The sequence below is a fragment of the Ensifer sp. ENS03 genome, assembly GCF_014852035.1.
GTDB classification, from domain to species: domain Bacteria; phylum Pseudomonadota; class Alphaproteobacteria; order Rhizobiales; family Rhizobiaceae; genus Ensifer; species Ensifer adhaerens.
This window is the reverse complement of sequence record NZ_JACVAV010000008.1, coordinates 286,988-343,685: the sequence shown is the minus strand read 5'-3', so window position 1 is coordinate 343,685 and position 56,698 is coordinate 286,988. Positions and strand designations below refer to the sequence as shown.

At 62.4% G+C, this 56,698-nt stretch carries 56 protein-coding genes and 1 pseudogene (2 of these 57 cut by a window edge); 32 read left to right on the top strand and 25 right to left on the bottom strand.

What is annotated here, in order from left to right; genetic code table 11:
* The 6 genes from IB263_RS25520 to IB263_RS25495 form a co-directional block, all read right to left on the bottom strand.
* Positions 1-64, bottom strand: the start of a protein-coding gene (locus IB263_RS25520; protein ID WP_371814212.1) for an ABC transporter permease. 896 nt of this gene lie to the left of the window's left edge; only the first 64 of its 960 coding nucleotides appear in the window; its start codon is at positions 62-64; its stop codon lies off the left edge, out of view.
* Positions 65-138: 74 nt separating this feature from the next.
* A complete protein-coding gene (locus IB263_RS25515; RefSeq protein ID WP_060521173.1) occupies positions 139-1,707 on the bottom strand; it encodes a sugar ABC transporter ATP-binding protein in 1,569 nt (522 codons plus the stop codon).
* Positions 1,708-1,794: 87 nt separating this feature from the next.
* On the bottom strand, positions 1,795-2,796 hold the full coding sequence (locus tag IB263_RS25510; protein ID WP_060521172.1) for a substrate-binding domain-containing protein: 1,002 nt from the start codon (positions 2,794-2,796) through the stop codon (positions 1,795-1,797).
* A 77-nt stretch (positions 2,797-2,873) separates the two neighbouring features.
* The gene (locus IB263_RS25505) at positions 2,874-3,848 is read right to left on the bottom strand and encodes an ABC transporter permease (protein ID WP_060521329.1); all 975 of its coding nucleotides are present in this window, start codon (positions 3,846-3,848) and stop codon (positions 2,874-2,876) included.
* A 371-nt stretch (positions 3,849-4,219) separates the two neighbouring features.
* Entirely contained in the window at positions 4,220-4,912 is a 693-nt protein-coding gene (locus tag IB263_RS25500; RefSeq protein ID WP_210338322.1) for an alpha/beta fold hydrolase, read from the bottom strand.
* Positions 4,913-5,063: 151 nt separating this feature from the next.
* Positions 5,064-5,918 carry an alpha/beta hydrolase gene (locus IB263_RS25495; protein WP_162251906.1) on the bottom strand — a complete coding sequence of 285 codons (855 nt, stop codon included), beginning with the start codon at positions 5,916-5,918 and terminating at the stop codon, positions 5,064-5,066.
* Here IB263_RS25495 and IB263_RS25490 point away from each other — a divergent pair.
* The 4 genes from IB263_RS25490 to IB263_RS25475 all read left to right on the top strand — a co-directional run bounded on the left by IB263_RS25490 (position 5,901) and on the right by IB263_RS25475 (position 8,887).
* Positions 5,901-6,425 (top strand): LysR substrate-binding domain-containing protein, encoded by a 525-nt coding sequence (locus IB263_RS25490; protein WP_162728865.1) that lies wholly within the window; start codon positions 5,901-5,903, stop codon positions 6,423-6,425. The genes IB263_RS25495 and IB263_RS25490 overlap by 18 nt on opposite strands.
* A 399-nt stretch (positions 6,426-6,824) precedes the next feature.
* A complete protein-coding gene (locus IB263_RS25485) occupies positions 6,825-7,316 on the top strand; it encodes a carboxymuconolactone decarboxylase family protein (RefSeq protein ID WP_089044874.1) in 492 nt (163 codons plus the stop codon).
* Positions 7,313-7,672, top strand: coding sequence for an Atu4866 domain-containing protein (locus tag IB263_RS25480; protein ID WP_060521168.1), 360 nt, complete (start codon positions 7,313-7,315; stop codon positions 7,670-7,672). The genes IB263_RS25485 and IB263_RS25480 overlap by 4 nt, the downstream gene beginning before the upstream one ends.
* Before the next feature lie 315 nt (positions 7,673-7,987).
* Positions 7,988-8,887 (top strand): LysR family transcriptional regulator, encoded by a 900-nt coding sequence (locus IB263_RS25475; protein WP_034790409.1) that lies wholly within the window; start codon positions 7,988-7,990, stop codon positions 8,885-8,887.
* Between the two features lie 15 nt (positions 8,888-8,902).
* On the opposite strand, the gene IB263_RS25470 is transcribed toward IB263_RS25475, so the two are convergent.
* Both IB263_RS25470 and IB263_RS34765 read right to left on the bottom strand, forming a co-directional pair.
* Complete coding sequence (locus tag IB263_RS25470; protein WP_320410641.1) at positions 8,903-9,550, bottom strand: substrate binding domain-containing protein; 648 nt, start codon at positions 9,548-9,550, stop codon at positions 8,903-8,905.
* 66 nt (positions 9,551-9,616) lie between these two features.
* Positions 9,617-9,691: pseudogene (locus IB263_RS34765) on the bottom strand (hypothetical protein); the annotation flags it as partial.
* 227 nt (positions 9,692-9,918) lie between these two features.
* Here IB263_RS34765 and IB263_RS25465 point away from each other — a divergent pair.
* The 5 genes from IB263_RS25465 (at position 9,919) to IB263_RS25445 (ending at position 14,903) form a co-directional block, all read left to right on the top strand.
* Positions 9,919-10,656: an SDR family oxidoreductase gene (locus tag IB263_RS25465; protein ID WP_034790416.1), complete on the top strand. Its 738-nt coding sequence runs from the start codon at positions 9,919-9,921 to the stop codon at positions 10,654-10,656.
* Between the two features lie 231 nt (positions 10,657-10,887).
* Complete coding sequence (locus tag IB263_RS25460) at positions 10,888-11,169, top strand: DoxX family protein (RefSeq protein WP_051659195.1); 282 nt, start codon at positions 10,888-10,890, stop codon at positions 11,167-11,169.
* Positions 11,170-11,508: 339 nt separating this feature from the next.
* Complete coding sequence (locus IB263_RS25455; RefSeq protein WP_060521166.1) at positions 11,509-12,669, top strand: MFS transporter; 1,161 nt, start codon at positions 11,509-11,511, stop codon at positions 12,667-12,669.
* 265 nt (positions 12,670-12,934) lie between these two features.
* Positions 12,935-14,140, top strand: a complete 1,206-nt coding sequence (locus IB263_RS25450) for an MFS transporter (RefSeq protein ID WP_090297361.1) — start codon at positions 12,935-12,937, stop codon at positions 14,138-14,140.
* Positions 14,141-14,264: 124 nt separating this feature from the next.
* Complete coding sequence (locus IB263_RS25445) at positions 14,265-14,903, top strand: LysE family translocator (RefSeq protein WP_060521165.1); 639 nt, start codon at positions 14,265-14,267, stop codon at positions 14,901-14,903.
* Positions 14,904-14,967: 64 nt separating this feature from the next.
* Here the strand turns inward: IB263_RS25445 and IB263_RS25440 are convergent, their stop codons facing one another.
* On the bottom strand, positions 14,968-15,453 hold the full coding sequence (locus tag IB263_RS25440; RefSeq protein ID WP_060521164.1) for a hypothetical protein: 486 nt from the start codon (positions 15,451-15,453) through the stop codon (positions 14,968-14,970).
* A gap of 139 nt (positions 15,454-15,592) precedes the next feature.
* Here IB263_RS25440 and IB263_RS25435 point away from each other — a divergent pair, with 139 nt between their 5' ends.
* The gene (locus IB263_RS25435; protein ID WP_060521163.1) at positions 15,593-16,186 is read left to right on the top strand and encodes a TetR/AcrR family transcriptional regulator; all 594 of its coding nucleotides are present in this window, start codon (positions 15,593-15,595) and stop codon (positions 16,184-16,186) included.
* Positions 16,187-16,259: 73 nt separating this feature from the next.
* Here IB263_RS25435 and IB263_RS25430 read toward each other — a convergent pair whose 3' ends face one another.
* The 9 genes from IB263_RS25430 to tauA all read right to left on the bottom strand — a co-directional run bounded on the left by IB263_RS25430 (position 16,260) and on the right by tauA (position 25,421).
* A complete protein-coding gene (locus IB263_RS25430) occupies positions 16,260-16,724 on the bottom strand; it encodes a hypothetical protein (RefSeq protein ID WP_060521162.1) in 465 nt (154 codons plus the stop codon).
* A 116-nt stretch (positions 16,725-16,840) separates the two neighbouring features.
* Positions 16,841-17,851: a phosphate acetyltransferase gene (pta, locus tag IB263_RS25425; RefSeq protein WP_034790423.1), complete on the bottom strand. Its 1,011-nt coding sequence runs from the start codon at positions 17,849-17,851 to the stop codon at positions 16,841-16,843.
* Positions 17,851-18,888 carry a YeiH family protein gene (locus tag IB263_RS25420; protein WP_192439227.1) on the bottom strand — a complete coding sequence of 346 codons (1,038 nt, stop codon included), beginning with the start codon at positions 18,886-18,888 and terminating at the stop codon, positions 17,851-17,853. Before IB263_RS25420 ends, pta begins: the two co-directional genes overlap by 1 nt.
* Before the next feature lie 72 nt (positions 18,889-18,960).
* Positions 18,961-20,736: a sulfoacetaldehyde acetyltransferase gene (gene xsc / locus IB263_RS25415; protein ID WP_192439226.1), complete on the bottom strand. Its 1,776-nt coding sequence runs from the start codon at positions 20,734-20,736 to the stop codon at positions 18,961-18,963.
* A gap of 34 nt (positions 20,737-20,770) precedes the next feature.
* Entirely contained in the window at positions 20,771-22,171 is a 1,401-nt protein-coding gene (locus IB263_RS25410) for an FAD-binding oxidoreductase (RefSeq protein WP_192439225.1), read from the bottom strand.
* 18 nt (positions 22,172-22,189) lie between these two features.
* The gene (locus IB263_RS25405; RefSeq protein WP_090297417.1) at positions 22,190-22,570 is read right to left on the bottom strand and encodes a nuclear transport factor 2 family protein; all 381 of its coding nucleotides are present in this window, start codon (positions 22,568-22,570) and stop codon (positions 22,190-22,192) included.
* A gap of 117 nt (positions 22,571-22,687) precedes the next feature.
* Entirely contained in the window at positions 22,688-23,515 is an 828-nt protein-coding gene (locus IB263_RS25400) for an ABC transporter permease subunit (RefSeq protein ID WP_034790428.1), read from the bottom strand.
* Positions 23,508-24,320, bottom strand: coding sequence for a taurine ABC transporter ATP-binding protein (locus IB263_RS25395; RefSeq protein WP_034790429.1), 813 nt, complete (start codon positions 24,318-24,320; stop codon positions 23,508-23,510). Before IB263_RS25395 ends, IB263_RS25400 begins: the two co-directional genes overlap by 8 nt.
* Positions 24,321-24,404: 84 nt before the next feature.
* Entirely contained in the window at positions 24,405-25,421 is a 1,017-nt protein-coding gene (gene tauA, locus IB263_RS25390) for a taurine ABC transporter substrate-binding protein (protein ID WP_192439224.1), read from the bottom strand.
* A 144-nt stretch (positions 25,422-25,565) separates the two neighbouring features.
* Here tauA and IB263_RS25385 point away from each other — a divergent pair, with 144 nt between their 5' ends.
* Together IB263_RS25385 and IB263_RS25380 are read left to right on the top strand one after the other, a co-directional pair.
* Positions 25,566-27,062: a PLP-dependent aminotransferase family protein gene (locus IB263_RS25385; RefSeq protein WP_060521160.1), complete on the top strand. Its 1,497-nt coding sequence runs from the start codon at positions 25,566-25,568 to the stop codon at positions 27,060-27,062.
* Between the two features lie 718 nt (positions 27,063-27,780).
* Complete coding sequence (locus IB263_RS25380; protein ID WP_034790432.1) at positions 27,781-29,340, top strand: ABC transporter substrate-binding protein; 1,560 nt, start codon at positions 27,781-27,783, stop codon at positions 29,338-29,340.
* Positions 29,341-29,432: 92 nt separating this feature from the next.
* On the opposite strand, the gene IB263_RS25375 is transcribed toward IB263_RS25380, so the two are convergent.
* Complete coding sequence (locus IB263_RS25375; protein ID WP_034790436.1) at positions 29,433-30,830, bottom strand: family 16 glycosylhydrolase; 1,398 nt, start codon at positions 30,828-30,830, stop codon at positions 29,433-29,435.
* A 135-nt stretch (positions 30,831-30,965) separates the two neighbouring features.
* Entirely contained in the window at positions 30,966-31,538 is a 573-nt protein-coding gene (locus IB263_RS25370) for a TetR/AcrR family transcriptional regulator (RefSeq protein ID WP_371814205.1), read from the bottom strand.
* Between the two features lie 134 nt (positions 31,539-31,672).
* On the opposite strand from IB263_RS25370, the gene IB263_RS25365 reads away from it, so the two are divergent.
* Both IB263_RS25365 and IB263_RS25360 read left to right on the top strand, forming a co-directional pair.
* A complete protein-coding gene (locus IB263_RS25365; RefSeq protein WP_034790446.1) occupies positions 31,673-32,395 on the top strand; it encodes an NIPSNAP family protein in 723 nt (240 codons plus the stop codon).
* A 112-nt stretch (positions 32,396-32,507) separates the two neighbouring features.
* Positions 32,508-32,696 carry a hypothetical protein gene (locus IB263_RS25360; RefSeq protein WP_060521158.1) on the top strand — a complete coding sequence of 63 codons (189 nt, stop codon included), beginning with the start codon at positions 32,508-32,510 and terminating at the stop codon, positions 32,694-32,696.
* 96 nt (positions 32,697-32,792) lie between these two features.
* Here IB263_RS25360 and IB263_RS25355 read toward each other — a convergent pair whose 3' ends face one another.
* Positions 32,793-33,770 carry a L,D-transpeptidase family protein gene (locus tag IB263_RS25355; protein ID WP_113136354.1) on the bottom strand — a complete coding sequence of 326 codons (978 nt, stop codon included), beginning with the start codon at positions 33,768-33,770 and terminating at the stop codon, positions 32,793-32,795.
* A 253-nt stretch (positions 33,771-34,023) separates the two neighbouring features.
* Between IB263_RS25355 and IB263_RS25350 the strand changes: the two genes are divergently transcribed.
* From IB263_RS25350 to IB263_RS25325, 6 genes are read left to right on the top strand one after another with little or no spacing between them, the layout of a single operon-like run.
* Positions 34,024-35,046, top strand: a complete 1,023-nt coding sequence (locus tag IB263_RS25350; protein ID WP_090297342.1) for a LacI family DNA-binding transcriptional regulator — start codon at positions 34,024-34,026, stop codon at positions 35,044-35,046.
* 34 nt (positions 35,047-35,080) lie between these two features.
* Positions 35,081-36,037, top strand: coding sequence for a substrate-binding domain-containing protein (locus IB263_RS25345; protein ID WP_060521156.1), 957 nt, complete (start codon positions 35,081-35,083; stop codon positions 36,035-36,037).
* Positions 36,037-36,840 carry an ATP-binding cassette domain-containing protein gene (locus tag IB263_RS25340; RefSeq protein ID WP_034790756.1) on the top strand — a complete coding sequence of 268 codons (804 nt, stop codon included), beginning with the start codon at positions 36,037-36,039 and terminating at the stop codon, positions 36,838-36,840. The genes IB263_RS25345 and IB263_RS25340 overlap by 1 nt, the downstream gene beginning before the upstream one ends.
* Positions 36,837-37,835, top strand: a complete 999-nt coding sequence (locus IB263_RS25335) for an ABC transporter permease (protein WP_060521155.1) — start codon at positions 36,837-36,839, stop codon at positions 37,833-37,835. The genes IB263_RS25340 and IB263_RS25335 overlap by 4 nt, the downstream gene beginning before the upstream one ends.
* 5 nt (positions 37,836-37,840) lie before the next feature.
* Positions 37,841-38,908, top strand: coding sequence for a phosphotriesterase (locus IB263_RS25330; RefSeq protein ID WP_060521154.1), 1,068 nt, complete (start codon positions 37,841-37,843; stop codon positions 38,906-38,908).
* A 39-nt stretch (positions 38,909-38,947) separates the two neighbouring features.
* On the top strand, positions 38,948-39,715 hold the full coding sequence (locus tag IB263_RS25325; protein WP_060521153.1) for a glutamine amidotransferase: 768 nt from the start codon (positions 38,948-38,950) through the stop codon (positions 39,713-39,715).
* A gap of 31 nt (positions 39,716-39,746) precedes the next feature.
* Here the strand turns inward: IB263_RS25325 and IB263_RS25320 are convergent, their stop codons facing one another.
* Positions 39,747-40,646 carry a ribokinase gene (locus IB263_RS25320; RefSeq protein ID WP_060521326.1) on the bottom strand — a complete coding sequence of 300 codons (900 nt, stop codon included), beginning with the start codon at positions 40,644-40,646 and terminating at the stop codon, positions 39,747-39,749.
* 25 nt (positions 40,647-40,671) lie between these two features.
* On the opposite strand from IB263_RS25320, the gene IB263_RS25315 reads away from it, so the two are divergent.
* From IB263_RS25315 to IB263_RS25280, 8 genes are all read left to right on the top strand, one after another.
* The gene (locus tag IB263_RS25315; RefSeq protein ID WP_060521152.1) at positions 40,672-41,514 is read left to right on the top strand and encodes a BtpA/SgcQ family protein; all 843 of its coding nucleotides are present in this window, start codon (positions 40,672-40,674) and stop codon (positions 41,512-41,514) included.
* A 2-nt stretch (positions 41,515-41,516) separates the two neighbouring features.
* Positions 41,517-42,164: a TenA family protein gene (locus IB263_RS25310; RefSeq protein ID WP_112983602.1), complete on the top strand. Its 648-nt coding sequence runs from the start codon at positions 41,517-41,519 to the stop codon at positions 42,162-42,164.
* A 24-nt stretch (positions 42,165-42,188) separates the two neighbouring features.
* On the top strand, positions 42,189-43,439 hold the full coding sequence (locus IB263_RS25305) for a Zn-dependent hydrolase (RefSeq protein WP_060521150.1): 1,251 nt from the start codon (positions 42,189-42,191) through the stop codon (positions 43,437-43,439).
* A gap of 155 nt (positions 43,440-43,594) precedes the next feature.
* Positions 43,595-44,125, top strand: a complete 531-nt coding sequence (locus IB263_RS25300) for a sigma-70 family RNA polymerase sigma factor (RefSeq protein ID WP_060521149.1) — start codon at positions 43,595-43,597, stop codon at positions 44,123-44,125.
* Entirely contained in the window at positions 44,118-44,879 is a 762-nt protein-coding gene (locus tag IB263_RS25295) for an anti-sigma factor (protein ID WP_060521148.1), read from the top strand. Before IB263_RS25300 ends, IB263_RS25295 begins: the two co-directional genes overlap by 8 nt.
* Positions 44,880-44,889: 10 nt before the next feature.
* Positions 44,890-45,606, top strand: coding sequence for a Bax inhibitor-1/YccA family protein (locus tag IB263_RS25290; protein ID WP_192439223.1), 717 nt, complete (start codon positions 44,890-44,892; stop codon positions 45,604-45,606).
* 27 nt (positions 45,607-45,633) lie between these two features.
* Positions 45,634-46,200, top strand: a complete 567-nt coding sequence (locus IB263_RS25285; protein WP_034790482.1) for a DUF2076 domain-containing protein — start codon at positions 45,634-45,636, stop codon at positions 46,198-46,200.
* Positions 46,201-46,601: 401 nt separating this feature from the next.
* The gene (locus tag IB263_RS25280) at positions 46,602-48,182 is read left to right on the top strand and encodes a TerC family protein (RefSeq protein WP_060521147.1); all 1,581 of its coding nucleotides are present in this window, start codon (positions 46,602-46,604) and stop codon (positions 48,180-48,182) included.
* Positions 48,183-48,238: 56 nt separating this feature from the next.
* Here IB263_RS25280 and IB263_RS25275 read toward each other — a convergent pair whose 3' ends face one another.
* A complete protein-coding gene (locus tag IB263_RS25275; protein ID WP_060521146.1) occupies positions 48,239-49,252 on the bottom strand; it encodes a 2Fe-2S iron-sulfur cluster-binding protein in 1,014 nt (337 codons plus the stop codon).
* Positions 49,253-49,725: 473 nt separating this feature from the next.
* Here IB263_RS25275 and IB263_RS25270 point away from each other — a divergent pair, with 473 nt between their 5' ends.
* The 3 genes from IB263_RS25270 to IB263_RS34510 all read left to right on the top strand — a co-directional run bounded on the left by IB263_RS25270 (position 49,726) and on the right by IB263_RS34510 (position 54,693).
* Entirely contained in the window at positions 49,726-50,988 is a 1,263-nt protein-coding gene (locus IB263_RS25270) for an efflux RND transporter periplasmic adaptor subunit (RefSeq protein WP_034790524.1), read from the top strand.
* Positions 50,985-54,164, top strand: coding sequence for an efflux RND transporter permease subunit (locus tag IB263_RS25265; RefSeq protein WP_034790527.1), 3,180 nt, complete (start codon positions 50,985-50,987; stop codon positions 54,162-54,164). The genes IB263_RS25270 and IB263_RS25265 overlap by 4 nt, the downstream gene beginning before the upstream one ends.
* A 406-nt stretch (positions 54,165-54,570) precedes the next feature.
* The gene (locus IB263_RS34510) at positions 54,571-54,693 is read left to right on the top strand and encodes a hypothetical protein (RefSeq protein ID WP_255380984.1); all 123 of its coding nucleotides are present in this window, start codon (positions 54,571-54,573) and stop codon (positions 54,691-54,693) included.
* 53 nt (positions 54,694-54,746) lie between these two features.
* Here the strand turns inward: IB263_RS34510 and IB263_RS25260 are convergent, their stop codons facing one another.
* Both IB263_RS25260 and IB263_RS25255 read right to left on the bottom strand, forming a co-directional pair.
* Positions 54,747-55,064, bottom strand: a complete 318-nt coding sequence (locus tag IB263_RS25260) for a hypothetical protein (protein ID WP_034790534.1) — start codon at positions 55,062-55,064, stop codon at positions 54,747-54,749.
* A gap of 277 nt (positions 55,065-55,341) precedes the next feature.
* Positions 55,342-56,232, bottom strand: a complete 891-nt coding sequence (locus IB263_RS25255) for a LysR family transcriptional regulator (RefSeq protein ID WP_034790537.1) — start codon at positions 56,230-56,232, stop codon at positions 55,342-55,344.
* Between the two features lie 98 nt (positions 56,233-56,330).
* Between IB263_RS25255 and IB263_RS25250 the strand changes: the two genes are divergently transcribed.
* Positions 56,331-56,698, top strand: partial view of a sulfite exporter TauE/SafE family protein gene (locus tag IB263_RS25250; protein WP_034790540.1) — the 5' portion only. The gene runs 382 nt beyond the window's last position; 368 of the gene's 750 nt are visible here — the first part of the coding sequence; its start codon is at positions 56,331-56,333; its stop codon lies off the right edge, out of view.

Genomic DNA, 56,698 nt, shown 5'->3' with positions numbered 1-56,698 from the left:
TCGCACCGACGACGAGCGAAACCGCGACGATCAGGATCAGCGTGAAGGCCGGTGGGTGGCGCATGAGCCACGTCCAGATGCCGGCAACAGCGCCCGCGCTTTCAGACCGGGGTTCTGCCGGGGAGAAGGTGGTTTCGCTCATTGAAGCCTCGCAATGGTATCGTCGGTCAGCGCGCGGGAGAGAACGTCTTCCGCCAGCCCCTCGGCGGCAAAGGTTTTGACGACACGACCCTTGCGCATGACCATGATGCGGTCGCAGTTCTGCAGCAGTTCGGGCAGGTCGTCGCTGATGATGATGACGCCCATGCCGTCGCCGGCGAGCCGCTGGATGATCCGATAGATCGTGTCCTTGGAGCCGACGTCGACGCCGACGGTCGGGCCGTGCAGGATGAGCAGTTTTGGTTCGATCGTCAGCCAGCGCCCGATGAGCACGCGCTGCTGGTTGCCGCCGGACAACGACTGCACCGGCTTGTCGACGCCGGCCGAGACGACCTGAAGGTCGTCGACCGTGCGCTCGGCGAGCGCTCGGCTGCGGCGCCCGTCGACGATGCCGAAGGCATTGCGCAGCCGGTCGAGGACCGGAACCACGATATTGTCCTTGATCGATTGCGAAAGGAACAATCCCTCCGAGAGCCGGTCCTCGGGAACGTAGCCAATCCCGGAAGCGATCGCATCGGCGGGTTTGCCAAGGCGGATCTCGTTGCCTTCGAGAAATACACCGCCGCCGTCGGCCGGCGAAACGCCGGCGAGCGCAAGCGCCAGTTCGTTGCGCCCGGAATCGAGCAGGCCGGTAATGCCGATGATCTCGCCCTTGCGCAGCGACAAGGACACGTCTGCAAAAAATCCGGTTCGTGAGAGCTTTTCGACATTGAGCAGCTTCTCGCCGAGCGTGACGGCGGACCGCTGGCGGGTGTCGTCCAGCACTTTGCCTGTCATCCAGAAGGCTAGATCGGCCTTCGAATGGCCCTCGACGTCGCATTCGGCGACTTTCTGGCCATCGCGCATGATGATCGCGCGCCCGCCGAGCGACTTGCACTCGTCGAGCTTGTGGGTGACGAACAGCACGGCCACGCCCTTGGCGCGCAGGCGGTCGACGACGCCGATGAGATTGTCGACCTCGTGTTTGGTCAGCGCGGTCGTTGGCTCGTCCATGATGACGAGGCGGGCGTCGGAGGCGATTGCGCGGGCAATGGCGATCAGCTGCCGCGTCGCCATCGGCAACTCGTCCGTCCGCGTTGAAAGAAAGGCCCTGCTCGCCGGCAGGCCGACGGCCGCAAGGGCGCGCTCGGCCGTCGCCCGCATCTTCGGTATGTCGAGCCGCCGCGCAAGCTTGCCCGACGAGGACACCAACTGCTGAGTCAGCCCGATGTTCTCGGCGACGGAGAGATTGGGGAGCAGCGAGAAATCCTGATAGACCGTTTCGATGCCGGCAGCGAGGGCTGCGACCGGTGTCAGTCCGGTGACCGTCTTGCCGTCGATCAATAGTTCGCCTGCATCAGCCCCTTGAGCCCCGGAAATGATCTTGATGAGCGTGCTCTTACCGCAGCCATTCTCACCCATCAGGTGATAGATGTTGCCGGCCTCGATCGAAAGGCTCACGCCCTTGAGCGCGCGCACGCCACCGAAGTGCTTCTCGATGTTGCGCACCTCCAGAAAAGGGGTCGCGGGCTTGAGATGCGGTTCACCGCCAGTGGGCTGGGGCTGCATGGCTTTGTCCTGATGGTGCATGAGGGCGTTCGAGGGACACGCCGCCGCGCCGGTTTATGGCGCGACGGCATTAATCGGCAGAACCGATCAGAACGGGTATTTGCCGTAGTTCGACTTGTCGACGTCGACCCAGGCTTCGCCGACGACGATGATACCGTCACCGGCACCCTTCTTGACCGTCACCTTTTCGTAGCCGGGCACGCCGAGATCCATGCCGTCCTTGATCTCTTCGCCCTTGATGACCATGTCGGCCACCTTGTTCATGACGTAGCCGGCATCCTTCGGATCCCAGAAGCTGATGCCATCGACGGCGCCGGATTCAAGATAGGATCCGGTATCCTTCGGCAGGCCGATGCCGAAGACGCAGGTCTTGTCCTGCAGGCCGGCCTCTTCGACGGCGCGGCCGATGCCGATGACGTCGATGGCGGAGCCGCCCTGGAAGCCCTTGATGTCGGGGTACTTGCGCAGGATCTCGCGGGCCTTCTCATAGGCGCGGTTGGCGTCGTTGAAGGATTCGTTCTTCTCCGAGACCAGCTCCATTTCTGGGTACTTCTTGGCGTTCTCAGCGCCGCCGTCAGCCCACTGGACATGCGTCAGGCTGCCGAGCGAACCGACGAAGGACGTCCATTTTCCTGATTTGCCCATGCACTCGGCGATCTTCTCGTTGAAGCGGGCGCCGAAGGCCTTGTTCTCGAAGGCTTCGATGTCGACGAGCGTGTTCTTCATGCTGTCGGCCTCGTGGGTCACCACCTTGATGCCGCGCTGGGCGGCGCGCTTCAGCACGCCTTCGAGCGACGCCGCATCCATCGGCACGACGGCAATCGCGCTGACCTTCTTGGCGACAAGGTCCTCAATCAGGCGTGCCTGCTGGGCGGCATCCGCCTTGCCCGGGCCGATCTGGCTCGTGGCAACCGTATCGTTGTCGTTGCCATAGGCGGCGACGCCCTCGGCCATGCGGGTGAACCAATTCTCGCCGGTGACCTTGACGACGGTCACGATGCTCGGCTTCTCCTCGGCCATGGCAGCCGCGGCACCCCAGATGGTGCTGAGAGCCACGGTGCAGGCGGCAATTTTACGAAAATCAGGCATAGTTCCTCCCATTGCGCCTTCGAAAGGAAAGAGCTGTGGCGCGCGAAGGCTCGCGCCCGGCCCTGGCGGAAACGGGGTTAGCTGCGGGCCGCCCTGAACCAGGCTTTGAAGTCGAAGCCGGAGGTGGCGATGAAAACGAGCAGAAGAACGCCCCAGGCGAGGTCTCGGAAGAAGTTCGAGATGTTCATGAAGTTGAAGAGGCTGGAGAGCATCTGCAGCGACGTTGCCGAAAGCACGACGCAGATGACTCGCCCATAGCCGCCCTCGGGGCGAACCCCGGCCATGACGGCGATCAGGATAGCGATGAGGACATAGGAGGTGCCGTAGTCCCACTTCACGCTCGAGGTGCGCGCGGCAATGACGATGCCGGCAACCGACGCCAATAGCCCGCAAACCGTATAGGTCAGGAACAGGATGCGCTTTTCCGGGATGCCCGCGTAGCGCGCGGCCTTGGCATTGTTGCCGAGCAGAAGCAGACGTTGGCCGAAGGGCGTGAAACGCAGGATGGCGCCGATCGCGAGCGCGACGACCAGGAACAGAGCGAAGCATTGGGGCACGCTCAGGATCGTGGCATTACCGAAATCGTCGAGCGGCTCGACATAGCCGATGCTGAGCGCCGAACCATTGGTGAGAACGATCGCCAGGCCGGTAAAGAGCAATTGCGTGCCGAGCGTGGCGATGATCGGCGTCAATCCAACCTTCGCGATCAGGAAACCGTTCAGCATGCCGCCGACAAGGCCGATGCCAAGCGCTACGCCGATCAGGCTCCAGGTGAAGAGAAGCGGAGCCTCGTCGGCGGAAATCACGTCGCGCAGAAAGAAGTAGGCGGCAACGCCCGAGAGATTGGCAAGCGCGATGCCGGAAAGGTCGATGCCGCCGTTGCCGGACATCATGGCCAGCATGACGCCAAGGGCGAGGAACCCCAGTTCGGGGACCTGCGACGCCATGGACTGGAAGTTATAGAGCTCGACGAAACTCGCGCCGACGAGTATCGCACCGGCGACAATGGCGGCAACGTTCACAGTGGCGAGAAAGCCGAGCTGCCGATCCATCTGAAAAGCCACGATGTCCCCTCCCATGCTGGCATCTGTGCAGACGGAAATGCTTCCCGGTTCTTCGGCTCCAGGCTCCTGTCTCCCCTGAAACCAACCGACAACCGGCGTCCTCTGTACATTTCTGACATTTGCCAGTCATCGGTGTGTTTTGTCAACAACGTTCTTCTAGCTGTTCTGTAACCGAAGTGGAGGGTGAGCGGAAATGCCGGCTTGCTATCCTTCTCCTCCGTGGAAAGTCCTGCTTGGCGAGACTGCCAAAGCGTCCTCAGCCCAAGCGTGACATCCGCCGGATTTGGAACGGCAAGGGCAGCAAACGGCAAGAATTGGGTGACAACGGGAGGCGAACGGTGGAGTTTGGCTCGGGCGCGTTACGCTTCGGCCTTCTGTTGAGCGAGCCATTCCCGAATGATGGTGGCGAGGCGTTGCGGCGCTTCCATCGGGACCATATGGCCAGTGTCGGCGACGACTTCGAAGCTTGAGCCGACGAGCCCAATGTGAAGCTCCAGCGCTTCGGCGCGCGACCTCAACCGATCCTCTTCGCCGGCAATGACCAGGCTTGGGCATTGGATCGACGCCAGAGCGTCCCGTTCGTCCCTCCGCTCGATGAGAGATTGTCGACGAAAGGTGTCGCCTCCCATTCGATAGCCTGCCGCCTGGATGCGATCGAGGATATCGGTCCGCCCCGCATTGTCGGGGTGCAGGGACGAGAGGATAGCCGATCGGCTGAGCCCCTTGAATGCCGTGCCGGCGGCCTGCCCGGCGACGACAGCCTTTCGCTGGCGCTCGACGTCGCTGTCGCCGCGCGCGGACGTGGCAATGAGGATCAGCGCGGTCACCCGGTCGGGCGCCTGCCGGACGATTTCCCGGGCGACGTAGCCTCCCATGGAGAAACCGGTGAGTATGAAGCGATCCGGGGCATCCATCAGCGTGCGACGGGCCATGGCTTCGATCGAGCCGTCTTGCGACAGGTCGGCATAGGTCGCGGGACCGTACTCGCCGAGTGCGGGAACCACATCGCGCCAGAGATCGGCGTCGAGCATGAAGCCCGGAACAAAGAGCATTGCCACAGTCGCCACCTCCCCGCACACCTGCTCGTAGATTGACCCTATCGGAAGAAATGGCGGCGGTCGTCAAGCGAGATGCCGCCTTCGGGCGGAAAGCCTCTTGCGCCCTGGCAGTCATGCGGCGCGAACCGTGCAGTGCGCCTGCCCCTTAGTCGACTTCCAAAGATCGGCTCAGCGCCGATTTCCAGCCGGCGATGAAATCCGCCGAGATGCGCGCCTGCGGTACCATCGTGTCGAAGCCGTGATAGGCGCCGGGAACCACGGACATTTCGACCGGCACGCCGGCCACGACGAAACGGGATGCGAAATGTATCGATTCCTGTGCGAACAGGTCGAGTGTGCCAACGCCGATCCAGGCGGATGGCAGGCCGGCAAGATCGACGGCACGTGCCGGAACCGCCTCCGCCGGTGGTTCCGCCATCAGCGGCTTGCGACCGAGCAGGGAAGTCCAGCCAAAAGCATTCGACTGCGCGTTCCAGATGAAGGTTCCGACGTGAGCCGGTGGCAAGCGCAACACAGTGCGGTCGTCGAGCATTGGATAACGCAACAACTGGAAGCGGATCGGCCACTCGCCGCGGTCACGTACCCTCAGCGAGACGGCAGCGGCAAGCCCGGCGCCGGCACTCTCGCCCATCACGGCGATCCGCTTCCTATCAACGCCAAGCTCGACCGCAGCCTGATGCAACCAGCCGAGCGCCGCGTATGCGTCGTCGAGCCCAGCCGGGAACGGATGCTCGGGTGCAAGGCGGTAGTCGACCGAAACGATAAGCGCGCCCAGTTCCGCGGACAATTGCTGCAGTTCGGGAACGGCGACTTCGGGCTTGCCAACGACCAGTCCACCACCGTGAAGATGCTGGATTGCCGGCTTGTTCGGGCGCTCCGGCGCCGGATCCAGGACGACGACCCGCAGCTTCGGATTTCCCTCGCCGCCCGCGATGAAGCGTTCCTGTGGCTGCACGGCCGGCGGCGATAGCGCCGGCGGGAATTGGGCGTTGCGGATCATCTGGAGATTGTCCATGCCGAGGTCGACGGAATGTTCCCGAGGGTCGGCAATCTCGAGGATTCGTCCCTGATCGCCCGCAAGATCGGACGCACCGAAGCGTCTATCTTTGCAGCACCGGCGCTGTTCGCGGCACAGGGCATGTCACTGCTGCCTTCCGACCTAACAACCTATCAGTTGATCGACGAGCAGATCGCACCGGGCGAAAGCCAGACCTGGACACTCCACCATGCGGCGCAAGACCCGGTGAAGGTTGAGTTCAAGCCGCGCATGTGTGCCAATAGCGTCCGCGGCATCTCGGAGGCTATCGAGGCCGGGATCGGCATCGGCCGCCTGCCAACCGTCATCGGCCGCAGGATGGTCGCCGAGGGAACCGCCATACAGATATTGCCTGGCTGGGCCGGCCCCGGACTGGATATTTCGCTGATACATCCTGCGAGCCGCGGCATGCTGCCCGGTGTCTGCCTGCTGATCGACACGCTGAGCCGCGAGGCTGGCGCGTTTTTGTAAGTGATTTCGAAGTCAAACGGTGGTGCCGCCGCAATCACGCCAAGGGCCCGTACCCGAGAGAACAAATTCGCCTGTCATAACTGACATGGTCGCGATGAGCGTGCCACTGAACAGTATTCCGACTGGTTAGTCAGATTTACCAGTATGGATCGAAATCGGCGTCTTATCGTTCCAATCTTCCCCGCCTACCTTTTGCGTCGACACAGCAACGCAAGACGGAGGAGGAACTGGACAGGGCCCGCTGACTTTCGACGCTCCGAATGACAGCGCCTCCCCCAAATTCAGCTGACGCGGATAGGACGCGCGCTTGTCGCGCCCTCCCCGGCATCGAACAGCCGGAGGATGGCGACGTTCGCGATCGGCTGACGTCCCAACAGACAATCTATCGAGGAGAGAAACGTGCTTGATCGCATTCAATCGCAATTCGCAGCAGCAGGTGCGGCGGTTTTCCTGGGCCTTTCGCCGGAGGTCGCCTTCGCCCAATCCCTGGAGGAGCGTCGCGAACGCGGCGCCGCCGTCATCCGGACCCTCAACAATGGCGTGACGCAGCCCAATCTGGAACGGATGCGGCAGGAGTTTCCCTTCCTTGCCGATGCGACCGAGGCCTATGCCCTTGGCGACGTCTGGGCTCGCCCGGGTCTCGACAACCGGACGCGGCAACTGGCAGCGGTCGCCGCCTTCGCTGCGATGGGCCTGACGGAGCTGATGAATGTCCATGCCGGATACGCGCTCAACATCGGTGTTTCCGAGGATGAGCTCAAGGAAATCATCTACATGGTAACCGTTCCGGCCGGATTTCCCCGCGCCATTGCTGCCTCGCAATCCTTGTCGCAGCTCTTTGCCGAACGGGCCGAAGCGGGCAAGGACAAGTCTGCGGGAGAGCAGCCATGAACAATCTCCCCAAGCTTGCCGCCGCCACCCTTGTTGCCGGTCTGGCATCTGCCGACGCGCCGATCTCCCGTCAAGCCGTCGCGGAGGACGTCATGAGCAGCGAGGCTCAAAGCAAGCAAGCAGATCATCCCTATGTCGGCATGTGGGTGACCGAGGACGGGCGGATCCGCCAGGAACTGTTGCCGAACGGCCGTTATGACGAGGCGCGCGGAAACCGAAAGAGCGCCTATCAGGGGCGCTACAAAGTGACCGGCAACCAGATCGACTACTGGGATGACACCGGCTTCACGGCCGATGGCGAGTTCATCGATGACGTGCTGCACCATGGCGGCATGGTGTTTTACCGCGAAAGGTGATTGCGGAAGGGGAGCACGTGAAGACCGTCGTTACCGGGATCGCCCCGATCCTTTGGTGCCAATGATGGTTGCCGCGTGTCTCCCGCCCCGCCTCTGCGGCCGCATGTCCATTGCGCCGTTTCTCGCGCGGGAGGTGGGGAAGAAGTGAAGGCTCTGCCGGGCTCTTGCGATCGCGGCAAGCCTTCTGGAGGCGATCACAGGCGCGGTAGAACTCGCGGTGACATTCTTTGATGCCTTGAAGGTTGTCGATCGGCGGGCCAAGATTGCATCACCACTCTGCCCAATCACACCGACACTGGTAAGTTGAGCCGTCCAATGGCCGTCGATCTTAATGCCATCTCCGTCTTCATGGCCGTCGCCGAGGCGCGGAGTTTTCGCGCGGCTGCCGAGCATCTGGGCGTTACCCGATCGGCCGTAAGCCAGTCTCTGCGGCGGCTGGAAGATCGGCTCGGCGTTGCACTCGTGCAGCGGACGACACGCAGCGTCAGCCTCACGGAGGCTGGCGCGCAACTTTACCTGCGTGTTGCCCCGGCCCTCGCGGAGGTCGGCCTGGCCCTGGACGCCACAGCCGACCGGGACATGGCCCCAACCGGGCTGTTGCGGCTGGCGGTGTCCTCGATCGCCGAAAGGTTCATATCAGGGGCGCTGCTCGCAAGCTTTGCCGAGGCCTACCCCACGATCCAGATCGATGTGACCGTCACGGACGAGGAGTTCGACATCGTGGCCCAAGGCTATGATGCCGGGGTGCGGCTCGGCGAAGTCATCGAGCAGGACATGATCGCAGTCCCGGTATCGGCCGAGCAACGCCAGACCGCTGTCGCGGCGCCATCCTATATCGAACGCTTCGGCAAGCCCATGCAACCGTCGGACCTCGCCCAGCACCGATGCATCGGCTGGCGTCCGGCGCCTCAAACTGCACCTTATCGCTGGGAGTTCGGCAAGGATGGGCGCGAGTTCGACGTGGCGGTGAACCCGCAGATCACCACCAACGACATGTCGCTGATGATCCGGACCGCCTGCGCCGGAGGCGGCATCACCTTCGGCATGGAGGAAACCTTCAGACCCTATGTTTCTGCGGGACAGCTGGTGCCGCTTCTCGAGGACTATTTCCCGCCGTTCGCGGGCTTTTATCTCTACTTTCCCAATCGACGGAACCTTGCGCCGAAGCTGCGCGCGCTCATCGAGCATGTGCGGTGGCGGCCCAACGCGGGATAGAGCGATCCGAAGCGGCTAAGCGACGATCTCGCGTACGAAGTCGAGAAAGGCGCGGAGTTTTGCAGGCATCAGGTCCGAGCGGCGATAATAGGCATGGAGCGGAAAGGTTTCTTCTGACCAGTCCGGCAGGATCTGGATCAGATCGCCGTCCGACAATTCGTCCCTGACATAGATCTCGAGCAATTGCGCGATCCCCGCGCCGCTGCGGCAGGCGGCAATCAGCGAGCCCGTGTCATTGACCATGACCCGGCCGGTCGCCGCGAACGGTATGGCTTCGCCACGGCTCTGAAACTCCCAGGCGAAGGGGCGCCCGGTCGCCGGGTCGCGGATGAGGACGCATTGGTGCCCGTGCGAAAGATCGGCTGGCACTTGCGGCCTGCCATATTTCTTTAGGTATTGCGCCGACGCGCAGGTGAACACACGCGTTTCCAGCAGCAGCTCCGTATGCATCGAATGGGCGCCAGGCTCGCCGAAGCGTACGGCAACGTCCGTCCCCTCGCCGACAAAATCGCCGATCGAGTCACGCACGAAGATCTCGACCGACAGTTCCGGATAGCGTTCGAGAAAGTCATTGATCCTCGGGGCGAGCACGAAGTGCCCGAAGGTCCCATCGACATTGATCCGCAGCTTGCCACGCACGTGCGTTTTGGTGCCGCCGGCCATGATCGCGGCCTCCTCGATTGCCGAAAGAAGTGGCGCGACGAGTTCATAAAAGCGCCGCCCCTCGTCCGTCAGCGAGATTGCCCGGGCGCTTCGATTGAAAATACGTATGCCGACGCGCTCCTCCAATCGGGCCACTGCGCGGCTGACCGCAGGCTAAGTCAACCCCATTGCTTCACCGGCCCGGGCAAAGCTGCCGGCCTCGACGACTGCTGAAAGCACTCCGATCCCGCTGAGCAAGCGCGCATCAAACGTCATGACAACTCATACTTTCAGTAATTTATCTCCTGCAAATTATGCATTTTTTCTTCTCTCATGCCAGGCGTATCCTCCTCGCGATCAATAGACGGAACACCTGAAAGGCTTGGCACATGAGCAACAGCAACAAGGTCGCGCTGGTTACCGGAGCGTCGCGGGGCATTGGGGCGGAAATCGCCAGGCGCCTCGCCGGTGACGGCTTCAAGATTGTCGTGAACTATGCGGGACGCACTGAGGCGGCCAAGGCGGTCGCGGACGAAATCATCGGCGGCGGTGGCGACGCACGCGTCATTCAAGCGGATGTCAGCGACGCCGGCGCGGTTGCCGCGATGTTCGACACGGCCACGCAAGCCTTCGGCGGGGTGGACGTCGTCGTCAACAGCGCCGGCATCATGAAGCTTGCACCGATTGCCGACGTCACCGACGACGTCGTCGACGATACCATCGCGATAAACCTGAAGGGCGCGTTCAACGTCTGCCGCGAGGCGGCGAAACGACTGCGCAACGACGGCCGGATCATCAACGTCTCGTCGAGCGTGATTGGAATGCGCCTGCCGACCTATGGCATCTACATTGCCACCAAGGCGGCGGTCGAAGGACTGACCCAGGTGCTGGCGCAAGAGATGCGTGGCCGCGGAATTCGCGTGAACGCGATCGCCCCTGGGCCTGTTGCGACGGAGCTGTTCCTGAGCGGAAAGAGCCCTGAACTGCTGTTCCGCATGGCAAAGATGAACCCCCTCGAACGGCTCGCTGAACCCGAGGATATCGCCCGTGTCGTCTCGTTCCTCGCCGGACCGGAAGGCGCGTGGATCAATGGCCAGGTCATCCGGGCAAACGGCGGCATGTGCTGAGCCGCACGCATCTCCTCACAACGAATGCTCATTCATGGAAGGAACTTCCCGTGACACAGGCTACCACGCATGCGAATGCCATGGTTCTGCCGGATCTGGGAGCAGCACCGGACTTTATCTGATCTTCAACCTCACCGCGGCCTTTGTCGCATTACTTGATGCTGAGGATCACAACGGGTGAAGTCGTGAGCTGGTTCGGCTGGGAAAAGCTCTTCAACGGCGACATGCCCCGTGACATCGAACTTTTCCAGAGTCGGGGCCTCGATCCGGCCGCTCGCCTATCTGACTATCGCCTTGGAGCTTTTCGGCGGTATCGCAATTGCGCTCGGGCTTCTGACGCGCGCCCTCGCCTTCATGCTCTTCATCCAGATGATCGTCATTCTGGTTGTGGTGATGATCCCGCGCGGCACGGGCTTTCAGCTTTCGACGGTATGGATCGGCGTCTTTGCCTATCTCAGCGCCCATGGGATCGGACGCTGGGCGCTGGACCGGCCGATTGACCGGCAGGTCTGAGCGTTCCACCGCAGATCATGTGAGGCCAGGGTCTGCCTTGACCACGAGCGCCTGAATGGGCCGGTCGCGCGATAGCGCGGCTGGCCACCCAGCGGTTCGTTTCGGATACCGATCGGGAAGAACTGTTGTGTTCCCTAAACCTCTTTGCTAGAGGTTCCTTGTCGTATTCAGCTTAGGCGAGCATTCATTCGCATCGCCATGACCCGAACCATCGGGGTCCGCAGCGCCGACACTCTCCCCCCCCAAAAAAAACGCTTCGATCCTTCCGGCGCCACGAACGGGCTAGACGTCTTCGCGCGCCGGTTCTCTCCTGCTTCTCAAGCTCAAGGACGATAATCCGTGCCCTCACGCTTCATTTTGCCCACCCTCGCGCTCGCCGTTTTCTTTGTCGGCGCGACCGAGTTCATGCTGTCGGCGATGCTTTCGCCCCTGGCCGTGGCCTTCGAGACGACGCCGGCGCACGCCGCATGGCTCGTCAGCAGCTACGCGCTTTCCTATGCCGTGGCCGCGCCGATCTTCGGCTACCTTTCCGATCGCATAGACCGTCGCCGACTTCTGCTCGTGTCGCTGGTTCTGTTCTCGATTGACGGCCTCGCGCTGACGATCGCGCCGAGCTTCGGGGCAGCGATCGTCCTGCGGGTCTTCGGCGGCCTGGCGTCGGCGGCTCTGATTCCGACGGTCTTTGCCCTGGTGGCAGACATCATCCCCGCGCACCGACAATCCGCCGCGATGGGAGCGGTGATGATCGGCATGACATCAGGCATCGTCTCGGGGCCGGTCATCGCCGGCGTCCTGACGGAGGCATTCGATTGGCGTGCGCCTTTCCTGGTGACTGCCGCCGGCTGCCTCACGACAGTTGCCATAGCCCGGAGTGCGATTCCCGCCCGGGCGGGAAATCCCCCAGTGCCGAAGATGAGGCGTCCTGTCTGGCTCGGCCGTGGCAATTTGATCCGCCCCCTGGCCGCGAAAGGCCTTTGGAACGGAACGGCTGTCGCCGGTTTCCTTCTTGCCGGCGAGGTCCTGCGGCTTCGTTATGACCTCGGCGTTGCGGCCACCGGCGTCTCCATCTCGGCTTTCGGTCTGGGACTCTTGCTTGGCAACCTCGGCGTCGGCCGAGCCGCACGGCTGTTTCGCGGTGACGATCGCACGCTGATCGTTGCGCTGTTCCTCCTGAGTGCGGCGGTCGGCGGCTTCATGCTCACCCCCCTGTCGTTCACGGGGGACCTCGTTTTCCTGACGGCATGGGGCTTTGCCTTGGGGCTCGCCGCACCGACGAGCACCGCCATTCTTGCGAGCCTGGCCGGAGAGGAAAAAGGTCAGGTGCTTTCGCTTTCGGAAAGCCTCAACAACCTGATGATCCTGGCCGTGCTGCCGCTTGCTGCGATGCAGCTCGACGCGACTGGTGCAACTGGAGCGGCGCTGGTCCTTGCCGTATTCCTCGCGATCGGTGTTTTCCTCGCGATCGCGGACCTTGCCACCCGAAAGCCGACAGCGCCGTGAGACCTGTCTCGCGGGGGAAGGCCTGAGTCGGGGCGAACGAGGCGGCGGGGCAAGAACCGCGCCTTGCCGGCAAGCTCCGGGGCGTCCTCAGAGGAAGGCTGGCCAAGAAAGTGCCCGTGCGAGCCTAACCTCCCGCCCCGACAGCTCATTTTTTCGCGCGCAGCGTCATCCGGTGGTTGCCCGCCTATCGGAGGATGCATAAGCTCCCCGCCGCGCGGCATCGCCGCAGGCCGTTTCACGGCATCCTGGAGTCAAGAAATCAACCATGACAGTCGCCATCCCTGCCGTGACACGCCCGAAGACGCATCTGGCCGTCCTGGTCGTTCTCGGGGTCACCCATCTCCTCAACGACCTCATGCAGTCGCTGATCCCGGCCGCCTATCCGATCCTGAAGGACGCCTATGCGCTCGACTTCGTGCAGATCGGCATGATCACCATGACCTTCCAGATTGCCGGGTCTCTGCTGCAGCCGGCGATCGGCATGGTCACGGACAAACACCCCGCCCCCTATTCGCCAGTCGTCGGGATGATGTTCACGCTCTCGGGCCTGGTCAGCCTCGCCCTTGCCGATAGCTATGCCATGATCCTTGTCTCTGTCGCGCTGATCGGCATCGGGTCGTCCATTTTCCACCCGGAAGCCACGCGCATGGCGCGCTATGCCGCCGGCGGCCGGCAGGGATTGGCGCAGGGACTGTTTCAGGTCGGCGGCCAGGCAGGCGGCGCACTCGGTCCGGTTTTTGCCGCGGTTATCATCGTTCCCTGGGGGCAGCCGAGCCTCGCCTGGTTCGCCGCCCTGGCGTTGCTGGCAATGGTGCTTCTCGCGTGGATCGGCGGCAAGCAGCGGGAGATCAGCGCCGCATTCATGGCGCTGCGGGCGGACAGCAAGAAGGCGGGCAGCATCCGCCACGCGCCGGCGACGATTGGCGCCGCTCTGGTGGTCCTGACGCTGCTGATGTTCACCAAGAACGCCTATGGCGAAAGTTTCCGCTCGTTCTACACCTTCTACCTCATGGAGAAGTTCGGCCTCTCCATCCCTTCCGCACAGATGATGTTGTTCATCTTCCTGCTTGCCTCGGCCGCAGGCGCCCTGATCGGAGGGATTGTCGGCGATCGCATCGGACGCTACCGGATCATCTGGATCTCGGTTCTAGGCCCGCTTCCGCTGACGCTGATCCTGCCACATGCCGATCTGTTCTGGACCGGCGTGCTGACGGTGATGATCAACCTCATCATGGCAAGCGCCTTCGCATCGATCCTGATCTACGCCATCGAGCTGTTGCCGAACCGCATCGGGCTTATCGGCGGGCTGTTCTACGGCTTGAACTTCGGTCTCGGCGGCATTGCGGCAGCGCTTCTCGGGATACTGGCCGATAGCTACGGCGTCGAAACGGTCTATTATATCTGCTCGTTCCTTCCGCTTGCGGGGCTTCTCGCGTGGTTCCTCCCGAAGATCGAGGAAGGTCATTCTTGACGAACGTCTCCCGCTTTCTCGACGGAGAGAGCGGGAGAGGACATGCCCGATTGTGGGATGACGCAACGCGTTTCATACTCGCCCTGCGTCGGCGGCGGCAGCGTTCTAAAGAGAGGATAATGACATGCATGAACTTGCAATTCTTGCCTCCATCCTGGGCGTCTTCCTGCTTGGAGCCATGAGCCCCGGGCCGAGCTTCATCGTGGTGTCGCGGATCGCGATCGCACGGTCCCGCGCCGATGGATTGATGGCAGCGGTCGGCATGGGCATTGGCGGCTTTTTCTTCGCCTGTATTGCGGTCGCCGGCCTGACGGCGATCCTTCTTCAGGTTGAATGGCTCAACATCCTCCTGAGGCTCGTCGGTGGCGCCTATCTCGTCTGGATCGGCATAAGCATCTGGCGGGCCGCACCGCAGAAGATAATGATTGCCGAGACACCCGCCGACCAGCCGAGCACGCTCTGGAAATCCCTGTTGCGGGGGCTCTTCGTTCAGATCTCCAACCCGAAGACGGCGATCTTCTACGCCTCGATGTTCGCCGCGCTGTTGCCGTCGCCGGCGCCTACCTGGATGCTTCTCGCCCTGCCCCCGCTGCTCTTCATCAACGAGTTCGCGTGGTACGCAATCGTCGCCCTCGGCTTTTCCTCCCACGGCCCGCGGGTCGTCTACCTTCGCTCCAAGACCTGGATCGACCGCGCCGCCGGCGCCGTGGTGGGCGCACTGGGGCTGAAGCTGATGACGGATAGCGCACGAACAATCGCCTGACGGCGCTTGTTCGCAGCGTTGCCTTATCCGAACGACCGGCGCGGCCGCCGGCACCTAAATCCGATCACCGGGCGGGCGGCCGCAACAGAGCGAGCGTATTCAGCGCGGTGATGACGGCGAGCGGGAACTGGGCGATCCCCGTCAATTCAAAAAGCAAACTATCCGGCAACCGGTACACGGGCTCGGGAAACAGGGACCGTGCTGCATCTGTTCCGAAGCCGAAATAGGCGACGTTCTTGACCACATGGTTCCAGCCGCCCTCGTAGATGCCGATCATTGCGACCGGAAAGGCGAGCACGACAAGGGCGGCCAGCCAGGTCGCGACACGTCCAGCCGTGGTCCCGCTCCTCGACCGGCCAACGAACAGCGCGGCCGCAATGACTATTGCCGCCGGCACGGCCAACTGGACGATATGGAGACGCCACGGTGTTTCATAGATGTAGGCGCCATAGGCGTGATGCAGGCTCGTCAGGGTGAGCAGGAGAAGCGCGCAGGCACCCGCTTTTCGAAATGGGGAAGAGAGAGGGGACTTTGCAGAAAGCTCAACCATGGCTGTTCCTCGATGTTGACTAGACGACATTCGGCTAGCACGATCCGGAACACGGTGTTCGGAAGTTGCGAAACAGAAGGGTGCCTCGTGTACCGAATGGGACTGCAACGCGCGCTCGTCCGGAAAAAGGAGAACAAATTTGCCGATCGATCGACGCGTGGCCCGAACGCGCACGGCGCTCTATGAAGCTCTTCTCGCCTTGATACGCCGCAAGCACTACGAACTGATCACCGTCGAAGACATCCTGACCGAGGCGAATATCGGGCGGTCGACGTTCTATGCGCACTTCACGTCGAAAGACGACCTTCTGAAACGCAGTCTGGAGCGTCTGCGCGATCTGCTGGTGACCGCAAAGGACAAGACGATCTCATCGCCACGCGAGCGGGTGCGAGAAGAGGCGTGGGATCCCAGCCGCGCCTTGTTCGAGCATGTCGCCGAACACGCGGACATCCAGGTCGCACTTGCCGGCGGACGCGGAGGCGGCATCGTTCGCGATGCGGTTGACGAGGTGCTTGCGGAGGTCCTTCGCCAGTCGCTCCCCGCCACGATGCATGCCGCTCTTCCGCGTGACCTCGTGATCCGTCACATGGTCTCCACGTTCAACGCCGTTCTGCGCTGGTGGCTGGAGGAGCGACCGGAAATGCCTCCCCGGGAAGTCGACGCTGCGTTCCGAAAACTTGTACTTGATGGTCTGCCGCCGGAGACATGCCGGCCCTTCATCATGACGTCGTGACCGACAGCCTGCGCGGCAACCGAGCTTTGCTCCGCCGCGAACACGAAGGATTCGCTGCGAGAAGATCGTGCGCCTAGTTGGCGCACAGCATTCGGGCGTCGAAAGCGCTTTGCTCTTTGTTGAAGCGCACTGCGATGGCCTTCTTCAAACCATCCGGGTGCACTTGAAGCACGCCGTCGGCCTGGCCGGTTTCGGCAGGGGTCTCGATCTGCCGATAGCTCACGAGGCCGGGCACGAGATCCACCTGCTCGACATAGCCCGGCACTTCGAAGCTATAGACGATGTCCGTCGAGACGAGTTCGAGGTTCACCACCGCGCCGGCGGGAAGCGTGAACCGAGCGCCAACGGCGCATTGGACGGAGGGATCATCTTCGAGACGTTGGCCTGGCTTGCGGTATTCGAGCGTGAGCGCGCCCTTATCCGCCCTCAATAGGATCGTCAGATCATCGTCTGGCGACGCGGCCTCCTCTGCCGTTGCCATACCCGACGATACGAAGGCCATGGTAAGAAAGAAGATGATCCTTGACGCCCAAGTCATTGTTCGGTCTCTCCTTTAGATCGGCAGTCGATAGACCACCGATGGTCCAATTCGACCCAAAGGTGATAGCTTTGCCAGGCTCAACCGGCAAGGCGGTTCGCTGTCACTTGCGCGACTTAGCCGGTCGACTGCCCGCCCGACGCCTGAACGACGGTGACGGCGATCATGTGGAAGACGTCGTCGGCGTTGCAGCCGCGCGAGAGATCGTTGGCAGGCTTCGCAAGCCCCTGCAGGATCGGGCCGATGGCGGTGGCGCCGCCGATGCGCTGGGCGATCTTGTAGCCGATGTTTGCCGCGTCGAGGTTGGGGAAGACAAAGACATTGGCCTCGCCATGCAGCGCCGATTGCGGCGCCTTTGCCGCGCTGACGGCCTCGACAAAAGCGGTGTCGAATTGCAATTCCCCGTCGATCACCAATCCCGGCGCTGAGGCATGGGCCAGGCGCGTCGCCTCCACCACCTTCGAAACGCGCTCATGCGCGGCACTGCCGGCCGTCGAGAACGAGAGCATCGCCACCTTCGCCGGTTTGCCGGAGAGCGCCTCGTAGGAGCGTGCCGAGGTCACGGCGATATCGGCAAGGCCGGTGGCGTCAGGATCCACAACCAACCCGCAATCGGCGAAAACGAAGGCGCCCTTCTTTTCGTGGTGCGGCGCGCAGAGCATCATCAGGAAGAAGCTCGACACCAGTCCGACATCCGGTGCCCGGCCGATGGTCTGGAGGGCGGCGCGCACGGTATCGGCGGTGGTGGCGACAGCGCCCCCGACCGTTCCGTCTGCCTGATCCTCGCGGACCATCATGGCCGCAAAGACAAGAGGCGAGCGTACGGCTGCTGCCGCGGCCGCTTCGTCGACACCCTTGCTACGACGGAGATCGTGGTAGGCAACGGCAAGGTGCTCAGTCAGCGCAGACGAAGTCGGATCCTCGATGCGGATTTCGTCTGGTGCGCCGCCGGCGGCGTGCAACTCCTCCGCGACGATTTTCCTGTCGCCGACGAGCGTGATCTTGGCGATACCGGCGCGCACGGCGCGCAAGGCGCCTTCGACGATGCGTGGGTCTTCGCCCTCGGCGAGCACGATATGGCGCGGGGCGGCTTTAGCGGCCTCGATAATGCGATCGAGCGGTTTCATCAGGCGTGCCCCAGATAGTGAATGCCGACGAGGATGAAGAGAGCGATGAAGACGGTTTCGGCGACGATCAGCGCGACGGCGTCGCCACCGACATCGAGCACGCGGCGAAGCGACGTGCGCATGCCGACGGCGACGATGCCGGCAAGCAGCGCCCAGCGCGACGTTTCCATGCCGGCCTTGGCCACCAGTTCCGGCACGAAACCGAAGGAATTCAGCGCTGCAAAGATCAGGAAGGCGACGACGAAGCCGGGCAAGAGCGGCGGGCGCTTACCGGTCTCGCCCTCAGGCTGCGGTACTTTGCGCAGTGACAGCGAAAAGATGAGCACGACCGGCGCCAGCATGGTGACGCGGATCAGCTTGACGAGCGTCGCCGTTTCGCCCGCCTCCGGCGAGACCGAGAAGCCTGCGCCGACGACCTGCGCGACGTCATGGATGGTGCCACCGAAGAAGATGCCCGTGGCGCGCGCGTCGAGCCCCATGGTCTGGGCGAGGATCGGATAGGCAATCATCGCAAGTGTCGAGAGCACGGTGACGGAAAGCACGGCGAAGATCAGGTTGCGCTCGGAGAACTCGTTCTTGGGAAGAACGGCTGCGATCGCCATCGCTGCAGACGCTCCGCAGATTGCGACCGAACCGCTGGTGATAAGCGCCAGCCGCCAGCCACGCCCGAGAAGCTTTGCGGCAAGCAGGCCGAAGCCGATGGTCGCGGCGATGGCTGAGATGAGGAGCAGGATCGTGCTTGCGCCAAGCCCGATGAGGAGGTCGACGCTGATGCGCATGCCGAGCAGCGCCACACCGATGCGCAGCACCTTCTTGGCACAGAAATCGATGCCGGCGACGCAACGCCCTTCCTCGGACAGAAAGTGAAAGGCGATGCCGAGCAGGAGCGCCATGAGCATGGCCGGCGCGCCGTAGTGGTCGGAAAGGAATTGGGCAGCGACGGCCACCGCCGCGGTAACGGCAAAGCCAGGCCAGTAGGCCGCAAAGCCGGAGGGCACGCTTCGGAAGCGTTCGTGGACGGAGGCGACGAAGGTCATGGTTCTGTTCCGGTCATCTGCGGGAGGCTTCGCCCCGCCCGGGTACCGGGCGGGGCTTGACGTAATCGAGGATCAGGCCCGCTTCTGGGGACGCATGTCGGCGCGATCGATACCGGCAACGGGCACCGGCTTCTTCATCGCGTCTCGGCGGAAGGGTTCGCCGAGCTCCTGGTTGAGGATGACTTCGATGAAGGTTGTCACGCCCTTCTTCTGGTCGGCGATCGCAGTGGACAGGGCTTCGGTGAGAGCTGCGGTCGTGTTGACCGCCACGCCCTTCAGGCCGCAGCCTTCCGCCACCTTGGCGTAGGAGAGGTTGGGGTTGAGCTCCGTGCCGACGAAGTTGTTGGCGTACCAGAGCGTCGTGTTGCGCTTTTCGGCACCCCATTGGTAGTTGCGGAAGATCACCATCGTTATCGCCGGCCATCCCTCGCGGCCGATCGAGCCCATCTCGTTCATCGAGATGCCGAAGGCACCGTCACCGGCAAAACCGACCACTGGCACATCAGGGCAACCGATCTTGGCGCCGACGATCGACGGGAAACCGTAGCCGCAGGGGCCGAACATGCCCGGCGCCAGATATTTGCGGCCCGCTTCGAAGGTCGGATAGGCATTGCCGATCGCGCAGTTGTTGCCGATGTCGGTGGAGATGATCGCTTCCTTCGGCAGGGCCGCCTGGATCGCACGCCAGGCCTGGCGCGGTGACATGCGGTTCGGCTCGCGCGAGCGTGCGCTTTCGTTCCATTCCGTGCCCGGATCGTCGTCCTCGTGATCCATCGAGGAGAGTTGCTGCTGCCAGGCCGAGCGGGTCTGGTGGATCGCGGCCTTGCGCTCCTCGCGGCCGGCATCGCCGGCAGACGGTGAGAGCAGCTCCAGGATCTGGCGGGCGACCTGCTTGGCATCGCCGCAGATGCCGACCGACACCTTCTTGGTCAGCCCGATCCGGTCGGCGTTGATGTCGACCTGGATGATCGAGGCGTTCTTCGGCCAGTAGTCGATGCCGTAGCCCGGAAGCGTCGAGAACGGATTGAGCCTCGTGCCGAGCGCCAAGACAACATCGGCCTTGGAGATCAGCTCCATCGCAGCCTTCGAACCGTTGTAGCCGAGCGGGCCGACCGACAGGCGATGGCTCCCCGGGAAGGCGTCATTGTGCTGGTAGCCGCAGCAGACTGGCGCGTCGAGACGCTCGGCGATTTTCATGGAATCGGAGATGGCGTTGCCGATGACGACGCCGGCGCCGTTGAGAATGACCGGGAATTTTGCCTCGGACAAAAGCTTGGCCGCTTCGGCAATCGCCTGCGGGCCACCAGCCGGGCGCTCGAAGCGAACGATCGCCGGCAGGTCGACGTCGATCACCTGGGTCCAGTAGTCGCGTGGGATGTTGATCTGTGCTGGGGCACAGCCGCGCCAGGCCTTTTCGATGACGCGGTTGAGCACCTCGGGGATACGCGAGGGATCGCGCACTTCTTCCTGGTAGCAGACCATCTCCTCGAACATCGCCATCTGGTCGACTTCCTGGAAACCGCCCTGCCCGATCGTCTTGTTGGCCGCCTGCGGCGTGACCATCAGAAGCGGCGTGTGGTTCCAGTAGGCGGTCTTGATCGCGGTGATGAAGCCGGTGACGCCGGGGCCGTTCTGGCCGATCGCAACCGACATCGTGCCCGTGGCGCGGCTGAAGCCGTCGGCCATCATGCCGGCGTTGGTCTCATGGGCGCAGTCCCAGAATTTAATGCCGGCCTTCGGGAACAGGTCCGACACCGGCATCATGGCCGAGCCGATGATGCCGAAGGCATGTTCGAGGCCATGCATCTGAAGAACTTTGACGAAGGCTTCCTCGGTGGTCATTTTCATGGGGTGGTTCCTTTCCTGGTATTATTTCAGAGAGTTAGAGGATCTCGTCACGGAGGTAGTACCAGCGGTACATTCCCCATTGGCCGAGCCGTCGGAACGGCGTCAGAAGCCCGTGGCCCGGCAGAGGCGAAGTGAAGATGGGAAGGTCGAGGCCGCCGCCTTTGCCGGCGACCATCTGGGCCATGCGACGGCCGGCCTGGGCGGAATACATCACGCCGTTGCCGCCATAGCCCATGGCGTAGAATAGCCTCTGGCTCGGGTCCGGTTGGAAGATGCGCGGCATCATGTCGTGGCTGACATCCACCCACCCCCACCAGGAGTAGTCGATGTCGATGCCGCGGAGTGCCGGGAACTTGCGGTAGAGACCGGCAAGCAGAAGCTCGAGATGCTTCGGATTGCTCGCGTCGCGTCCGGTGATGGCGCTGCGGCTGCCGATCTGCACCCGGCCATCCGGCAGCATGCGATAGTAGTGACGCAGCGTCCTCGTATCAGTGAGCGGGATGCGCGCCTTGAAGTTCAGCGCCTTCCGCTCGCTTTCCGTCAGCGGCCGAGTGACGATCGAGTTCGACAGGATCGGCATCAGTCGGTGGCGGGTGAGCGCGTTCATGCCGGGTGACGTGTAGCCGGCCGTCGCAATGCAGACGGCACGCGCCCGCACCGTTCCGCCAGGCGTCGTCAGGTAATGCATGCCGCCCTTGGCGGTGCAATCAAGTACCGGGCTCGACGTATGCACCTTTGCCCCCAGCTTGCGGGCAAGCCTGAGGTAACCGAAGGCGAGCTTGGCGGCATGGATGCCCATGCCATCGGGCTCATACATCGCCCCGCGTGCTTCCTCGTCGCGAACGAAATCGCGGTGGATCTCGTCGCGCGAGACCATGCGGGCGCGATAGCCGAACGTATCGTTGAGAACACGGACCTCGCTTTGCAACGCCGGCAGCATCTTGTCGCGGTGGGCGATATAGAGATGGCCGCCATCCTGCGGATCGCAGTCGATTTCGGGCTCGCGGACGAGAGAGCGAAAGAGGTCGAATCCCTCGGAAATCTCCGCATGCATCTTGCGGGCAACGTCCACGCCCCAGCGGGCGATCCATTGCGAGCGCTTCAGGCGGCCGGCAGAAATCTGTGCCTGCCCGCCGTTGCGGGTGCTGCAGCCCCAGGCGACGCCGTTGGCCTCCAGCACCGTTGCCTTGATGCCGTGCTCACGCGCCAGATGAATGGCGCAGGAGAGGCCGGTATAGCCGGACCCGATGATCGCAACATCGACATCGATATCGCCCGTGATCGGACCGTCGTCCTCCGGTTCGGGACCGGCAGTGCCGATCCAGTAGGTCGGCGCATAGTCCTTGCCCGTGCCGGGGCTGCGGGAATGGTTGGGGTCATAGGCCGGGTCAAACGGCTCTCTTTCAGGCTTCAAGGGTGTGGCGCGCAGTTGCATGGCTCTAGCTCCAGGCCATCAGTAGCGGGGTTGCAGGACCGGGCGGTTCTTGCGGAACGCCTGCTTGCGCACGATCTTGCCGTTGCGGAAGGTGAAGAGGTCGCAGCCTTCTGCCTCGATGCGGCTGCCGTCGGCAGCCGTGCCGGAGAAGGTCCACTCGGACACGCCGCGATCGCCTTCGACGAAGTGGCTGTGGTTGCCCCATTCGGCGTCCGGCATCGATTTCCAGACGCCGCTGAAGGCATCTGCGATCGGACCGGTACCGACGAAACGGTTGCCGTAGACCTCCGGGCCGCCGACGGCGTTGAATACGCAATCTTCGGCGAAGAAGTGCATGACCCCGTCGATGTCATGCCGGTTGAAGGCATCGAACAAGGTTTTGAGATCGGTTGCCGTCAGTGTCATGGTCCAGTCCTTTGGCTTGGTCGTAAGGCATGGCTTCGCCGGAGACGGGAAAGGCCGTCTTCAAAAGGCCGCCAGGCCGTATTCAGTTGAAGTGTCGGAGGTGGTCGCCGGTTAGAGGCGGCCCTTCCAGGGGATCAGCGCCTTTTCGAGGTAGCGGATCAGAAGATCGAAGGCGAAGGCGAAGATGCCGATGATGAAGATGCCCATGATCACCGTGTCGCTTTCGAGGTTTTCGGCGGCATTCAAAACCATGAAGCCGAGGCCTCGGTTGGCCGCCACCATTTCCGCCGCCACCAGGGTGGTCCAGCCGACGCCGATGCCGATGCGCATGCCGGTGAAGATCTCCGGCAAGGCGGCCTTCATGATCACCTGACTGATGACCTGCCCGCGGGTGGCGCCCATCGCATAGGCAGCGTGGATCTGTTCCGTCGAGACCGAACGCACCCCCGCCCTTGCGGCAATTGCCATCGGCGCAAAGATCGCCAGATAGATCAGGAACACCTTCGGGAACTCACCGATGCCGAGCCAGATGATGACGAGCGGCAGGTAGGCGAGCGGCGGCAACGGCCGGTAGAATTCGATGATCGGATCGAACAGGCCGCGCACGAAGCGATTGACGCCCATGAGCACGCCAATCGGCACGGCGGTCAGCAGCGCCAGCAGGAAAGCGCCGAACACGCGGCCGATACTGGCAAGCGTGTGCTGCATCAGCGTCGAGTTCGAAACACCGTCGGTCATCGCCAGCATGAACTTGTCCCAGACCGCCAGCGGCGACGGCAGGAACAGCGGCTTGACCCAGCCGCCTTCGGTCACGAGGAACCAGAGAGCGACGATGACGACCGTCGTCGAAAAGCTGATGAGGCCGCTGCTGCCTTCACCGGGCGCGCCGAAGATCTTGCCGGCCTTTACGGGCTTGGCGCGTGTCACTCTGTCAAGCATGGGCCACCTCCGGGTTGCCGGACGCACGTTCGTCGCCATAAATGATGCCGAGCACTTCTTCGCGCATGCGGATGAATTCCGGGCTGGATTTGATTGCGCGCGCATTGCCCTCGGCGAGGAACCGCTTGTTGAAGTTGAGCTCGTAGGTGTGGGTGATGCGGCCCGGGCGCGGCGACATGACGATCAGCCGCGAGCCGAGGAACAACGCTTCTTCCACACTGTGGGTGATGAAGAAGAACATCTTGTTGGTGAGTTGCCAGACCTTGAGCAACAGTTCCTGGATGGTCTCGCGTGTCAGCGCGTCGAGTGCTGCCATCGGTTCGTCCATCAGCAGCATCGCGGGATCGCAGGTCAGCGCCCTTGCGATGCCAACACGTTGCTGCATGCCGCCTGAGAGGTGATAGATCATGTGGCGGTGGAAATCCTGAAGGCCGACCAGAGCTAGGTTCTTGGTGGCAAGATCCCGCCGGGTCGCCTTGTCGACGCCGCGCAGCTTGAGGCCGAACTCGGTATTCTCGATGACGTTCAGCCACGGCAGAAGCGCGTGCTTCTGGAAGACGACGCCGCGCTCGGCGCCAGGTCCGTTGACCTGGTGGTTGCCAAGGGTGATGTCGCCTTCCGACGGGGCCATGAAGCCCGCCATCAGGTTGAGCAGCGTCGTCTTTCCGCAGCCCGATGCGCCCAGCGCAACGACGAAGTCTCCGCTGTTGATGGTAAGGTTGACGCCTTTTAAGGCGATGATTGCCTGGTCCGAATAGAGGCCCGGGTAGGTCAGACTGATGTTTCTGACGCTCAATGTTTCCATGAGAAATGCCTCCCTGCACCTCGGTCACGGTCTATGGTGGTGCGCCGGCCGCTCCTCAACGGCCGGGGCAATCGACAGATTAGCCTATTGTGCGGCCGCCTTGGCAAAGTCGGCGTTCACATAAGGCGCGTAGTCGTCGAGCGACTGGCTGATCTGCTTCTGCTCGACGAGGAACTTGGCGCTTTCGGTCAGTGCACGCGTGGCGCCGCCGCCGAGCCAGACCTCGGAGGCCTGCTCATCCGCATTCGGGAACGAAAGCAGGCGCAAGGCTTCGACGGTGCTCGGGCCATCGCCGCCGATCAGCTTGACGATGCCTTCCACTTGCGGCGACTCCTCCGTCCACGCCGCCTTGTTGGCGTTGTAGTCGGCATAAGCGACCGCCAGGACCTTGGTGAAGGCTTCCATCAGCTTCGGGTTCTCCGAGGCCCAGGCCTTGTCGACCACCAGCCCGTCGAAGGTCGGCACGCTAGCCGCGCCAATCACCTCGGAATCCGAGATCGTCTTGCCGGTCTTCTGGATTTCTGAGAGCGCCGGCGGCCAGACATAGGCCGCGTCTATATCGCCACGCTGCCAGGCGGCAACGATCTGCGGCGGCTTCAGGTTGAGGATTTCCACCTCGCGCGGATCGACGTTCCAGACCTTGTTCATACCGACCAGCAAGTGAAAATGCGACGTCGAGACGAAAGGCACGGCGACCTTCTTGCCCTTGAGATCGGCCGGCGTCTCGATGCCCGAGCCCTCGCGGGCGACCAGCGCTTCCGACTGACCGATATTGTCGAGGATCCAGAAGAGCTGCAGTTCGACGCCGCGCGTCGCGGCAGCCGCAGTACCGGTCGAACCGAGAACGCCGATCGGCACGTCACCGGAGGCAAGCGCCGTAGTGATGTCGCCGGCCGAGCTGAATTGGCGCCAGTCGATCGAATAGCCGGCCTCCTTGGCGGCTGCATCGAAGCGGCCATCGGCGATCGCAGCCACGAACGGGCCAACGATCTGCTGATAGCCGACGACGAGTTTCGTTTCGGCATAAGCGACGCCGGATGCGGCCAGGCTCGCGACAATGCTGGCGGCTGCGGCCAGTCGTCTGAAATGTCCATGTAGCATTTGTCTTCCTCCTCTTTGTTTATTCGCTGACCGTTTCTCCGGTCTTGCTGATGACGATAAGGCCGAGATCCGGCTTGCGTTATATCCAGTCTGGAAGTTGAATAGATCCAGTTTAGCGCCGTCGGGGGAGCAGGCGTCGTGCAGATGAACGTTTCCGAAACCATTTTTTTCATCGATCGCGACAGTGGGATCGGCCTGCAGGCGCAGTTGCGCGAGACGGTCGTTTCGGCCGTGCTCGCCGGAAGGGTGCAGCCGCGCGCGCATCTGCCATCCAGCCGCAAGCTCGCCGACTATCTGCGAATATCGCGCATCACGGTGACACTCGCCTATCAGGAACTGATCAACCAGGGCTATGTCGAGGCGGTCAACCGCAGCTCCTATCGCATCTCCGGCAATCCGCCGGGCATGGATGTGGAAGGGGAGCGCCCATCCGCCGGCTCCAATCCGATCGACTGGAGCCGCAAGATCAAGATGAGCTTTGGCGTCGTGCGCCAGGTCGCCAAGCCGCTGGACTGGCGGCGCTATCCATTCCCCTTCCTCTATGGCCAGATGGACCCGACACTGTTCGATCTCAATGCCTGGCGCGACTGTGCCCGCCGGGCTCTGGCGCGAGAGGATTTCGTGCTGATGGCGAGCGACTTTGCCGCGGCCGACGATGTGCGGCTGGTCAACTACATCTGCTCGCGCACGCTGCCGCGCCGGGGCATCCACGCCACGCCGGACGAAATCCTCGTCACCGTCGGCGCGCAGAATGCGCTCTGGATCGTGACCCGTCTGATCCTGGAGAAGGGCTCCGCCGCCGTCTGCGAAAACCCCTGCCATCCCGATATCAGCGCCTCGCTGCTGTTGAGCGGCGCCGACGTCACCACCGTCGATGTCGATGTCGAGGGCCTGTCACCGGATGCCTTGCCGGAAAACGTCGATGCCGTCTTCGTGACCCCGAGCCACCACTCGCCGACCGGCGCGACTATGCCAGTGGATCGGCGTACGCAACTGCTGCAGGCTGCGGAAGAACGGGATTTCGTCATCGTCGAGGACGATTACGAGTTCGAGATCAGCTACCTCGCTCCGCCTTCCCCGGCGCTGAAGGCGCTCGATCCGTCAGGCCGGGTGCTCTACATCGGCAGCTTCTCGAAATCGCTTTTTCCCGGGCTTCGGCTCGGCTACCTCGTGGCGCCAGCCCCCTTCATTCGCGAGGCGCGTGCGCTTCGCTCGCTGATGTTGCGCCACCCGCCCGGACACCTTCAGCGCACCGCAGCCTATTTCCTGGCGCTCGGCCATTATGACGCCGTGCTCCACCGGATGCGGACCGAATATCACAAGCGCCACGTAATCATGGCCGAGTCACTGCGTAGGGCGAACCTGAAAGTCGCAGGCTCCTCGACCTTCGGCGGCACGTCCTTCTGGATGGAGGGACCGGAAGGGCTCGATGCCGACCGGCTGGTCAGCGAATTGCGGCAGGACGGCGTGCTGGTCGAATCCGGCTCGCCCTTCTTCCCCAGAAGCGACCAGCCCTGCCGCTACTTCCGGATGGGATATTCGTCCATTCCAAGCACAAGCATTGCCGAGGGCGTCGCCCGGGTTCGCGCCCGCATCGACAGTCTTTGCGGCGGCAGCGAGCAGGCCTCCGTGGCGAAGTGACAGGTTGACCGCTTGTGGCTTTCCCTATCGAGCTGGCCGTAGCGTACCTTGGGCTAAGGCGTCCTCTCCATTGCCCACAATGTTGCTCGCGCCTGTGCAGATCAATCGGTCATTTGGATTGTCGCCATAATCGTATTCAAGATTGTCGACAAAGACGTTGACAAATACTTTTGGCGTGCGATGGTGCCGCTTAGCAGCAACGAGCTAGGGAGGAGCAGGTTGATGCAAGGGCTCCAGAAGACCGCGTACTCGCACGACTTTTCGCAATGCCGCACGTACGAGCCCGCACCGCCGGGCCGGCTCGCCTGACATCTCCTCATTCGATCGCCATTGCGGCGTCCAACCACCGACCTCGGGTTTCTGAACCGCCTCCATGAAGCGGCGCAGAGATATGCCCCTGTTCGAGTTGATGCTTGGCGTTGGCCATCGAATGACCGCCGATCGACAACGGGACTTGGTGCTTCAAGCATCGCCAGGAGGCTTTCGCTTGGGTGCATCGCCGTCCAGGAACGCCAGTTGATCAAGATTCCCGCATAGGCCGCCGAAGGTCTTTGCGGTGATCGACACGACCGAGAAGGTCATGCCGCGCAACAGCAGATCACGCCACTGGCCGCCCCTGTCGGGCGGCGAGATGGACGGCCTGTGAGCCGTCCTTGCCTCTTAAATAGAAGCTCCCCGTTCAAGGGGGCCGGTGACCTCAACAAAGGAGAACAGCAGAATGCTCAAGAAACTGATCCTCGCAGCCGCCATGTCGACGGCGCTTTCCGCGGCTGCTCACGCGGAGACGCTCAAATGGGGCTCTTCGCGCGATATCTACTCGCTCGACCCTTATTCCTATGGCGACAGCTACACGCTGTCTTTCCTCAATCACGTCTATGAAGGGCTCGTCCGCTTTGACGCCGACCTGAAGATCGAGCCGGCACTGGCGACCTCCTGGGAAACGGTATCGGACACGGTCTGGCGGTTCCATCTGCGCGAGGACGTCAAGTTCCACAATGGCGCTGATTTCACGGCCGATGACGTGATCGCCTCGCTGACGCGGGTCAGCGATCCGGCATCTCCGCTGCGGGGCAACCTACCGGCATACAAGTCGGCGAAGAAGGTCGACGACCGCACTGTCGATATCGAACTGACCGGCCCCTATCCGCTGCTCTTGAACGACCTGACGAACATCCACATTTTCGACGCCACGTGGCTCGCCGACAACAATTCGCTGAAGCCGACGGATGTCGGCAAGAAGATAGAAGGCTACGCTACCTACCACACCAACGGCACGGGTCCGTTCAAGCTCGAGAGCCGCACGCCCGACAGCAAGACCGTTCTGGTCAAGAACGGCGAGTGGTGGGACCCGGCGAAGTCCAACATCGATCGCATCGAGTTTACGCCGATTGTCTCAGCCGCGACACGCGTGGCGGCACTGTTGTCAGGCGAGATCGACTTCACTGAGAATGCGCCGGCGCAGGATCTTCCGCGCCTTGTCGCGCAGCCGGACCTGAAGGTGATGGAGCGCACCGACCTTCGCACCATCATGATGGGCTTCAACCGCAAACCGAAACTGGCCGACGGCGTCGACAACAAGTTCAACGACCTGCGTGTCCGCCAGGCCGTCGCCCATGCGCTCGACACAGAACTCATCCAGAAGCGGGTCATGCGCGGCAAGTCGAGGACAGCGGGTGCGATCGTTGCGCCGGAAATCCCGGGATATGTCGAAGCACTGGACAAGGTCGTGCCGTACGATCCCGAACTGTCGAAAAAGCTGCTCGCCGAGGCCGGCGCAAGCGATCTCCCCTTCACGCTCGTCTGCACGAACGAGGCCTATGTCAACGAAGAGGAGCTTTGCCAGAGCATCGTCAACATGCTGAGCCGCGCCGGCTTCAAGCCGCAACTCGACATCGGCCCGACGGCGGCACAGGCGCCCAAACGCACGGGCGGTCTGTCGGATGTCTACATCATCGGCTGGGCAAACGAGCCGATGCTCGACAGCTACTCGATCCTGCTTCAGATGATCGAGACGAGGAGCGACAAGGCGGGCGTCTTCAACTGGGGCGGCTGGAGCTATCCTGATATCGACAAGCTGATCATCCAGGCATCGACCGAAATGGATCGGACCAAGCGGCTCGATCTGCAGACCAAGGCACTGCAGATGGTCAAGGACGAGATCATCATGCTGCCGCTGCACCAACAGCCAATGGCTTGGGTGATGAGCAACAAGATCGATAAGGTCGCTCAGCTCGCCGACAACAAGCCGCGCCATTGGCTCACGCATATCGCGGACTAGCCCTGTTGCGGAGCTGGAACGGCGAACGTTCCGGCTCCGACAGGCCGGGACCGGCAGCCCGGACGCTGCCGGCCCCCTTCGTGCTTCTCCGCCTAGATCAGCCAGTCGGCGTCCAACGCATAGGCCTCGATGGAATCGATCTTCATTTGCGACCCGTCGTCAAAATCGCCATCGGGTGTGCCGGCCATTCCGCCGACCGCGAGATTGACGAGCATGTACATCGGCTCGTGCATGTCCGCGGGGGTATCGGCGCGGGCGATCTCGGTATCGTCGAAGTACCAGACGATCTCGTCTTCCGTCCAAAGCACGCCGTAATCGTGGAACCCGTCGGTATCGGCGACTTGCGCGCCGTCTCTGACGATCGTGTGCTCGCCGCTTTCGTTGGAATGGGCGGTGGTGATGACAGTGTTGGTGTCCTGCCCGCGCATTTCGACGACGTCGAGCTCCGGCGGCCAGGAGCCGTCGGCGGGCAGCAGCCAGAAAGCGGGCCAGGCACCTTGATCGTCCGGCATGTCGGCCCGCATCTCGAAGTAGCCGTAGGTCTGCGCAAAGGACGAATAGGTCGTCAACATCCCGGACGTGTAGTCATAGCCGCCGATCTCGGACTGGATTGCGTCCGGTGCACGCTCTGCGGTGATCGTCAGTACACCATCCTCGACCGAAAACGGGTTAGCCGATGCGGTCGGCCCGTAACTCGGATTGACGTACCATTGCAGCTCACCGTTTTCCGAGAGCGTCGCCCCCTCTTCCGGCGCCCACCAGTATTTGGCATCCCAGATGCCGCCCGTGCCGTCGGTGAGCTGAAGCGTGTCGAAATCGTCCGAGAAGGTCTGCGTCAGGGCGGATCGGTCCAGGCTCAACTGGAACTGGCCCTCCTGCAGTTGGTCGGCTGTCGTATTGGCCAGGACCAGGCTTTCGCCATCGCCGAGATGGAGGCGGAGATCGTCTCCCTGCTGGCCTGCATTCGCCAGCACCTCTTCGAACGAGGTAATGCCGTATCCGTCGAGGCGAATGGTATCGTTGGAGCTGAAGTCGGAGACAAGGTCGCTGCCGTTGCCGTGCTCGAACACGAAGGTATCAGCGCCTCCGGAACCGACCAGCACGTCATTGCCTGCGCGTCCGTCGATGGTCTGGCTGCCGGAGCCACCGGTGATGATGTTGTCGGCGCTGTTGCCGAAGGCGTGTCGACCGTCACCGGTGACGGTCAGGTTTTCGAAGTTCTCCGGTAAGCTGTAGCTCATCCAGGTATCGATCGTGTCTATCCCTTCGCCGGGTGCCTCTTCGGCCCGGTTCGTCGATGAATAGAGATAGTAGACGTCGTCGCCCGTGCCGCCGAACATAGTCACATCGACGGAACCGTCGCCCCAGATCGAATCGTTGCCGGGAGTTCCGTAGAGCGTGGACCCGGATCCGGTTGCGGAAAACCATGCGGTCGAACTTCCGCTGTAATGGAGCGGTTGTCCGAGGGCGTTCATGGCAGTTCTGCTCATCGAGAAGTCTCCTGTTTATTGGAGTGCCCCTTCCCGATGAGCACCTCTAGCATCTCAAGCTGTCGCCCACACCCCCAACATTTGCGGATAATCCGGAGCAGCGGCCTCCCCACGAGGGAGCCGAGCGGACCCAGCCTAGACGTATTTCGACGCGAGAAGTGCTGCGATCTCCGCCTGACAGTTCACGAGCGGACGTGTGTGCTGATTGGCTTTTGCCATCGCCATCGCGCCGGAATAGGCGGCGATGATCAGGGTGGCGAGGCTGTCGGGTTGAATGCCTGCGACGCGCTTCAGGCGGATGTCTTCCTGGAATCGCGCCGCGAGCGCTTCTTCCCAAGCCTCAAAAATTGCACCCAGCGCCTGCTGCATCTCGTCATCATGCCTGGAGACTTCGATCGCCATATTGTTCAGCGGGCAGCCGGAGACGGAGCCGTTTTCGGAGAGCTCGCTGATGATCTCGGTGAAGATCTGATCGATCGCTGTGGGTGTATCGCTCGAGGTACGCAGCGGGTCGATCCACGTTTGCCGCACCGCTACGGCGACGCGGTCGCGGATAACCGCCAATCCAAGTTCCCGTTTGGCCGGAAAGTGATGGGCCATAGCGCCTCCTGAGACGGATGCCTTCGCGCGCAATTCCTGCATTCCCGTCGCGAGATATCCTTGGGTGACAAAGGCCTGGTAGGCCGCATCGACGATCCTGCGGCGCACCGCTTGAGGATCGTTGGTTCTTTTGTGTTCGCTCATGACCGCCGCCTGAAAAATCGTTCGCCATAGTGCCTTGACAAAACAGGTCGATCAACCTGTTATTAGAAACAGGACAATTGACCTGTTTTGGAGGATTCATGGAACCGCACGCCGTTTACGAACTTCGCCGCTACCGACTTCATCCCGGCGGAAGGGATCGCCTGATCGACTTGTTTGACCGCGAATTCGTTGAACCGCAGGAAGCGCTCGGAATGCGTCTTGAAGGCGAATTCCGCGACTGCGACGATCCCGACGCCTTCGTCTGGGTACGTTCCTTTGCCGATATGCCAACGCGAACCGACGCGTTGGCGGCCTTTTATTCGGGCCCGGTTTGGAAGGACCATGGGTCTCGCGCCAACGAGACGATGCTCAACTCGGACAATGTGTTGCTGGTCAAGCCAGTCGCTGGCACGCAGCCGTTTCCTCACAACCTTGCAAGGGAGCAAGAGGCACAATCGACCAGAGGTGTCGTCACCGTGAACCTCTGCTCGCTGGCGCCCGGCACGGAGGACCGTTTCGCTGCATTCTTCATCGCCGAGGCACTGCCGATCCTCGAAGACGCCGGTGCTCGCATCGACGCGGTGTTCGTTACCGAACGCAGCGCAAACGCCTTCCCGAGGCTCCCCGTCCGTGAGGGCGAAACGGTGTTTATCTGGTTTGAAATGCATGAGGACGACGACGGCCTTTCACGGCATCGGGAGCAACTGAACAAGGACGTCAGATGGACCAGTGAGGTCTTTCCTCGAATGGATAGCCAGTGCTGGCGAAGGATCGAGGTTTCTCGGCTGACCCCGACGTCGCGATCGCTTTGCACCTTGTAGCTGGCGCCCATACACGCCGGATCGGTACGAACGCACCCACAGCCGCCAGGAACGCATCCTGGCGGAACCAAACCAGCCTCCAAACGTTGTATTGGGTTAGGGGAGGCACGGAATGAAACACGCGGATGTTCGAACAGTCGCCAACGCCCAGATCAGACATATCTGGGACGTCGCGGATTATTGCCGGCGGACCGGTATTCACAAAACCGAAGAGCAGCGCCTGATCAAGGTGCTCGGTAGACAGGCAACCAGCCACGAGCTCCAGATGAACATCGTGCGCGTTCAGACGCGTATCCGCTGAAGCTTCGACATGGGAATTGCGCGAGCGGTCACCGCGTGATCGGTGGCCGGTTTCGACTTCTTGCCCGTTCAGAAATTCCTAAACGTCTTCGCTACCTTAGTCGACGAACTCGACAATCACGCCAGGCTTGACCATCCCCGCCAACTCCTCCGCATCCCAGTTGGTCAGGCGAACGCATCCGTGCGATCCCGACTTGTCGATCATCGACGGCTCCGGCGTGCCGTGAATTCCGTAGGTGGGCTTCGAGAGATCGATCCAGACCGTGCCGACCGGACCGTTCGGGCCGCCCGGCAAGGTCAAGATCTTTCGGTTGTCGCCCTGCTTGAAGTTGATTTTTGGATTGTAGACATAGGGCGGCATTCGGGCGACGCCTTTGACCTTGTGCGTTCCCGAAGGAGATGGCGTTTCCCGGCTGCCGATCGTTGCCGGATAGGCTGCGATCAGCGTATCGTCGGCGCCAAGTGCCACGATTTGACCGGTGCGCCGGTGCGCTTCAATGCGCTTGACCGTTCCCTGCGTCGGTGGACCTGGGTTCACAACGGAAACCGTGTCACCGACCGAGAACTCCGAAGTCTGATTGAGCGCCTTGAGAAGATCGATATCCATGTGGAAGCGCTCCGCCAGCTTCTCGGCGACGCTCGTGTATCCGAGCTGAGCCATCTTCGCCTGCTCGGAGTAGTCTTCGGGGATCTCAGCGACCAATCCTTGAGCATCGTCCTCGGAGATGACGTAGGGCTCGACCACCGTCGTCTGGTCCGGCAGTCGCCCGATGACGTCGGCGTCCAATGTTCCGTCAGCGGACAGACCTTGCATGGTCTCGAAGGCGGCGATCGCCTTGGCGACATTCTCACCGGCGAAACCGTCGATCACACCGGGCGACGCCCCCGCCCGATCGAGAAGCACCTGGAGCCTGACGATGGCGGGGTCTGGCTTGTCCGAGGTCTCGGTCGTCCGTTCCAACAATGTGGGCGTAATCGATGCACCGTCGATGGCTTCTGGCTGAAGCGTCTGGGCATTGGCCAGCGCGGCGGGGGATAGCAGCATCAGCGCCGCCAATAGAACCTTGGTTTTCATGATCTCTCAATCGATCAGCCCCTGATTTGTTCCCGCCTCGCGGCGCCAAGATGCTGCTTTCTCAGGTGCGAACGGCATTGACCTTGCGGCCTTTTCGCCGCGGCCAATCGGCCCCAGGCCGAGCCTCGATCCGTGGCCCCATAGGCGCACCGACCTCGTGTCAGAGAAAGTCTCTTGACAGAACACGAAAGTCGAAATCTTATTGTAAAGCGTTTTAGTAAATCGGTTTACAACGGCAGGGGATGGAGCCAAGGTGACCACACGACGCGTCACAGGTCTGAAGGATGTAGCCCGAGCTGCCGGCGTTTCCGTGACAACGGTCTCGCGCCTGCTGAACGGATCGCTCGACCTGCCTTCCGAAACGAAGAAGCGGATCTCGGATGCGATCCGCGACCTCAATTACCAGCCCAACCCGCATGCCCGCCGGCTCAGCCGCGGTCGTTCCGATACGATCGGTCTTGTCGTTCCCGATATCGCCAACCCCTTCTTCGCGACGCTCGTGGCAGCCGTCGAAGAAGAGGCGGATACCCGCGGGCTTGCCGTCTCGCTTTACGCCACCCTGAACCGGGCCGGTCGCGAGGTAGCCTATCTCCAGCTGATCGAACGCAATCACGTCGATGGCCTGATCTTCGTCACCAACCACCCGGACGACGGTCAACTCGCCACGTTGATAAACCGCACCGGCAAAGTCGTGATCGCCGACGAAGACGTTCCCGGCGCGCAGGCGCCCAAGCTCTTCTGCGATAACGAGCTGGGCGGAGCGCTCGCAGGCCGGCATCTGGCGGAATTCGGGCACAGGGATGTGCTGTTCGTCGGCGGCCCGCAAGCGATGATCAGTTCGCGTCGGCGCTCCAACGGTCTTGAGCGGACGCTGCGCGATGCGTTCGGCGAGGATATCCGTCTTTTAAAATACGCCGGTGACTACACCGTGGCCTTCGGTCGGCAGGCGGCGAAGCGCTTCATCGAGGAAGGTCGCCCGGCAACGGCGATCTTCGCCAGCTCGGACGAAATCGCCATCGGCATGATCGAGGTCTTCCGGGACCAGGGGGTGTCGATCCCGGACGATGTTTCGGTCATCGGCTTTGACGACGTCGGCCCGCTCCATCTTTTCGGTCCGCCTATGACCGCCATTCGCCAGCCGGTCCGCGCGATCGGCGGGCGTGCCCTCTCCCTTCTTCTCGAAACAAACTGGCAGGGCAAACAGGCTCTCGTCGAAGAGCTCCTGCCAGTCGAAATCGTCGTGCGGAAATCCGTTGCTCCGCCTGCGAAACGATAAATCACGCAATGGAGAACCAACAGAGGATGAGAACATGAACTGGAATTTGAAACGCAGGACTTTAGTCGCCACGCTTGGTTTCACGGCATTGACGACCCTCGGCGCTGCTCTCTCGCCGGCCCTTGCCGCCGAAAAGACCTTTGCGCTCGTGCAAATCAACCAGCAGGCGCTTTTCTTCAATCAGATGAACGAAGGCGCGCAGAAGGCGGCTGACGCTGCCGGCGCGAAGCTCGTCATCTTCAATGCCAACAACGACCCGGCCGCGCAGAACAGTGCGATCGAAACCTACATTCAGCAGAAGGTCGATGGCATCGCCGTCGTCGCAATCGACGTCAACGGCATCATGCCGGCGGTCAACCAGGCAGCCGAAGCCGGGATCCCCGTCGTCGCCATCGATGCGATCCTTCCGGAAGGCCCGCAGAAGGCGCAGATCGGCGTCGACAACGCCACGGCCGGCGCCGACATGGGCAAGTTCTTCCTCGACTACATCAAGGCCAACGCCGATGGCAAAGCCAAGATCGGTGTCGTCGGCGCGCTCAACTCCTTCATTCAGAACGTTCGTCAGGAAGGATTTGAAAAGACCATCAAGGATGTCGACGGTATCAGCTCGGCCGGCGTCGTCGATGGACAGAACGTGCAGGACAACGCGCTCGCTGCCGCCGAGAACCTGATTACCGGCAATCCCGACCTGACCGCAATCTATGCGACCGGTGAGCCGGCCCTGATGGGTGCCATCGCCGCGGTCGAAAGCCAGAGCAAGCAGGATAGCGTGAAGGTCTTCGGTTGGGACCTGACGGCCCAGGCGATCGCCGGCATCGACGCCGGCTACGTCACCGCCGTGATTCAGCAGGATCCGGCTGCCATGGGTGCCGCTGCCGTCGACGCCTTGAAGAAGGTCTCCGACGGCGGCAGCGTCGAAAAGACCATCGCCGTGCCGGTAACGATCGTCACCAAGGACAACGTCGAGCCATATCGGGCGATCTTCAAATGATGACGACTGAAAGACAGCATCCTCCCGCTGTCGCTGGTGTCGGGGGGGCTTTGCCCTCCCGCACCGGTGTCAGCCCCCGCGTGTCCCTCAAAGGGATCGTCAAGACGTTCGGATCGCACCAGGCGCTGCGTGGCGTCGACCTCGACATCTATCCCGGCGAGTGCCTTGGCCTCGTCGGCGACAACGCCGCCGGCAAATCGACGCTGACCAAGGTCATCTCGGGCACCTACATTCCCGATGGCGGGACCATTACGCTGGAAGGCGAAGAGGTTCGGTTCTCAGGACCTGCGGACGCCCGTAACCGCAATATCGAAATGGTCTTTCAGGACCTGAGCCTTTGCGACCACATCGATGTGGTCGGCAATCTTTTCCTCGGTCGAGAAATCAGCAAAGGGCCATTCCTCGATACGAGGACCATGCTCGAGGAAGCACGCAAGATGCTCGATGCGCTGGAAATCCGCATTCCGCGTCTGACCGGCAAGGTCGCTCAACTCTCGGGCGGACAGCGTCAGGCGATCGCGATCGCGCGCGCCGCTTCGTTCAATCCGAAAGTCCTCATCATGGACGAGCCCACCTCGGCGCTCGCCGTGGCGGAGGTCGAAGCCGTGCTCGCGCTGATCAACCGCGTCAAGGCAAAGGGCGTCTCGGTCATCCTGATCACCCACCGTCTCCAGGACCTGTTCCGTGTCTGCGACCGCATTGCCGTGATGTACGAAGGCACCAAGGTCGCCGAGCGCGAAATCGGCAAGACCAACCTGGAAGACCTCGTCAAGCTGATCGTCGGGGAAGGAGCCAAGCAATGACGGCCTATACCGAACGCGCAAAAGGCTCGCCGGCGGCAGACTTCCTTTCGGAAAACGCCCAGGTTCTGTCGATCGCCTTCTTCTTCCTGGCCTGCGTCATCTTTTTCGCGGCCACGACCGATACCTTCATGACGCTCGGCAACATTCTGAACGTCATCCGCCAGGCAGCGCCGATTCTCATCGTCGCGGTCGCCATGACGCTGGTAATCATAACCGGCGGCATCGACCTCTCTGTCGGTTCGCAGGTCGCCCTGGTCAATGCGGTGGCGGCCATTGTCTTGGCCATGGGCTATCCCTGGCCTCTCGTCGTCGTCGCGATGCTCTTCTTCGGCGCCTTTCTCGGCTTCGTGCAGGGATGGTTCACCGCCTATCAGGGTATTCCGGCCTTCATCGTCACGCTTGCCGGCCTGTCGATCCTGCGCGGCTTGGCGCTCTATCTGACGCAAGGGTACTCGATCCCGATCAAGGACGCTCCCGGCTTCTTCATGCTCGGCCGCGGCGAATTGCTGGGCATTCCGATGCCTGCGCTTATCGCGGTTGCGGTCGCGGTCGCCGGTTATGTCGTCATATCCTCGACCAAATACGGCCGCCAGGTCGTCGCCGTCGGGTCCAACATGGAAGCGGCTCGCCGCGTCGGCATGCCGGCGAAATGGGTGATCGCCTCGGTCTATATGATCGCCGGCGTTGCCTGCGCCCTTGCTGGCCTGTTGATCGCCGCGCGCCTCGGCTCCGGCTCCTCGAATGCGGCCGTCGGCTTCGAGCTTCAAGTTATCGCCGCCGTAGTGCTGGGCGGGACATCGCTGATGGGGGGGCGCGGCACGATCCTCGGGACCGTGCTCGGCACGATGACGATTGCGGTCATCGGCAACGGCCTGATCCTCATGCATATCTCGCCGTTCTTCACGCAGATTGTTACCGGTGCGATCATTCTCGTTGCGATCTGGCTCAACACCCGGATCTTCACCGCCAACTTTCGCTTCGGCGGCAAGAGATAACCGTCATGAGCAAGGAGCTGTCAGAAGGACATGTGCGGTCCGGCAAGGTGATGACGGTGAACGGCGCGATCAACGCGGATCAACTCGGCATCACACTGATGCACGAGCATATCCTCAACGATTGCCGCTGCTGGTGGAACGCACCGCAAACGAAGGAGCGTCAGTATCTCGCCGAAGGCTTCGTCTGCATGGAGATCCTCGGCGAACTGCGCCAGGACCCCTTCGTTAACAAGCACAACATTACGCTCGACGACGAACCCTTGGCTATCGCCGAATTGCAGGCTTTCGCGACCGCAGGCGGCCGTACAGTCGTCGAACCTACCTGCAATGGCATCGGTCGAAACCCGCTCGCCTTACGGCGCATCTCCAAGGCGACGGGTCTCAATATCGTGATGGGGGCCGGATACTATCTTGCCTCCTCGCATCCGGCCGAGGTCGCGGACATGAGCGTCGACCAGATCGCCGACGGCATCGTCCGCGAGGCCATCGACGGTGTTGACGGCACGGGCGTGAAAATCGGACTGATCGGCGAGATCGGCGTCTCCTCCGATTTCACCCCGGCCGAGGAGAAGTCCCTGCGTGGGGCCGCCCGGGCGCAGGTCCGGACCGGTTTGCCGCTGATGGTGCATCTGCCGGGCTGGTTCCGGCTCGGCCATCGGGTGCTCGATGTCGTCGCCGAGGAAGGGGCGGATCTGCGCCACACCGTGCTTTGTCACATGAACCCGTCCCACGACGATTTCGCCTATCAAAGCGAGCTCGCCGAACGCGGTGCGTTCATCGAATACGACATGATCGGCATGGACTTCTTCTATGCCGATCAACAGGTACAGTGCCCGAGCGACGAAGAGGCAGCACGAGCGATCGCCAGGCTGGTGGACGCCGGCCACATGGACCGCATCCTGCTCTCGCACGATGTGTTCCTGAAGATGATGCTCAGCCACTACGGAGGCAACGGCTATGCCTACGTCCTGCGCCACTTCCTGCCGCGTCTCAAACGACACGGACTGGAGGACGGCGCGCTCGACAGAATGATGCGGGACAACCCCCGCTCGGTATTCCAAACCGGGGCCTGATATCGGCTCCCAACGCAATTCAAGACAGACGGATAGACCATGACAAAGAAAGTGCTTCTCGTCGGCGAGAGCTGGGTAAGCTCCGCCACCCACTACAAGGGTTTCGACCAGTTCGGCAGCGTGACCTTCCATCTGGGCGCGGAACCGCTCGTCAAGGTGCTCAAGGACAGCGAGTTCGAGCTGACCTACATGACCGCACACGACGCCGTGGACCAGTTCCCCTATGAAATGGCAGGCCTCGACCAATACGATGCGATCATCCTGTCGGATATCGGCGCCAACTCGCTGTTGCTGCCGCCGGCCGTATGGCTGCATTCGCGCACCGTTCCGAACCGGTTGAAGCTCATCAAGGCCTGGGTCGAAAAGGGCGGAGCGCTGCTGATGGTCGGCGGCTACTTCTCCTTCCAGGGTATCGACGGTAAGGCGCGCTGGCGCCGCACGGCTGTCGAAGACACGCTTCCGGTGACGTGCCTTCCCTATGACGACCGCGTCGAGATTCCCGAGGGCGCGGTTGCCGACGTCGTCAAGCCGGACCATCCGACCATGGCGGGGCTTTCGGGCAGTTGGCCGTTGCTTCTCGGCGTCAATGAAGTGGAGGTTCGCGATGGAGCCGAGGTCGTCGCCCGGCTTCCCGAAGATCAGGGCGGACACCCGCTGCTCGTCCTTGGCGGTTTCGGCAAGGGGCGCACCGCCGCCTGGACGTCCGATATCGGCCCCCACTGGCTGTCGCCGGCATTCTGCGAGTGGGAGGGCTACGGCCGCCTCTGGAAGAACATCCTTGGGTGGATGACGGCAACGGAGCGCTAACCGCAGCGAGGAGCGCGCGCTGAGGAGAGCCTCAGCGCGCGGCCAGGATCGCTTGCAACTGCTCGATCGATGGAAACGCCGAACGGGTTCCGGGACGGCTGACAGTGATGGCGGCGGCGCGCGTTGCATGTTCGATCGCGGTGCGATCGAGGCGAGTGCCACGAAGTGTGGCGGATGCGAGCGCCACCGCCATGAACGTGTCGCCGGCGCCTGTCGTGTCGACGACGTCGCATTCGACGGCGCCGATCGGGACGCTGCTTTCGGCGGTGACGAGCATGGCTCCGTCGCCGCCGAAGGTCAGGACGACTTCGCGAACGCCGGCCGCAAGCAGCTTGCGGGCAGCCTCTTCGCCGCTGGTACCGGTCATTGCCTGCGCCTCACCCTGGTTGAGGAAAGCAATGTCAACCAAGGGCCACAGGGTGCTGAAATAAGGACGCAAGGGAGACGGATTGAAGGCGGTGATCATGTGGCGGGCGCGCGCAGCTTCAAGGACACCCCGCGTCGTTTCGTCCGACAGGTTTCCCTGGAGCACAGCAAGGTCGCCGGGAACCGCGTCGGCCAGCGCTGCCACGGCGTCGGCAAGCGTGAGGTTCTGGGCAGAGTCGGTGGTCGTGATGTTGACGTTTTCTCCATCCGGCGTGGTCAGCACGATCGAGAAGTCGGTGGACTTGCCGAGGACCGGCACAAGTCTGCTGACCACCGGTTCGCTTGCCAGATGCTGGCGGATCATGTCGGCGCGAAAGCCGTCGCCGAAGGCTGCGACAAGGCTCGTCGGCAGGCCGGTGCGGGCCATGACAACAGCCTGGTTCGCGCCCTTGCCACCGAGGTCCCGGGACCGCTGGCTACCGTGGATCGATGCGCCCGCGGCCGGCATTTCCGACACGGCGATGGTCTCGTCCACCGTCACATTACCGATTACGTAAGCGTGCATGAACATACCTTCGAAAGGGAGAGAAATGCAGGAAATATCTGACAAGTCCACAAGCGCCATAAGGGAAATATTTGGGACTGACAAGGTTCTGATCGGCATGATCCATTGCCCGGCCTTCCCCGGTGCGCCGCGCTATCGGGGTGCCGATATGTCTGTTATCTACGATGCCTGCATGCGTGACGCCGAGGCGTTGGTCGAGGGTGGCCTGCATGGCCTGATGATCGAAAATCATGGCGACGTGCCGTTCTCCAAGCCGGAAGATATCGGCCACGAAACGGCAGCCTTCATGTCGGTCGTCACCGACCGGATCGCGCGGGCGACAGGTGTGCCGCTCGGCATCAACGTCCTTGCCAATGCGCCGATCCCGGCCTTTGCCATAGCCATGGCGGGCGGCGCCAAGTTCATTCGCGTCAACCAGTGGGCCAACGCCTATGTCGCCAACGAAGGCTTCATGGAGGGGCGGGCCGCAGAAGCGATGCGCTACCGCTCATTGCTGCGTGCCGAGCACATCAAGGTCTTTGCCGACAGCCATGTGAAGCACGGCGCCCACGCCATCGTGGCCGATCGCTCGATCCAGGAACTGACGCGCGACCTCGCCTTCTTCGACGCCGACGGTGTGATCGCCACCGGTCAGCGCACCGGCAATACGGCAACCATCGAGGAGATCGAGGAGATCGGCTCGGCGACGCACCTGCCGCTTCTGGTCGGCTCGGGCGTGACCAAGGACAACATCGTCGAAATCCTCAGGCGCACCAACGGCGTGATCGTCGCCTCGTCTCTGAAGCAGGGCGGGGTCTGGTGGAACCCGGTCGATATCGAGCGGGTTAAGGCTTTCCGCGCCGCTGCCGAACCCGCGCTGGAGGCGTGACGATGGCGGCTGAAACGCTTTCGGAACAGATCCTGCGGGAAAACGCCACCGTCTTCGAAGCCATGGTGAACCATCGCTTCGTCGAGGACATCGTGATGGGGCGCCTGTCCCCGCAGGTTTTCGAACGCTATCTCGTCTATGAGGGGGCCTTCGTCGAAACCGCGATCTCGATCTTCGCCTTTGCGGCGGCGAAGGCCGAGACGATCGAACAGAAGCGCTGGCTGATTGCCGTTCTGGATGCGCTCGCCAACCAGCAGATCGCCTACTTCGAACGGATTTTTGCCGAACGCAATATCAATCCCGGCACCTATGATCTCAATGTTGCCGAGGTCGATGCTTTCCGAACGGGTATGCTGGACATCGCCCGCAACGGCGGTTTCCTCGATACCGTCGCTGCCATGTTTGCGGCCGAGTGGATGTACTGGACCTGGTCGAAAAGGGCCGCCCGTTCATCGTTTGCCGATCCACATTTGAAGGAATGGGTCGAAATGCACGCCGATGATGAGTTTGCGGCTCAGGCGAAGTGGCTGAAAAAAGAACTCGACGTAGCCGGCGACGCGCTCGAGGCTTCCGAGCGCAAGCGCCTGAGCGCTATCTTCGGGCGAGCGCAGCAACTTGAAATCGCCTTTCATGACGCAGCCTACGTCTGATCAAGGCGACATTTGGGAACGACCATGACCTCTCGCACCACAGTGGACGGCAAGCGCCTGCTCAAGCGTCTTGATGACTTCGCAAAAATCGGCGGGACGCCGGCCGGGGGCGTCAACCGGCAGGCTTTGTCGGTGGAAGATCGGGGCTCCCGCCGGCTGCTAGCGGAACTCGCGCTTGCGCGCGGTTTCCGCGTCTTCCAGGATCCGATGGCAAACCTGTTCATCCGGCGGGAGGGCCTTTTTCCTCAAAGGCCGCCGTTCGTGATCGGCAGCCACCTCGACAGCCAGCCGACCGGCGGGCGCTTTGACGGAGCGCTCGGCACTCTGGCGGCCTTTGAGGTGATGGAAAGTCTCGAAGATGCCGGCATCGAGACTGATTTTCCGCTTGAGGTCGTTGCCTGGACGAACGAAGAAGGAAGCCGCTTTGCCCCCGGCACGATGGGATCGATGGCTTTTGCCGCCGGTGCCATCCCCGGGGCCTGGTCCGATCTTCGCGGCCGCGACGGAGCGTTGTTCGTCGATGAGTTGGAGGCAACACTGAAAGCCCTGCCGGAAGCCGAAATGCGCCCGCTCGGCTTCCCGATCACCGGCTACCTTGAGCTTCATATCGAACAGGGCCCGTCGCTCGAACGGGAGAACATACCGGTTGGCATCGTCTATGGCATCCAGGGCACGCGGTGGCTGGAGGTCAGGATCGATGGGCAGGCAGCGCATGCGGGCACGACGGCGCTCGAATTCCGTCGCGACCCGATGGCCGCGGCCGTTACCGCGCTTGAACCACTGTATAGGAGCGCCATGCCGGGCGACCGGCGCGCACGCTTTACCGTCGGCCGCTTCGCAGTCGAACCAGGTTCGGTGAACTCGATTCCGGGGTCGGTCACGTTCACCGTCGATCTGCGCCACCCGGAGACCAACGCCATCGACGACCTGGAAGAGCGGGTCCGGCAGGCATGTGACAACGCCTCTAAAGCCAACGGTTGCCAGAGCACAACGCGGCAAATCTTCGACATGCCGCCGGCCCTCTTTTCAGACGACCTGCTCACCTGCCTCGATCGCGCTGCCGCATCGCTCGGACTGACAACCAGGCGTATGCTCTCCGGCGCCTTCCACGATGCCTTGTTCGTCAGTCGTGTCGCGCCGGCAGCCATGATCTTCGTGCCTTGCCGCGATGGGCTTAGCCACAACGAAGCGGAATATGTCGAGCCCGCGCATTCCATCGAAGGTGCCCGTATGCTGCTTGCCGCGACCCTCGAAGCGTTTGCTGCGGGCGCATAGAGCGCGCGCGGGTGCTGCTCGCCGCCCCTGTAGCCAGCGCAGGCGCGCTTCGGTGTTGCCAGCGGGCATGCGCTCCGAAACTGCTGCATCCGGATGGATCATATTTTTTTCGTCGACGATGGATGAGAAATCGCATCGGCTCCGTATATGCGGGTATGGAATCGAAAAAAGGCGCTTTCGACGTTATTGGGCAGCTGGCCGCGCTGCGGCGCTACGCGCGTTCGCTTGCGCGCAATTCGCCTGACGCAGAAGATCTCGTTCATGATGCCTTGGTGAGAGCCTACGAGCGGCGCTCGACGTTCCGGTCGGGAGCGAACCTTCGAAACTGGCTTTTTGCCATCGTTCGCAACGCCCATATCGACCGCGTACGATCGGCGCTGTCGCGCGGCCAGCGTGACAGCCAGACGGCGCAGGAAGCCGTATCGTCCTACCCGGCCCACCAGGAACACAGCGTCCGGCTCGCTCAGGTTCGCGAGGCGTTCATGCTGCTGCCGGAGGAGCAGCGCGAAGCCCTACATCTGGTTGCTGTCGAAGATCTCTCCTACCAGGAGGCCGCCGACATACTCGACATCCCCGTCGGGACCTTGATGTCGCGCGTCTCCCGCGCACGAGCAGCGCTCAGAGATTTCGAAAGCGGACGGAGGAAGCCTAACCATCTGAAGCTTGTCGGAGGCGACAATGACTGACGTCGATACGATTACCGATGGCGATCTCGACGCCTACATCGACAATCAGCTCGACGCGACCGGTCGGCTGCGGGTCGAGACCTGGCTTGCCAGGAATCCGGATGCGGCGGCGCGCGTCATGGCCGACCTCGGCATGCGCACCACGCTCAAACTGGCGATGACGTCGGATGTCGTTGCCGGTCGTCCAGAGACGCGCGAGGCGGCCCGGCGCCTTTCTTCTGGGCTTGCGAATGCGCGCGTTTGGAACGCGCTGCAAAAGGTTGCGGCGGTCGGCTTGATGGTGTCGGTCGGGTGGATTGCCCATTCGGCGGTCGGCCCGAGCGAAGTCAATGCCTCGGCCCATCCGCCGGCTTTCGTGGAGCACGCCATCCGCGCCCATCAGACCTCGGTCGTAAGGGCTGGAATGCCGTCGCAGCCTGAGGTTCAGACCTATGACCGGGACGACATTCGTGCCGCGACCGCCATCGTCATGCCGGAGCTCCCGAAGGGCTGGAACGTCGTCGATGTCCAGGTGTTCCCCTCGGAATTCGGACCCAGCGTCGAGATGAGCGTCAAGACCGACGCGGGCACGGTCATTTCACTTTTCGCCGGCAGGCCCGGTCGTTTCGCGGTCGAACCCGTGAAGGACCTCAACCTTTCCAATGCCGAGGCTGCCTGGTGGCAGGTCGGCGAGGTTGCCTATGCCGTCGTTTCAAGCACGCCGGGCATCGGCCTCAGCGACGAGGCCGAGCTTCTCAAGAACTCACTTTACTGAGGAAACCTTCATGTATCAGAACCAGAACCGCTTCGGCGGTATGAGTCAGGCTTCGGCCGCCGCCCTCGACGAGGGCCTTCGCCAGCACATGCTGCGCGTCTTCAACTATATGGGCCTCGGCCTCGTCGTGACGGGCCTTGTCGCCTTCATCGTCGGCACCACGCCGGCGCTTTACGTGCCGATCTTCTCCACGCCGCTGAAATGGGTGGTGATGCTGGCGCCGCTCGCCTTCGTCTTCTTCTTTTCCTTCAAGATGCATTCGATGTCGGCATCCTCGGCACAGATGACCTTCTGGGCCTTCTGCGCCGTTATGGGCCTGTCGCTCGCTTCGGTCTTCCTGGTCTTCACCGGCGCCAGCATCGCCCGCACATTCCTCATCGCCGCTACCATGTTCGGAGCGACGAGCCTCTACGGCTATGTGACGAAACGGGACCTCGCGAAGTTCGGTTCGTTCATGATCATGGGTCTGATCGGCGTGATGATCGCCTCGATCGTCAACATCTTCCTCGGTTCCAGCGCCCTTCAGTTTGCCGTCTCGGTGATCGGCATCGTCGTCTTCGTCGGTCTGACCGCCTGGGACACGCAGAACATCAAGGAGCAGTATGCCGACAACTTCGACCAGGAATCCCAGCAGAAGCTGGCGGTCTTCGGCGCTCTCTCGCTCTACCTGAACTTCGTCAACATCTTCCAGCTGCTGCTGAATTTCACCGGCCAGCGCGAAGAGTAACAGTCGCCGATATCAAGGACATATCTTATGGATCGCAATGATCAGCAGGCCATAGACGGCCTGTTCTCCAAGCTCGCCCAGGCGGAGCGCCAATCCGCTCCGCGCGACGCGGAAGCCGACCGCTTCATTCAAGAGCGGATAGGCCAGCAGCCGGGCGCGCCCTATTACATGGCGCAGACGATCGTCGTACAGGAACAGGCACTGGAGGCGGCTCAACGCCGTATCGAAGAACTGGAAGCGCACACCGCACAAAGCCAGCAGCGCGGCGGCTTCTTCTCCTCGATGTTCGGCAGCAACGCTGCTCCTCAGCGCCCGGCGCCACAACAGGCCGGGTATGGCCGTGCGGCCCCGAGCTCGCCATGGGGCAACCAGAGCCAGGCTTACGGCCAGCCGATGCAACAGCGCACCGGCGGCGGCTTCCTCGCGGGCGCCGCGCAGACCGCAATGGGCGTCGCCGGTGGCGTCCTGCTCGGCAATGCGATTGCCGGCATGTTGGGTGGTAACGAGGCCCAGGCCGCTCAACCAGCCGCCCCTGCCCCGGAGCCGGAAGCGCCCGTTGACGACATGGATTTCGGCGGCGACGAAGATATTTGACGCCGCTTTTGGCTTCCGGGGACCATCCCCCTCCCCCGGAAGCCAGCCTTCCCTCAGAGCCAACCCTTTCTCATGATCCCAGCTGCACCAAGCCCACCGCCTGTCCCCCATCCGGTCACGATGACCCGCCACCTTGTCGGTCGCGCAGGGTGGGCGGAGTTCGGCTTGCTGTTTGCCGCCCGCTCCATGGCCTATCCGACAAGGCGGACCACGCGGCATGCCTGACGACGCCGACCCTGACCAACGTTCATCAGACCCTACAAGCGCGGCTCCGCTGAAGCGGTTTCGCGGTCACCTACTTTGCGCCCGCAACCGTCGACCAGACGGGCGGGCGACGCTTTTTCTTTTCCCATCAACAATAGAAGGATTGGCCTTGCCTTGAGGGCTGGCCTTTAAACCCAATGATGTTCGAATGGATGTCTGATCCGGCCGCCTGGGCGGGTCTCGCCACCCTCATCGTTCTCGAGATCGTGCTCGGTATCGACAACCTCGTCTTCATCGCCATCCTCGCGGACAAGCTTCCAGAGCATCAACGGGAAAGAGCCCGACTGATTGGCCTCGGACTGGCGCTGGGCATGCGTCTCGTCCTGCTTGCCTCGATCGCCTGGATCGTGACGCTGACCACTCCGTTGTTCACAGTGCTCGGCGCTGAGATCTCCGGCCGCGACCTGATCCTTCTGTTCGGCGGCCTGTTCCTTCTGTTCAAGGGGACGATGGAGCTGCACGAGCGCCTCGAGGGCCATGCCGGTCACAAGGAAGGCAAGGTGGAGCATGCGGTCTTCTGGCAGGTCCTCGTGCAGATCGTCGTCCTCGATGCCGTCTTCTCGCTGGACAGCGTCATCACCGCCGTCGGGATGGTTCAGCATCTCTCCGTGATGATGATCGCGGTCATTGTCGCCGTCGGCGTGATGCTGCTTGCGTCCAAACCACTGATGGCCTTCGTGTCGAAACACCCGACCGTCGTCATCCTCTGCCTCGGCTTCCTGATGATGATCGGCTTCTCCTTGATCGTCGAAGGGTTCGGTTTCCATATCCCCAAGGGCTACCTCTATGCGGCGATCGGCTTCTCGGTGCTGATCGAGGCCTTCAACCAGATCGGACGCCGCAACCGCGAACGCTTCATGACGACGGGTGACTTGCGCGAGCGTACGGCAAATGCCGTTCTCTCCCTCCTCGGTCGACGCAAGAGCGAGACGTCGCTCGGCGAAACGGCGGATGTCATCGCGGAGCGGGCGACGGAGGACGAACTGTTCACGCCGGTGGAGCACGAGATGATCGAAGGCGTACTGACACTTGCAGAGCGCCCGGCAAAATCGGTCATGACCCCGAGGCTTGATGTCGAGTGGCTGGATATCGAGGAGAGTGACGACGAGTTGCGCCGCAAGATCATCGAAACAGGTCATTCGCGCTTCCCGATCGGACGCGGCAATCTCGATGAGTTCCTGGGCGTCGCGCTGGCGAAAGACCTGTTGAGAGACCTGCTCGAGACCGGCAAGATCGACTTCAGCCGATCCCTTCGCCAGCCCTTGGTCGTGCATGAAACCGTCAGCGCGCTGCGCCTGCTTGAGCAGTTGCGACAGTCTCCCCTTCAGGTCGCGATCGTCCTTGACGAATATGGCTCGATGGAAGGCCTGGTGACACCAACAGACCTGCTCGAAGCCATCGCCGGCGACTTTGCCGACGATGATGATGATCAGTTGACGGTCGAGCGCGAGGAAGACGGAGCGCTCCTCGTCGACGGGTGGATCGATATCCGGCATGTCTCAAAACTGCTGGAGGTCGATCTCGTGGATGAGGCCGACCGTTACTCCACACTGGCAGGCCTCGTTCTTTGGCGCCTCGGACATCTGCCCAACCAGGGTGAAAGCGTCAGCTTTGGTGGCCTGACCTATGAAGTCGTCGCCTTGGATGGCCGCAACGTCGACAAGGTCAGGATCCGAAGGCCGCAGATGGAGGAACTGACGGGCGCCCAGTTTCGCTGAGCTTCCGCCAGGCTGAGATGAAGCAGTTGCGCCGCCGATTTTGCGCCCGAGAGCGGCTATTCCGCCGGCTCGGGCGTGAAAAACACGTCGGCATGCATGTCTGAGCGGTTCAGGCCGCGGGCAAACGCAACCTCCATTGCCGCATCCACCATCGGCGGCGGGCCGGCGACATAGGCTTTCCATCCGTCGAGGTCAGACAGATCCTCGGCCACTGCCTCCGTCACGAATCCACGGCGGTATCCTGCCGAATCCGCCTCCGACAACACGGCCTGGAAGACGAGATTGGCGTGCCACTCGGCGAGCGCGCGAAAATGATCGACGAGGTAGAGATCACGCTCGCTGCGTGCGCCGAAGTAGAGATGGATCGGCTGCTTCAGGCCGTGGGCAAGGGCGGTTTCGACGATCGATTTGATGGGGGCGAGGCCGGAGCCGCCGGCGATGCACAGGATCGGGCCGGAGTGGTTCTCCCGCAGATAGGAGGATCCCATCGGGTATTCGAGCGTCACCTTGTCCCCGGCCTTCAGAGCGCCGTGCACATATTGCGAGGTCGCTCCGCCGACCACGTGGCGAATGTGGAACTCCACCCGGCCGTCGCCATGCCGGTTGGCCATGGAATAGCTGCGGGCGGGGACCCCGTCGAAACTCACCTGCGCATATTGTCCAGCGACGAAACGAGAGCTGCCCCCATCTTCCGCATCGATGCGCACCAGCTTGATGTCGTGCGTGAGGTCCTCCAGATGCGTAACGATGCCGCTTAGCCGTTGGGGCGTTTGGACGGCATCTTCTTCGCCGCCTCCAAGCCATGCCACGGCGGTGTCCGTTACCGGAAGCGCCCGGCAGGCAAGGATGAGACCGCCGGCTTTCTCCTCATCGGTGAGGGCGAAGGGCGAATGCTGGAGAAGCTCCACCTCGCCTTCGATCAGCCGAGACTTGCAAGCGCCGCACCGCCCAGATCTGCAGCCATGGGGGTAAGGAAGCTTGGCGGCGAGCGCAGCGTCGAGAATGGTCTGGTCGGCGTGCACTTCGAGGTTTGTTCGTGCCGATCGTATGTCTATGCGTTTGACGGTCATATCAAATGTTTCCTCACAGCGTTCGAATCCTCTCGCGGGCCGGTTCCTGACGGCGGCAAGCGAAAATGCCCTCAGGCTGCGGCTTCCAGCGCTGGTAAGGTCAACGGGTATCGGATCACCGCCGACGTTCTCAGTTTCGGAGATTGGAATGCGACGGCGAACCTGGACCGATCGCCTAGTGGGACTCTCGGCGCGACCACACGAATGACGGTGGCGTGGCGCCCCAGCAAAGAGCACAGCTCAGTCGTGGTCGGCGCCCCCCGCCGGAGTGCCAGCCGCGGGGAATACACAAGACGAAAATCCAGATTTTCCAATCTCTTATCGGCAGAACCTGACCATTCGCATCAGGGTGAGCGAAAGAAGTTTCAGGAGGTCTTGACCTTTCCATCGTTGGAAACCGCACCTTCGCGAAGAACTGATCGCTGCCGTGGCCGCCCCGGCCGCAAGCGTGAACAAAATGAAGGTGAACGAGAATGAGTAAAAAGGCCGCCGCCCTGTTCCTAGCCGGTATCGCAACCGTTGGAGGGCTTGCGCTTGCCGACGGCGATGGAATGGGAACCTTCGCCAGTCGGCTTCTTGGGCTTGCCTCCTCGACCAGTGCGTCGGAGGCAGTCGCGGCGACCGGAACCACGGGTGCGCCCATGCCCAAGGTTCCGGTCGCCGAGGTCATCACGCGAGAGGTCGCGCCAGCCGTAGAGTTCACGGGCCACTTCGAGGCGGCAAAATCCGTTGAACTGCGTCCGCGTGTCGGCGGCGCCATCGACAGGGTGAGTGTTCCCGAAGGCGCTCTCGTCAAACCGGAACAGGTCCTGTTCCAGATCGATCCGCGACCGTTCCAAGTCGCCCTGGACGCCGCCAAGGCGCGCTTGAAACAGGCGATCGTTCTTCTCGATCACGCCGACATCGCGTTCCGCCGCGCCAAATCCCTGGCTCCGAACGGGACCGTGTCGCGCAAGACCTATGACGATGCCGAGGCAGTGCGGCGCCAACGGCAGGCCGAGGTCGAAATCGCCAAGGCGGCAGTGGCTGCGGCAGAGCTTGATCTCTCCTTCACGCGCGTCGCAGCCCCGATTGGCGGGCGGGTCGATCGTGTCCGGGTGACCGAGGGCAACCTTGTTTCAGGCGGCAATGCGGGTGCCGCCACGCTCCTCACCACCATCGTCTCGACGGACCCGCTCTACGTCTACTTCGACATCGACGAAGCGACGTTTCTCGATTTTGGCGGGCGAGCGCGTCCTGACAATGGAGAAGGCGGAACCGAGAAGTTGCCGGTCGGGATTGGCCTCATGACGGATGCCGGTTTCCCCCATGCCGGCGTGCTCGACTTCATCAGCAACCAGGTCGAACGCAGCACCGGCACGATCCGGGCCCGCGCGATCGTCCGGAATCCGGACGGACTGCTGGCCCCGGGTCTGTTTGCTCGGGTGAACCTTGTGACGGCCCAGCCAGCCCGCACCGTTCTGATCGACGATCAGGCGATCGGTACCGACCAGGGTCGCCGCTATGTGCTGACGCTGGGCTCGGGGAACAAGGCCGAGTACCGGCCGATCGAACTCGGTCCGATGATCGACGGCTTGCGTGTCGTCGCAAGCGGTCTCAGGCCGGGTGAGAAGATCATTCTCAAGGGCCTCGTGCGCCCTGGTATGGAGGTTGACCCGCAGACGGTTTCGATGGTGTCGGGCGAAGCGGCCAAAGGTGACTTAGCGGCCGCCGCTTCGCAGGAGGCGCGTCGATGAACATTCCACGCTTTTTCGTCGACCGCCCCATCTTTGCGGTCGTTCTCTCCGTATTGATGCTGATCGGCGGTGGCCTGACCCTCCTAAAGCTGCCGCTCAGCGAATATCCCCAGGTGACGCCGCCGACCGTGCAGGTGACCGCAAGCTATCCGGGTGCCAGCCCCGAAGTGATCGCCGAAACGGTTGCGGCTCCGCTGGAGCAGGTGATCAACGGCGTCGAGAACATGCTCTACATGAGCTCGCAGGCCGCAACTGACGGGCGCATGACGCTGACGGTGACCTTTCAGCAGGGCACCGATCCCGACATGGCGCAGATCCAGGTTCAGAACCGGGTTTCGCGCGCGCTTCCGCGTCTGCCGCAGGAAGTTCAGCGCATCGGTGTCGTGACGCAGAAGACCTCGCCCGATATCCTGATGGTCGTGCATCTGGTTTCGCCCGATGACCGCTACGATCCTCTCTACCTATCGAACTTCGCGACGCTGCAGGTCCGCGACCAGCTCGCGCGCCTGTCGGGTGTGGGTGACGTGCTCGTCTGGGGAGCCGGCGAATACTCCATGCGGGTCTGGCTCGATCCGGCCAAGGTCGCGGCGCGCGGATTGACCGCTTCCGACGTGGTTGCTGCAATCCAGGAGCAGAACGCTCAGGTGGCCGCCGGCTCCGTCGGCCAGCAACCGGATGCCTCGGCAGCGCTGCAGGTCACGGTCAACACGCTCGGCAGGCTATCCAACGAAGAGCAGTTCGGCGCCATCGTCGTCAAGACCGGCGCCGATGGCCAGGTCACCCGGCTGCGCGACATTGCCCGCATCGAGTTGGGCGCCGACTCCTATGCGCTGCGCAGTCTTCTTGACGGCAAGCCGGCGCTGGCGCTGCAGATCATCCAAAGCCCCGGCGCCAACGCGCTCGACGTGGCGAGTTCCATTCGCGCCACGATGGAAGACCTGCAGAAAGGCTTTCCTGAGGGCATAGAGTATCGCATCGCCTACGATCCCACCGTCTTCGTGAAGGCCTCGCTGGAGGCCGTGGTGATGACGCTACTTGAAGCGATCGTGCTGGTCGTCATCGTGGTCGTGCTTTTTCTTCAGACCTGGCGCGCGTCGATCATCCCGCTGGTTGCCGTGCCGATCTCCTTGGTCGGCACATTCGCGCTGATGTACATGTTCGGCTTTTCGCTCAACACGCTGTCGCTGTTCGGCCTGGTCCTCTCGATCGGGATCGTGGTCGACGATGCGATCGTCGTCGTCGAAAACGTCGAGCGTCACATCGCGCTTGGCGAAACGCCGAAGGAAGCGGCGCGCAAGGCCATGGACGAGGTGACCGGGCCGATCATTGCGATCACGTCCGTGCTCTCGGCCGTGTTCATTCCGTCAGCGTTCCTATCCGGCCTGCAAGGCGAGTTCTATCGTCAGTTCGCCTTGACGATCGCAATCTCGACGATCCTGTCCGCGGTCAACTCCCTCACCCTTTCCCCGGCGCTAGCCGGCGTGCTTCTGAAGCCGCACCACGGCGAGGTGAAGCGCGATCTCCTGACGCGCGTGATAGACGGCCTGTTCGGCTGGTTCTTCCGGCTCTTCAACCGGTTCTTCGAGCGCGCTTCGAACGCCTATGTCTGGTCCGTCCGCCGTGCCGTCAGGTTCAGCGCGCTCGTCCTTCTCGTCTACGCTGGCCTGGTCGCCACGACATGGCTGGGCTTCCACACCGTGCCGAACGGCTTTGTCCCGGCGCAGGACAAATACTACCTGGTCGGCATCGCCCAATTGCCGACAGGAGCCTCGCTCGACCGAACCGAGGCGGTCGTCAAGAAGATGTCGGAGATAGCCCTCGCGGAACCGGGCGTCGAAAGCGTCGTCGCTTTTCCGGGGCTTTCGGTCAACGGCATGGTCAATATTCCCAATGCCGCCGTCATCTTCACGATGCTGAAGCCCTTCGACGAGCGCAAGGATCCGTCCTTGTCCGCATTCGCGATCGCAGGTCGCCTGATGGGCAAATTCAGCCAGATACCCGACGGCTTTGCCGGCATCTTCCCGCCGCCGCCCGTCCCGGGTCTCGGTACGACCGGCGGTTTCAAGTTCCAGGTCGAGGACAGGGCCGGGCTCGGCTTTGCGGCGCTTGCCGAAGCGCAGGGCGCGATTATGGGCAAGGCGATGCAGACGCCGGAGCTTGCCGGAATGCTTGCAAGCTTTCAGGTGAATGCGCCGCAGGTGCAGGTGGACATCGACCGGGTGAAAGCCAAGTCTCAAGGAGTGCCGCTCAACACCATCTTCGAAACGCTGCAGGTCAACCTCGGTTCTCTCTACGCCAACGATTTCAACCGCTTCGGCCGGACCTATCGCGTGGTGGTCCAGGCAGACGCGCCATTCCGCATGCAGCCGGAAGACATTGGCCGGCTGAAGGTGCGCAACGCGGCGGGCGCGATGATACCTTTGTCGGCGCTGTTGACGGTCAAGCACAGTTCGGGACCGGATCGCGTCATGCATTACAACAGCTTCCCGTCGGCCGATATCAGCGGCGGTCCGGCGCCCGGCTATTCGTTCGGCCAAGCAACCGCGGCCATAGAACGGATCGCGGCGGAGACGCTGCCACCCGGCATGACCTTCGAATGGACGGAGCTCGCCTATCAGGAAAAGCAGGCCGGAAACACCGCGATGTACATTTTCCCTCTGTCTGTCCTGCTGGCGTTTCTCATTCTCGCCGCCCAGTACAACAGCTGGTCTTTGCCCTTCGCCGTGTTGCTGATCGCGCCGATGGCGCTGCTTTCCGCAATCGCAGGCGTCTGGTTTACCGGCGGCGACAACAACATCTTCACGCAGATCGGCTTTGTCGTTCTCGTGGGGCTCGCGGCCAAGAATGCGATCCTGATCGTCGAGTTCGCGCGAGCGAAAGAGGATGAAGGTGCCGATCCTCTGTCCGCCGTGCTTGAGGCGGCCCGCCTTCGGCTCAGACCGATCCTGATGACGTCGCTTGCCTTTATCGCAGGCGTCGTTCCGCTGGTGATTGCTAAAGGCGCTGGCGCAGAGATGCGCCACGTCATGGGCATCGCCGTCTTTGCCGGCATGCTCGGCGTTACCTTGTTCGGCCTCGTATTGACGCCGGTATTCTATGTTCTGGTGCGGAAGTTGGCGATCCGGCGGGAAAAAGGCCGAATCCCTGAAGGGGCGTCGCTGGAACAGCGAGCCTAAACCAACCATAACCATCGCACGCGGTCATGTCGGGAAGCCAGATGGCCACGTGCGATGCCTCCCGTCCGAAGGCAAATCCGATCGGCCTGGCGAACTGAGCGCAAGTGCAAATAGTCGTCAGGTTTGCCGGCTAGGGCGCACCTGGTTTCCAGTCGCAAACCGCAGGGCTCACGCAAACGTGCAAGGACGTGACCGGCAAAGGATTGCATCGGGTCGAAACCCTGCTAACACCCGGCTCCTCAAGCACCGCGTTGGAAGATCAGCAAGCGGTCGACGTCGGAATTTCGAGTGGGGCACTGCTTTGCCTGGCGCTCTTCGTTGATCCCGACCGAGCTGTCTCCCATATGCGACGAGCCCGGCCTCTCCTCCCGGCGGGCTCGACAACAACGACCCAGGAAGAATAAAAATGAACAATAATGGACGCCTATCGGGCAACTCCTTCGCTGCGCATAACCTCCGCGATCGCCTGGCGGCCGACGGTCTCGCCTATCTGGTCGCGCTGATGCCCGTATTCCTGTTGCTCTGCTAAGCTCGACTGCCGCGTTTCAGGACGCCTGTCGTGGACGCGCTCTGTTCGCGGCCTCAAAGCCACCTTCGGCGCAAGAAAGATCCCCATTCGGCTTCAATTCTCAGCTTTCGGAGGCGATCGCCGCTTGTGACGTGCGCGGCGTAGGAATTGGTAAAGGTGACGAGCAGGATGCGCGCCATCTTCGGATCTCCTTCGGTTCGCTCAAGTTCGTCGGCGATCTCTCGGTAGAGAGCTTCGCTCGACGTGGGCTCGGCGATACGCCGTTCCGCCATCTCCAGCATCCGTTCGACAAAGGCGAGATCGATCACATAGGCCGGCATCGATTTTCCGATCATGATGATGCCCCGCTGCCTGCAGAAGAGGTCCGGCATGGTGTCTCGTGCGTGGGAACGCACGGGCGGTCCGTCTGAGAGAAGGTGGGAGTCCGGGGCGTGTCCTGTCCTGTTCGGAAAAGTATCATGCTCCATCTCCTTCTCACGCTATAGGCCCAGCAAGGATCGGGCCGAAGGATATCCCTATGGGAGCCCAACCGCCAAAGGCGCGAAGAGTTCCAAGGGAAAATCAACTTTTGCGATCAAAGGTCGCCTTCGCGCGACGACGCCAAACGCATGGAAGGGAGCGCGTGAGGCTACCGGCGCGTTTCTAAGGTCAATGCGAACCGCTCGAGCCCAGATGCTCGAACAGGTCTCGCGCCGGCGGGGACAGTTCCTCTTCCGCGCGCACGCAGACGGACAGCCGCCGCGTCGCCCAGTCATCAGCAAGGCGCACGAACGCGGTCTTGGGAGATCTGCCGCCGCGCCGTGCCGCCGTCTCCGGCATGATGGCAAGGCCGACACCCGCCGAAACCATGTGACACATGCCTTCGAAGCTACGCATGCGCGAGCGCATCTTCAGCGTCAGCCCCAATCTCCGAGCTTGTGCATCGATATGGCTCTGCAATGCGCCATCTGCCAAGCCGACGAAAGGCTGGTCCGCAATGTCGGCGAAGAGTGCCCGCCTGCGTGCCGCGAATACGTGATCGCGTGGGATGACGGCGACGAGCCGGTCGACGGCAAAGGGACGCAGTTGCAGGCCGCCAGTATCGACCGCGTCCGAAAGAATGCCGATCTCCACGAGGTCGGCGGCGACGGCTCTCGCAATCTCGATGCTTTGCCGTTCCTTCAGATCGACGTCGATCCGCGGATGCGCCGTCATCCAGGCGCCGAGCCGCTGTGGCAGAAACTCTGTGAGTGCGGCGGTGTTCACCGCAAGCCGGATTGTTGCTCGAAGGCCATCGGCGTGTTCACCAAGCTCGCCGCGCATCCGCGCCATCTGGCGCAGGATCAGCCGGGCGTGATGCGCGAGCGCTTCTCCGGCCGGCGTCGGCCGCACCCCGCGGCGACCACGTTCGAGCAGTTTGACTTTGCCGATCATCTCCATGTCGCGCAGACGTTCACTTGCCGCCGGCAACGAAAGCCCGGCATCCGCAGCACCATGGGTCATGCTGCCGGCATCCACCACGGCAAGAAACAGACGAAGGTCGATAAGATCGAAACGCATGCAAAGGAGGCTAACGGAAAAACAGCCTTCGGACCAGCCGAAGTCTGACTGCGGATGATCCGCATTGTGCCGATGCGGGTATACGCTATGCCGATGGCATGTTCGATCTTGCTCCGTCCCTCGTCGTTGCGATTGCCGCAACTTTCTTCGCCGCCGGCATCCTCAAGGGCGTCACCGGCATGGGGTTGCCGACCTTGGCGATGGGCGTGCTCGGTACGCTCATCTCTCCACTTGCGGCCGCCAGCCTGTTGATTGCCCCGTCCTTCGTGACAAATGTCTGGCAGCTTCTCGCGGGCCCGAGCTTCGGCGCGCTTGCGCTCCGGCTTTGGCCGATGATGCTGGCGATCGTTCTTGGCACGCTCAGCGGTTCTTCGGTGCTTGCCGGTGGCAGCACCGCGCTCACGACGGGCGCGCTTGGTGCGGCCCTCCTTCTCTACGCCGCCTTCACGCTCTTTGCGCGCCAGCT

Coding starts and splice junctions, on each gene's coding strand:
- IB263_RS25515 (WP_060521173.1), bottom strand. CDS start 1,707: ATGCAGCCCCAGCCCACTGGCGGTGAACCGCATCTCAAGCCCGCGACC.
- IB263_RS25510 (WP_060521172.1), bottom strand. CDS start 2,796: ATGCCTGATTTTCGTAAAATTGCCGCCTGCACCGTGGCTCTCAGCACC.
- IB263_RS25505 (WP_060521329.1), bottom strand. CDS start 3,848: ATGGATCGGCAGCTCGGCTTTCTCGCCACTGTGAACGTTGCCGCCATT.
- IB263_RS25500 (WP_210338322.1), bottom strand. CDS start 4,912: ATGCTCTTTGTTCCGGGCTTCATGCTCGACGCCGATCTCTGGCGCGAT.
- IB263_RS25495 (WP_162251906.1), bottom strand. CDS start 5,918: ATGATCCGCAACGCCCAATTCCCGCCGGCGCTATCGCCGCCGGCCGTG.
- IB263_RS25480 (WP_060521168.1), top strand. CDS start 7,313: ATGAACAATCTCCCCAAGCTTGCCGCCGCCACCCTTGTTGCCGGTCTG.
- IB263_RS25475 (WP_034790409.1), top strand. CDS start 7,988: ATGGCCGTCGATCTTAATGCCATCTCCGTCTTCATGGCCGTCGCCGAG.
- IB263_RS25470 (WP_320410641.1), bottom strand. CDS start 9,550: ATGGCCGGCGGCACCAAAACGCACGTGCGTGGCAAGCTGCGGATCAAT.
- IB263_RS25465 (WP_034790416.1), top strand. CDS start 9,919: ATGAGCAACAGCAACAAGGTCGCGCTGGTTACCGGAGCGTCGCGGGGC.
- IB263_RS25450 (WP_090297361.1), top strand. CDS start 12,935: ATGACAGTCGCCATCCCTGCCGTGACACGCCCGAAGACGCATCTGGCC.
- IB263_RS25445 (WP_060521165.1), top strand. CDS start 14,265: ATGCATGAACTTGCAATTCTTGCCTCCATCCTGGGCGTCTTCCTGCTT.
- IB263_RS25440 (WP_060521164.1), bottom strand. CDS start 15,453: ATGGTTGAGCTTTCTGCAAAGTCCCCTCTCTCTTCCCCATTTCGAAAA.
- IB263_RS25430 (WP_060521162.1), bottom strand. CDS start 16,724: ATGACTTGGGCGTCAAGGATCATCTTCTTTCTTACCATGGCCTTCGTA.
- pta (WP_034790423.1), bottom strand. CDS start 17,851: ATGAAACCGCTCGATCGCATTATCGAGGCCGCTAAAGCCGCCCCGCGC.
- IB263_RS25420 (WP_192439227.1), bottom strand. CDS start 18,888: ATGACCTTCGTCGCCTCCGTCCACGAACGCTTCCGAAGCGTGCCCTCC.
- xsc (WP_192439226.1), bottom strand. CDS start 20,736: ATGAAAATGACCACCGAGGAAGCCTTCGTCAAAGTTCTTCAGATGCAT.
- IB263_RS25410 (WP_192439225.1), bottom strand. CDS start 22,171: ATGCAACTGCGCGCCACACCCTTGAAGCCTGAAAGAGAGCCGTTTGAC.
- IB263_RS25400 (WP_034790428.1), bottom strand. CDS start 23,515: ATGCTTGACAGAGTGACACGCGCCAAGCCCGTAAAGGCCGGCAAGATC.
- IB263_RS25395 (WP_034790429.1), bottom strand. CDS start 24,320: ATGGAAACATTGAGCGTCAGAAACATCAGTCTGACCTACCCGGGCCTC.
- tauA (WP_192439224.1), bottom strand. CDS start 25,421: ATGCTACATGGACATTTCAGACGACTGGCCGCAGCCGCCAGCATTGTC.
- IB263_RS25385 (WP_060521160.1), top strand. CDS start 25,566: ATGAACGTTTCCGAAACCATTTTTTTCATCGATCGCGACAGTGGGATC.
- IB263_RS25380 (WP_034790432.1), top strand. CDS start 27,781: ATGCTCAAGAAACTGATCCTCGCAGCCGCCATGTCGACGGCGCTTTCC.
- IB263_RS25375 (WP_034790436.1), bottom strand. CDS start 30,830: ATGAGCAGAACTGCCATGAACGCCCTCGGACAACCGCTCCATTACAGC.
- IB263_RS25365 (WP_034790446.1), top strand. CDS start 31,673: ATGGAACCGCACGCCGTTTACGAACTTCGCCGCTACCGACTTCATCCC.
- IB263_RS25360 (WP_060521158.1), top strand. CDS start 32,508: ATGAAACACGCGGATGTTCGAACAGTCGCCAACGCCCAGATCAGACAT.
- IB263_RS25355 (WP_113136354.1), bottom strand. CDS start 33,770: ATGAAAACCAAGGTTCTATTGGCGGCGCTGATGCTGCTATCCCCCGCC.
- IB263_RS25345 (WP_060521156.1), top strand. CDS start 35,081: ATGAACTGGAATTTGAAACGCAGGACTTTAGTCGCCACGCTTGGTTTC.
- IB263_RS25340 (WP_034790756.1), top strand. CDS start 36,037: ATGACGACTGAAAGACAGCATCCTCCCGCTGTCGCTGGTGTCGGGGGG.
- IB263_RS25335 (WP_060521155.1), top strand. CDS start 36,837: ATGACGGCCTATACCGAACGCGCAAAAGGCTCGCCGGCGGCAGACTTC.
- IB263_RS25330 (WP_060521154.1), top strand. CDS start 37,841: ATGAGCAAGGAGCTGTCAGAAGGACATGTGCGGTCCGGCAAGGTGATG.
- IB263_RS25325 (WP_060521153.1), top strand. CDS start 38,948: ATGACAAAGAAAGTGCTTCTCGTCGGCGAGAGCTGGGTAAGCTCCGCC.
- IB263_RS25320 (WP_060521326.1), bottom strand. CDS start 40,646: ATGCACGCTTACGTAATCGGTAATGTGACGGTGGACGAGACCATCGCC.
- IB263_RS25315 (WP_060521152.1), top strand. CDS start 40,672: ATGCAGGAAATATCTGACAAGTCCACAAGCGCCATAAGGGAAATATTT.
- IB263_RS25310 (WP_112983602.1), top strand. CDS start 41,517: ATGGCGGCTGAAACGCTTTCGGAACAGATCCTGCGGGAAAACGCCACC.
- IB263_RS25305 (WP_060521150.1), top strand. CDS start 42,189: ATGACCTCTCGCACCACAGTGGACGGCAAGCGCCTGCTCAAGCGTCTT.
- IB263_RS25300 (WP_060521149.1), top strand. CDS start 43,595: ATGGAATCGAAAAAAGGCGCTTTCGACGTTATTGGGCAGCTGGCCGCG.
- IB263_RS25295 (WP_060521148.1), top strand. CDS start 44,118: ATGACTGACGTCGATACGATTACCGATGGCGATCTCGACGCCTACATC.
- IB263_RS25290 (WP_192439223.1), top strand. CDS start 44,890: ATGTATCAGAACCAGAACCGCTTCGGCGGTATGAGTCAGGCTTCGGCC.
- IB263_RS25285 (WP_034790482.1), top strand. CDS start 45,634: ATGGATCGCAATGATCAGCAGGCCATAGACGGCCTGTTCTCCAAGCTC.
- IB263_RS25280 (WP_060521147.1), top strand. CDS start 46,602: ATGATGTTCGAATGGATGTCTGATCCGGCCGCCTGGGCGGGTCTCGCC.
- IB263_RS25275 (WP_060521146.1), bottom strand. CDS start 49,252: ATGACCGTCAAACGCATAGACATACGATCGGCACGAACAAACCTCGAA.
- IB263_RS25270 (WP_034790524.1), top strand. CDS start 49,726: ATGAGTAAAAAGGCCGCCGCCCTGTTCCTAGCCGGTATCGCAACCGTT.
- IB263_RS25265 (WP_034790527.1), top strand. CDS start 50,985: ATGAACATTCCACGCTTTTTCGTCGACCGCCCCATCTTTGCGGTCGTT.
- IB263_RS34510 (WP_255380984.1), top strand. CDS start 54,571: ATGAACAATAATGGACGCCTATCGGGCAACTCCTTCGCTGCGCATAAC.
- IB263_RS25260 (WP_034790534.1), bottom strand. CDS start 55,064: ATGCCGGACCTCTTCTGCAGGCAGCGGGGCATCATCATGATCGGAAAA.
- IB263_RS25255 (WP_034790537.1), bottom strand. CDS start 56,232: ATGCGTTTCGATCTTATCGACCTTCGTCTGTTTCTTGCCGTGGTGGAT.